The following is a 56,978-nucleotide window of genomic DNA, read 5'->3' as shown; positions in this document are numbered from 1 at the left end:
ACCCGATCGCCTCCCGCAGGGCGGTCCAGGCGTCCGACCACACCGGCGCCCCGCCCGGGTTGATCAGCTGGTAGACGGCGAGCCCGACCACCCAGGCCACCACCATGAGCGGCCGCGAGGGCGCCCAGCGCGACAGGTCGAGCGCGCTCCGGTTGACCAGGGCCTCCCCCACCCCGACGCCGAGCAGCGGGACGAAGATCGAGCCGATCACCGCGAGGAACACCGCGTAGTCGTCGATCGTCACCGCCAGGCCGAGCACGGTGATGAGCGCGCCGATGACGAGGCTGAGCACCCGCCGGTCGGCCCGCGGCAGGAGGTTCTGCGCCGAGACCGCCGTCGAGTACACGTTGGCGAACGACTGGTCGGTCTCGCGCAGCGTGAGGATCACCAGCGCGACGACGCCGAGCGGCGCGGCGAGCATCGGGGCGAACACCTGGTCGCCGTCGCCCCCGACCAGCGAGAGCGCGGCGAGCCCGACGACGAAGCAGAGGATCTGGGTGATGCCGTAGCCCACGGTGGCCGCGGTGAACGCCGTCGAGACCCGCTTCGAGTGCCGGGAGTAGTCCGAGGCGACCGGGATCCAGGAGACCGCGACGGCGATCGCGGCGTCCGTCCCCGCCCAGAACCCGGACCACGACCCGCTCGCCCCCAGGTCCGCGGCGGCGGGCCGGGTGAACAGCCACCAGGCGAGGTAGGCGACCGAGATCGCGACGAGGATCGTCACGACCCGGCGCAGCAGCCGCAGCATCCCGAGCGGGCGCAGCGTCAGCAGCGTCGTCACGACCCCGGCTCCGACGATCCACGCCCAGGTCGGGCCACCGATCGCGAGCGTGCCCGCCTGGGCGATGACGACGAGCTCGAAGGTGCCCCAGCCGATCAGCTGGACGACGTTGAGCACCGACGGGATCCAGGACAGCACCCCACCGAACAGCCCGCGCAGCACCACCATCGCAGGCGCCCCGGTGCGCGCCCCGGGGATCGCGGACAGCCCGACCATCGCGCTGCCGATGACGGTGCCCACCACGGTCGCGACGATCGCCGCCGTCACGGTGAGGGGTGGCGCGCCGGCGGGCTGCAGGACGGCGAGGACACCCGCGAAGCCGAGGAGGCTCACGCCGAGGTTGGCCCAGAAGGCGCCCTGGTCGAGGAACCCGAGCGACCGCGGGACCGGGCCGTCCAGGGTCGGGGCGACCTCGTCGTGGGTGGGCGTGGACGTGCTCATGGGGTCACCCTCCGTTTCCCTGCGCCGGCATGACCCGGATCAGGTTCGAACGGTCGGGACCGCCAGGTCCCCTCTCAGCCCGTCGCTCGGACTCCCGTGGAACGCACGCGCGCCCCGCCGCCGACGGTAGAACGTCGGACGACGGGGCGCGAGGGGGCGTGGCCGGGGCTACAGCGGGCTAGACGTTGCTGCAGTTCCGCCCGGAGTTGATGCAGTCGGCACCGGCCTGGTTCTGCTCCTTCGACGCGAGGTTCTCGTAGTCGGAGTGGTCGGTGGACGGGTCGTGCTGGTTGTCCGGGAACGAGTCGATGGAGAACGCCCGGCCCGCCGGCTGGTCGTAGGTCAGCACGATCCGCAGCGCGGGCACCGGCACGAAGCCGTCACCGCAGTTGCCCCGCTCGTCCGGGAACGCCATGTGCGAGCGCAGGTCCTTCGACTCGAGGTTCTGGCCGTCCCAGCAGCTCGGGTAGTCGAGGACGCGGACCAGGTTCGTCCCCGTGGGGCAGATCGGGTACTTGTCGGTGATCTGGTCGGTGTGGCCCGTGCAGGTGTACTTGGCGTTGGCGTTCTTGCCGTCCTGCACCTTGGCCTTCGCGTTGCCCATGATGTTCATGAGGTGCTGGGGCAGCGGCGTGACGTCGGAGTCGCCGTGCCCGCGGAAGGTCAGTCGCGCCGACAGCGGGGTCAGGATCCGCCCGACGTTGCCGTCGAGGCTCCCGCCGTCCCGTCCGACGTCGTCACCGACACCGTTGAGGTCGCGCAGGACCGGCCAGAAGAAGGTGCTCTTGTCGCCGTTGCGGCACGACGTGCCCGCGGCCTCGAGCGACTCGTCGGTCGAGTTGCCGTTGGTCGAGGTGTTGCCGACGTAGTCGTGCGTGTGCTGGGCGCCGTTCCGCTTGCCCGGCGCCGCCATGTAGTTGTCGGAGTTGTTGTGGTCGCTGACGCCGCAGTCGACGGAGTAGCTGCCCTTGGAGAAGACGCCGCCCTCGCCGATGTTGTCGTTCTTCGGCACGTCGGCGATGTCGACGTACCGGTCCGCGCCGGCGGCCCGGATCTTGTCGCGGCCCGGGAACTCGACCTTCTTCTCGCCCTTGGCCTGCTTGTCCTGGTCGTCCTTCTTCTGGTCCCCGGACTTCTTGGCCTCGTCGGGGGACTGGTCCTGGCCGCCGTCGTCCTTGCCGTCACCGTCGTGACCGGTGCCGCCGTCCTTGGACTTCTCCGAGCCGTCGGACTCCCCGGAATCGGAGTCCTTCGACCCGTCCTTCGAGTCGGAGTCGCCGGAACCGTCCTGCGAGTCGCCGGAACCGGAGTCGTCGGAGTCCCCGGAGTCGGAGCCCTTCGAGTCCTTCGAGTCGCCGTCGGACTTCCCGCCGGTCAGGGCGGACAGGATGCTGCTGCCGCCCCCGGAGCCGCCGTTGTCCTTCGCCAGTGCCGACCCGCCGAGGACGACGGCGGTGCCGCCCACGAGGAGTGCGGCGACGGCGGCGAGGAGCCGCAGCGGGAGCCGGGTGCGATGTCGTCCACGTCGGGGCATGGGCGAACGACCTCCAGACGATCTTCGGTCCCGGACCCTGGGGAGCGGGATCCGGGTCGCGACGGCGCCGTCCGGTCGGTCGGAGCTCGGGGTGTCGACCGGGGGAGCCCGGACGTCGCCGTCTGCGGTGGGGGAGCGAGGCGGAACGCTAGGAGCGCCGCCCGTCACCGGACCGTGATCTGAGAGTGAAGGGCCTCGGTTGCCGTCGACCGCACGCCGAGACGCGCCGAGAAGCAGATCCACTGCTCCGCTCGGCGGAGTCGCTGCTCCTGACGCCGGTCTTCGCTCTCAGGGAACCGCCCGTCGTGCGCAACACACCGCCGTTCGGCGCGCGCTCGTTGCCCCCGCGCCGCGCACGGGGCAGCCTGGTCGGCGATGCAACCCAATCGTTATGCGGACGCGGAGCGGGGCCGCGTGCTGTGTGTGGCTCCTCCGCACCGCACAACGAGCGTGCTCGTCGGTGCGTTGCGGTCCAACGGCTTCGAACCTCAACTTCTCCGCGAGAGCTGGAGCGTCGGCGCCGCGGCGCGGGCCGGCGGCGCTCGCGCGGTGGTCCTCGACGTCGAGATGAGCGGCCTGCGACCGGTGGAGGTCCTCGCGGACCTGCACCGCGAGAGCCCCCGCACCCCGGTGATCGCCCTGACCTCCCCCGAGGCACGCGACCGCACGGTGTCCACCCTGCGCGCGAGCCACGACGACTACCTGGTCACGCCCTTCCCCATGGAGGAGCTCCTGGCCCGGCTGCGGCTGCGCCTGGGCGACGACCGGCCGACCGCCCAGCTCTACCTGCGGCGCGGCGAGGTCATGGTCGACACCGCTCTCGAGCAGGTGTTCGTCGAGAACAAGCCGGTCAGCCTCTCGCGCACCGAGTACGCGGTCGTCGACGCGCTGATCCGCCACCCGCGCGGGCAGGCGATGTCGCAGGACGAGCTGGTCACGCGCGTGTGGGGCGGCCCGCCGACCTCGAACATCGTCGAGGTCTACATCGGCTACCTGCGCCGCAAGCTCGGCGCCGAGCGCATCCGCACGATCCGCGGTCGCGGGTACGTGCTCGAGGGCTGACCACGCCCTGACCCGGAACGCACGAACGGCACTCTCGCAGCATCGATGTGCGCGAGAGTGCCGTTCGTTCGAGACGGGGTGGTCGCGGCCGGACCAGGACGATCGGCCGACCGGGTCAGTCGGCCAGCGACGCCAACGCGACCTGACGGGCGCGGCGCTGGGCGTGCGCGAGGGCGACGGCCTGGGCGCGGGCGGCCGCGGCGTCGGCCTTCGCGGCCCGACGGGCGCGCCAGCCGCGCGGCTCCGGGACGGCGACGGGGGCCGGGGCGGGGGCCGGGGCGGGCTCGGGGGCGCGACGCGGCGCCGGGATCACCGGGAACGGCGTCGACCGCAGCGCGGCGTCGCCCGGCACCCGCGGCGCGGGGACGGCGGCGAGCTCGACGAGCGCGGTGGCGGTGTGGTGGCGGCCCATGATGTTCTCCCCCGAGGAGTGCGGGCCCCCGATCGGCCCGCTGACACCCGGGATATCGCCGCGGTCGCGGAAGTGTTTCTCCTCGGTCGCGACGCCACTCGGACGGGTGTCGCTACCTCGACCGGACGAAGGCGACCTGCCGTTCGATCGAGGTCGCGAACGGCTCACCGACGTAGACGTCGAAGTGCCCGCAGTCGAGCTCCAGGGTCTCGACCGGCCCGCCGGCCGTCGCCGCGACCTTCCGGACGGCGGACGGCGGGGCGATCGAGTCGGACGCCGCGACCACCAGCAACATCGGGCAGCGGACCTGCGGCGCCGCCGTGACGGGCCGGTTGAACGGGATCGTCAGGATGTCCCGGGCGGGCATGTCGTTGACGAACGACGGGCCGATGATCGAGCCGTACCCGCCCTCGGCGTCGGGCGCGGTGATGGCGGCGACCGTGCCGGGCGGCCCGAAGATCGCGACCCGGTGCTCGGGGCGCCCGAGCGCGTGGCCCACGGCGTCGGCGATCGCGTGGGCGGACACCTTGAGCAGCTGCCACGGCCCGGCGTAGCGGAGGATCTCGGTCAGCGCGCCGAGGCCGTCCATCGCGGCCCCCTGCGCGATGACGCCGGCGATCCGCGGATCCTGCGCCGCGACCGCGACGACGTGTCCGCCGGAGTACGACGACCCCCACAGCACGATCCGCTCCGGGTCCACGCCGTCGATCAACCGGGCCCGGGCGACGGCCGCGTGGTAGTCGCGGCGGTGGGCCCGGTGGTCGACGTGGCGCCGGACCGGGCCCTCGGAGTCGGCGAAGCCGCGGTAGTCGACGAGCAGGACGTCCGCACCCGCCGTCGTGAAGGCCTCGGCGAAGGGACGCAGGCCCGAGTCGCGCGTGGCACCGAAGCCGTGGGCCATGACGACGCAGGGCCGCCCGCCCGGGCCGGCGAGGGAATCGTCGTCGGCGCGCAGGTACGTCGTCCCGAGGCGGGCCCCGTCGGACTCGACCGTGATCTGGGTCTCCACGGTCGGGGAGGCTAGTGCTGCTCGGTGCTCACGCCCAGCCCCGTCGGGCAGGACACCCCGGTGCCCGCCATCGAGCAGTAGCCGTTCGGGATCCGGTGCAGGTACTGCTGGTGGTAGTCCTCGGCGTAGTAGAACGCGCCGAGGGGGGCGATCTCGGTGGTGATCTCGCCCTTGCGCGCGGCCGTCAGGGCCTGCTGGAAGGTGTCGCGGGTGGCCTCGGCGATCGCACGCTGCGACTCGTCGACGTAGTAGATCGCGGAGCGGTACGTGGTGCCGACGTCGTTGCCCTGGCGCATCCGCTGCGTCGGGTCGTGCTCCTCCCAGAACAGCCGGACCAGCTGCTCGTAGGTGATCACGGCCGGGTCGAACACGACGAGCACCACCTCGGCGTGGCCGGTGAGGTTGGTGCAGGTCTCCTCGTAGGTCGGGTTCGGGGTGTAGCCCCCGGAGTAGCCGACCGCGGTGACCCACACCCCGGGCTGGTTCCAGAAGAGCCGCTCGGCGCCCCAGAAGCAGCCCATGCCGAAGACCGCGGTCTGCAGGCCGTCGGGGAACGGGGGCTTCAGCGGCCGGCCGTTGACCAGGCTGCGTTCGAGGGTCGGCAACGGCGACCGGCGCCCGGGGAGGGCGTCGGCGGGGTCGACCATCTGACGCTTGTCGGGACCGAACCAGCTCATGGCTGCGACGCTACGCCGAACAGGTCGGTCTCGAAGGGGCCTCCGGCGGGCTCGCCGACCCGCAGGAACCACTCCGTGCCGAAGGCGGCGGCGAAGGCCTCGTCGGGCAGGGCGAGGAAGAACGAGTCGGGCGCGATCTGGCTGGCGTGCGCGCGCATCGCGTCGCGCTTGGTGGCGAGCCAGGGAGTGACGTCGACGCGCGTGGTGAGCTCGGCCTCGGGGGTGCCCATCGCCTCCATCTCGCGCTCGTCCGGGCCCTCGCCGTCGCCGAGTCCCAGGCCCATCTCGCGGGCCATGGCCATCAGCCGGCGCATCTCGTCGCGGTTCGTGGTCGCCTGGTAGACCCGCGGCGTGCCGGCCAGTTCGGCGGCGCGCCGTCCGACGTGGTGGACCTGCACGTGATCGGGATGGCCGTAGCCGCCGTGGTCGTCGTAGTGGGTGAGGACGTCGGCGTCCTCCTCGCGCAGGATCGCCGCGAGCTTCGCGGCCGCCTCCTCCACGTCGGCCGCGGCGAACGCACCCTCACCCGTGTTCGTCTCGGTCCCGACCATGCCGGAGTCGACGTAGCCGAGGAACTCGGTGCGGGCCGCCCCGAGGATGCGGGCCGACTCCAGCGTCTCGGCGTGCCGGCGGTGCGCCAGCGTCTCACCCGGCTCCAGGACGTCCTGCACGATCTCGCCGTGCTCCCCGCCGGTGGCGATCACGAGCACCACGCGGTGCCCCGCGTCGGCCGCAGCCCGCATGACACCACCGCAGGTGATGCACTCGTCGTCCGGATGGGCGTGGAAGGTCACGAGCGTCGCCACGAGCGCGGAGCGTAGGTCAGCCGAGCGTGAAAGACAGCACGAGGATCAGGATCACGACGACCACCACCGCGATCGTCCCCAGCGTCGACGCCAGGTCCCGCCGCCCGCCGTAGAACACGTCCGAGCCCGCGATTCCCGACGACGGGTCCTGCCGCTCCGGGGGCCGCTCCACCCACGGCGGGGTGGTGCGCGCCGCCGGAACCGGCGCCGACGGCCGCCGACCCGCCTGCGCTCCCGGAACGACCTGGGTGCGCTCCGGCGCGGGCCCGAACGTCGGGGGCTGGAACTCCGAGGACGGCACGATCTGGGTGCTGTCGGCGGTGTCGGCGACGGTGTCGGGGGCGGTGTCGGAAACGACCTGGGTGGCGTCCGCGTCCGACCGGCCGACCGGCGGGCCCCAGCGGAACGGCGGCGGGAACGGGTCGGCCCGGGGCGACGTGGGGGGTGAGCCGGGCGGCGGGGTGACCGCTGCCGCCGGGGCGGGTAGACGCTGCGCCGGGAACGCGTCGGTCGGCGGGGCGGGCGGGGCGGCCGGGGTCGCCGGTGCCGCGCCCCCCGAACCTCCCGACCGAAGGGCCCCCTCGCTCGGATAGGTGGGCCGCGGGCGCCCTTCGCCGGTGGCCGGCACCGGGTCGGCGGTCGGCGGGACGACCGGGAGCGGGTCGGCGGTCGGCTCCACCGGGGCGACCGGGAGCGGGTCCACCGACGGCGCGGCCGGGCCGGGCGGGACGGCGTCCGGCGATGGCGCGGCCTCCGGCGGCTCGGCGGGTGTGGCCTTCGTCGCATCCGCGGCGGCGCGGGCCGCCTCCTCCTCGCGCCGGCGAGCGACGAGCGCGTCCCGGCGACGGCGGTAGGAGGTCGCGTCGACCCGGCCCTCGGCGAGGTCGGCGTCGAGCCGCTGCAGCTCCTCGCTGGCGTCCACCGGCCGGCCACCCCCTCCACGATCCGCCGACGCGCGCACGGTAACCGACGCGGACCCGACACGGTGCCCCCGAGATCCACTCGGCACGATCCGGGCGTGGCAAACCAGACGGTGCGAGATCACCACCACATGAGCCCGAACGATCGGGCCGTCGGCCGCGAAGGTGCTGCCGACGGAAGTTCCGTCGCCCGCTGAGACCCCAGCGTCGAGAGGACCACCGCCGTGTCGTCGACCATGCCCGTGCCCGACCGGACCCCGGTGCGCAACACGCGTCTCGTCCCGCGTCCCGCGGAGGGCGTCTGGCCCGGACTGCAGGATCCCGGCGAGAACCGGGTGCGGATGGTCATCGCCCGCTCGCTGTTGCGGGCGGCCGTGCGCCGGATGCCGATGCGGTTGGTGTGGCCGGACGGCTCCAGCGAGGGCGCGGGCGACGCCACGAGCCCGGCCATGCGGATCATCCGCCCCGAGGCGTTCTTCACCCGCCTCGGCACCGCGGGCCTCATCGGCCTGGGCGAGGGCTGGATGGTCGGCGACTGGGACTCCGAGGACCTCGTCGGGGTCATGTGCTGCTTCACCGAGCACATCGAGTCGCTGGTCCCGCGGCCGGTCCGCAACCTGCGCCGGCTCTACGACCGCGGCCAGCCGCGGGAGGAGCGCGCCGCCGACGCCGCCGTCTCGCAGGAGAACGTGCACCGGCACTACGACCTGTCGAACGACCTGTTCCAGCTGTTCCTCGACGAGTCGATGATGTACTCGGCGGCCTGGTTCCAGGGCCCGGTCGGCCCCGACGGACAGCACCTCGAGTCGCTCACCGCGGCCCAGCACCGCAAGGTCGACGGCATCCTCGACCTGGCCGGGGTCCGCGAGGGCTCACGGGTCATCGAGATCGGCACCGGCTGGGGCGAGGCCGCGATCCGGGCCGCGCAGCGCGGCGCCCGGGTCACCACCCTGACCCTCTCCGTGGAGCAGGCCGAGCTCGCCCGTTCCCGGGCCGAGGCCGCCGGCGTCTCCGACCGGATCACGATCGACATCCGCGACTACCGCGATGCCCAGGGCGAGTACGACGCGGCCATCTCGATCGAGATGATCGAGGCGGTCGGCGAGCGCTACTGGCCGGAGTACTTCCGCACGATCGACCGGCTGCTCGCGCCCGGCGGACGCTTCGGCCTGCAGGCCATCACGATGCCCCACCACCGGCTCCGGGCGACCAAGTCGTCGTACACCTGGATCCACAAGTACATCTTCCCCGGCGGGATCATCCCCAGCGTCGAGGCGATCGAGCAGACGCTGGCCCGTCACACCTCCCTGCACATCGACGACCGCCGCACGATCGGCCTCGACTACGCCGAGACCCTCCACCGTTGGCGGGACACGTTCCGCGAGCGCGAGGAGAAGGTCCGGGCCCTCGGGTTCGACGAGACCTTCGTGCGGATGTGGGACTTCTACCTCGCCTACTGCGAGGCCGGGTTCGCGTCCCGCTACCTCGACGACTGGCAGTTCGGCATCGCGCGTTCCTGACGCCGGCCCGGGCTCGGTCGGGTGTGACCCCCACCCGTAACGGTCAGTGCTGACCGTCGAGGGGATAGCCTCCGCGCGAGCGGGACCACCCGACCCGAGCCTGTCGAGGAGTGCACGCACCATGGACGTAACCGACGTCGCCGCCATCGTCACCGGAGGAGCGTCCGGGCTGGGCGGGGCGACCGTCCGGCGGCTGGCCGCCGACGGCGCCCACGTCATCGCCATCGACCTGCCGAGGGCGATCGACCACGCCGAGAAGCTCGAGCGCGTCGACTACGTCCCGGCCGACGTCACCGACGGCGACCAGGTCCAGGCGGCGGTGGACGCGGCGGTCGGCACCGGCCTGCCGCTGCGTGTCGTGGTGAACTGCGCGGGGATCGGCACGGCCGGTCGGATCCTGTCGAAGAAGGGCCCGCACGACCTCGGGGTCTTCTCCCAGGTGATCGGCGTCAACCTGATCGGGACGTTCAACGTGATGCGCCTGGCCTCGGCCGCCATCGCGGCGACCGAGCCGCTCGAGCACAACGCCCGTGGCGTCGTGGTCAACACCGCGTCGATCGCGGCCTTCGAGGGCCAGATCGGCCAGATCGCCTACGCGGCGTCCAAGGGTGGCGTGGTCGGCATGACGGTGCCGGCCGCCCGCGACCTCGCGCAGTACGGCATCCGCGTCATGACGATCGCCCCCGGCATCGTCGACACCCCGATGCTCGCGGGTGTCGAGGAGTCCTTCCGCGCGGACCTGGCGAAGGGCGTGCCGTTCCCGCAGCGCCTGGGCGACCCGACCGAGTACGCGGAGCTCGTGGGCATGATCGTCGGCCACGACTACCTCAACGGCGAGGTCATCCGGATGGACGGGGCCCTGCGCATGTCGCCTCGCTGACCCGCTCGACCGGCTCCGGCCGGTCCGGCCCTGGGCCGGGCTCGTCGGGCCGCAGGTCGTCGAGGTGCGGCACGGCCAGCACGGCGTCCGAGGTCATCCATGTCCGCAGCGCGTGGGTGGCCCGGACGTCGTCCTCGTTGTAGACGAGCAGCCGGTCGCGCATCGCGGGCTCCGGCGCCTCGCCGTCGAGGCCCACCGCCCGCCGGTACCAGCGCATCGAGTTCTCCCCGCCGGCCTCCGGGTCGCGCCACGCGAAGCCGGCCGAGGGTGCGACCCGCTTGAGCCCCTTGCCGTGCGGACACAGGAACGAGGTGCTGACCGCCGGGAACAGGTCGATCCACTCGTCGGAGGCGATGAACGCCTCGACCTCCGCCGTCGAGGGGATGCCGGGCTCGCCGCCGAACCGCTCCACCGAGCCGCGCAGCCAGCGGTTCTCGGCCTGCTCGTTGTAGCAGTAGGAGCGGAACGAGAGACCACGGTCGGCCGCGCGTCGACGCACGTCGGAGAGCCAGGACCAGAACGCCGCGAAGGAGCGCGCCTCGTCGCGGGTGGGCACCGGGTCCCACGTCGCGAACCCCCGGTAGCCGTGCTCCAGCCCGACGTCCGCGCCGGAGAGCAGCACGCCCCAGAGGTACGCGCCGTCCTCGCCGAGGCTCTCCATGTCGACGTCGACCTCGACCGCGCCGCGCGGCACGTCGGGGCGGTGCACGCGCCGCACCAGCGGGACGTCCGCCCGCCAGGCACGCGCCAGGGCCACGGCCTCGCGCAGGTCGGTGGACAGGTCCCCGCCCGCGTTCTCCCCCACCACGCCCTCGGGCTCCGGCAGCCCCTGGCGCGGGTCGAGCGCCGCGAGGGTGCGCACGGTGGTGATGCCGCGCCCGCGCAGGCGCAGCGCGTCCTCGCCGCGGACCACGAGGCTGACGTCGTCGGCGCGGCGCAGCTCGGACTCGCACACCGGCCACCAGGGGCAACGCCGGCACTCCGTGATGCGCGACGGCTCCGCGAGCGCGGGACCACCGCTGCGGGCGGCCGTGGCGACGGCGAGCCGGTCGGAGAAGCGCCGGTCGTAGGTGTCGAGCGGGCTGCGGCCCGCCTCCTGGCCCGGGCCCGCGGCGAGATCGGTCCACACCACGCAGTCCGCGTCGAGCCCCACGACCCCGCCCCACGCCCGGCGGGCCCCGAGGCCGGCGGCCGCGAGCATGCGGTGCAGGTGGGCGAGGCGCAGCACGTCCCGTGAGACCGCCCGGACCCTGCGGTCGGGGTCGACGGTCGCCGCCGACGGGTGCGGCCGGTCCAGCGGTGAGGTGATCGCGCCGGCCCCCGGATCGCTGACCCGGTGGCGGACCACGATGACCGGGTACCACCCGCCGTCGTCATCCCCGGCCCGGACGAGCAGCTCCGCGTGCCCGCGCCGACCCTCGCCGGGGGGCAGCTCCGCGGCCCCGACGGCCCGCACCGCCGGATCGGCCACCAGCGCCGACGTGGCCTCGACCCGCTCGGACCGGCGCCCGTCGGGCACCCGGCGGTACGCCGCCCCCAGCTCGGCGGCGAAGCGCGCCGCGAGGTGCGCGCGGTGCTCCGCGGCATCGGCCACCCGCATCTCGACCCCGGGATCGGGTTCGGGCAGGACGACCTGCCCGGCGTCGGAGACCCCGGTGGCGCCGACGGCGCGGCCGGCCGACGGATCGTGTTCCAGGTGGACCCGGCGCCGGCATCGCGTGGTGACCGCGGCGTCGAGCAGCACCGCGCCCGGGGCCGGCACCGACCGGTCGTCGGGGAAGCTGCTCATGGTCGTCAGGGTGCCACGGACCCCCGACGGTCTCCGTGTCGCCGCCCACGGTGGGGGTACCACCGTTAGGGTCCGGCCCCGGGTGGGGAACCGTCCCCGCGAGGCGATCATCCCGGGTCCTCCCGGGGACGAGCGGGGAGGACCCCATGGCACGGCGCACCAGTCACACGGTCGAGCTCGACGGCGGCGACGGCATCGTCATCTGGTCCCGCAAGGCCGCGAAGCACGCGGCGAAGGCGGAGAAGCAGGCCGGCAAGGCCGCCAGGGCGGACCGGCAGGCGGCCGAGAGGCGGGCGGAGGCGGCCGAGGCGGAGAAGGCCCGCGCGGCCGAGGACACCCACCTCACCGGGGCCACGGTGAAGCGCTGGATCGGCATCGCGCGGATCGTCGTGCCGATCGCCGCACCGCTGGTCTACCAGGCGGTCGGCGCCGTGCGGTCGCGCGTCGACGAGCAGCGCGCCCGGCGCTTCGGCGTCGCCCCCGACGAGCTCTCCTCCTTCTCCGGGCGCGGGACCGCGCTCTACGCCCGCGCGCACAACCTCGCGGCCTCCGTGCGCGAGATCGAGCGCCGTCGCGAGGGCGACGCCGACGTCCGCGCCTTCGCCCGCGACGCCCGCGACCGGCTCTCCGACCTGGAGGCGGCGGTCCGCTCCGCCGAGCAGATGCCGACCGCGCGCCGACGCCGTGCGCACGTCGCGGTGGCGGGCGAGCTCGACCGCCTGGAGGCCCGGGTGCTCGACCTGTGGGGCCTCGACCGGACCGCCGCCCTCCCCTCCGGCGAGCGCTGAGCGCGCCCTCCGGGGCGGCAGAATCTGCAACACATCGATCTCGGGTACCGCCCAGCCGGGTGGATCTCGAGATGTCACGTCATGTCACGACACGGCTTCGGATCGTTCACCCTGTCGAGACGGCGCGCCCCTGACCAGCGTCGTTCCCTCGCGCGCGGCAACGAATTCGACCGTGCGTGACCAGGTTGCTCCGTCCTGCCCGTGTCGGATCAACCAGAAAGAACCAACTTCCGGGTGACAACCGGATGGCCTGCCCCTTAATCTCTCGGCGGCCGTTGTCACGGAGACAACGACCGTTGTCCCTCGCGCTCCCGGCGTCAGGGGAGCCGAGAGGGGGCCAGGTGAGTCCGCGAGCGCCGCGTCGACCCTCCGCGTCCCCGTCCGTGCCGGGGCCCGACCACGTCGACGGCGCCGACCGCGCCGACCGCGCCGACGCCACCGACCCCGGCGAGGACGAGCGCCCCGCGCGCGGCTCGCTCGAGGGCGGCCAGGTGCACCGCGCCCTCGCGATCCTCGAGCTCCTCGGCGACCCGGAGTCGCGCGGGCTCGGCGGGCCCGCCGGCAGTGCGGACGTCCCGACCTCGTTCGGGGTCGTCGAGATCGCCCGCACCCTCGGGCGCGACAAGTCCCAGATCTCGCGGCTGCTGCGGCTCCTCGCGGACGCCGGCTTCGTCGAGCGCGAGGCCGGCACGTTGCGCTACCGCATCGGCACCCGGTTGTTCTCCCTGGGCGTCCGGGCGGTGAGCCGGCGACTGCGCGACGAGGCCGACGCGCTCGTCGAACGCGAGGCGGCCCTGCTCGGCGAGCGCGTCGAGGTGTGCGTGCGCAGCGGCGGCTCCTCGATGACCGTCGCGACGGCCGCCCCCGACAGCGAGCTCCGCGCCATCGGCTGGGTCGGGCGCATCGTGCCGCTGTCCTGCACCGCGACCGGGCGGGCGCTGCTGTTCGACCTCGACACCCCCGCCGTCGCCCGCCTCATCGTCCCGGAGGGCCTCGCGCAGGCCGGCCCGGGCGCCCCCCGCTCCCTGGACGAACTCGTCGCCCGCATCGGCGAGGACCGGGAGCGCGGCCTCTCGCTCGCCCGCCACGAGATGGACCGCGGGCTGCTCGCGGTCGGCGCGCCGGTGCGCGACGCCGCCGGTGGCGTGGTCGCGGCCGTGGGAGTGGCCGGACCGGACTCGCGGATCGACCCGGTGCTCCCCGAGGTCAGCGCGGGCGTGCTGCGCGCCGCCGCCGATCTCTCCCGCGCCCTCGGCGCCTCGTTGCCGCCCCCGGCGACGGGTCCTCCCCGACCACCCCGGCAGCGCCGCCCCCCGACCGCCCGTCCCGTTCCTCCGACCAGAAAGGAAGGAGTGTCGTGAACGTCTTCCAGTACTTCGGCGAGAACAGCGCGCAGATCCTGAACCTCACGATCCAGCACGCCCAGTTCGTCTTCTACTGCGTCGCCATCGGCTCGATCATCAGCGTGGTGCTCGGCCTCATCGTCTCCACCGGCGAGCCGAACCCCAACCGGTTCAGCTTCGACTGGTGGGCCACCGGCATCCGTGAGGGCTCGCTGCTCATCACGGCCGCCGTGCTCACGATCCCGTCGCTGGCGCTCTTCGTGCTCTTCCTCCCCATCACGGGGCTGGGCGTCACCACCGCGATCATCGTGCTGACGATCTACACGCTCTACACCGTCCTGCGGAACACGGTCGCGGGCCTCACCGCGGTGGACCGCTCGATCCTCGAGTCCGCCCGCGGCCTCGGCTACGGGCGTGTCCGCCGGCTCCTGACGATCCAGCTCCCGCTGGCCTGGCCGGTCATCCTCAACGGCATCCGGGTCACGACCCTGATCTCGATCTCCATCGCGGTGGTCGCGTCCATCGTCCAGGGACCCGGCCTCGGCAAGCTCCTGCTCACCGGCATCACCCGCATCGGCGCGGCGAACGCCTTCCCCCAGGTCCTCATCGGCACGGTCATGTGTCTCGTGGTGGCCGCCGTCTTCGAAATCGTCTTCGCCATCGTGCAGCGCCTGACCATCCCGAGGGGGATCCGTGTCTGAGTCCGAGAACATGATCGTCCTGGAAGCCGTCGAGAAGGTCTATCCCGGCTCCACGTCCCCGGCCGTCGAACGGCTGGACATGAACATCCCGCGCGGCGAGATCGTCATGCTCATCGGCCCCTCGGGCTGTGGCAAGACGACGACGCTCAAGATGATGAACCGGCTCATCGAGCCCACCTCGGGCCGGATCATCCTGGACGGCGACGACGTCACCGACGTCAACGGCGACCAGCTGCGCCGCAAGATCGGCTACGTCATCCAGCAGGGCGGGCTCTTCCCGCACTTCTCGATCGCCGACAACATCGGCGTCGTCCCGAAGATGCTCGGCTGGGACAAGAACAAGATCCGGGAGCGGGCCGACGAGCTCCTGCACCTGGTGGGCCTGGAGCCCTCGACCTACCGCGACCGGTACCCGCGCCAGCTCTCCGGTGGCCAGCAGCAGCGCGTCGGGGTCGCCCGGGCCCTCGCCGCCGACCCGCCCGTCATGCTCATGGACGAGCCGTTCGGCGCGATCGACCCGATCACCCGCGACCGGCTGCAGGACGAGTTCCTCGAGATCCAGCGCACCGTCCGCAAGACCATCTGCTTCGTCACCCACGACCTGCAGGAGGCGGTCAAGCTCGGCGACCGCATCGCGGTGTTCGGCACGGGTGGCCGGCTCGCGCAGTACGACGACCCCGACACGGTGCTGACCCACCCGGCGGACGACTTCGTGTCCGACTTCGTCGGCGGCGGCGCGGCGGTCCGGCGCCTGTCCCTGCTCGAGCTCTCCCGCCTCGAGCTGCACCCGATCGAGACCGAGGAGAAGGCCGTCGGGAACCGCAACGGCACCCCGGTCGCCGAGGTCGACGGCTCCGGGCGTCCGGTGGCCTGGCGCCACCTGCCCGACCGCGACGCCGCCGGCACGACCCTCGTCACGGTCCCGCTCTCGGGGACGGTCTACGACGCGGTCGACGTCATGCTCGACGGCTCGGCGTCGCTCGTCGCGGTCGTCGACGAGGAGGGCCTGCCCAAGGGCGTCCTGCACTGGAACGACCTCGTCGCGGGCCTCAAGACGCGCGAGCGTGGCGCATGACGGCCGTCGACCTGCAGCCGGGCGTCCCCACCCCGGCCCAGCAGCGCGTCAAGGAGAGCTCGGGCGGGCTCCTCGGCGTCATCCGGGCGAACTACGACCTCCTGGTCGCGCCGATCATCGTCGTCCTCATCCTCGTCGTGATGGTCGTCTACGTCGGCAACCAGAGCCTCGACACGATCGAGGAACGGGCCCTGGAACCGGCGAACGTCTTCGGCCAGCTCGGGCAGCACCTGCTGCTGACCGCCTACTCGACCGTCCTGGTCCTGGTCATCGCGGTGCCGCTCGGCATCGTGCTGAGCCGTCCGGGCGCGCGGAGGATCCAGGGTGCGGTGCTCGCGCTCGGTGGCTTCGCCCAGGCGCTGCCGCCGTTCGGCGTGCTGCTCCTGCTCGGCTTCTGGGAGTTCGGCGTCCGCAGCGCGGTCATCGGTCTGACGCTCGCGGCGCTCCTCCCCGTGCTGCGGAACACCGTGGTCGGCCTCCAGCAGGTCGACCAGGCGCTCATCGAGGCGGCCCGCGGCATGGGGATGTCCGCCCGCCAGACCCTCTTCCGCGTCGAGATCCCCCTCGCCGTGCCGGTCATCGTGGCCGGTCTCCGGGTGGCTCTCGTCCTCAACGTCGGCACGGCCACCCTGGCCACCTACATCGGTGCCGGCGGTCTGGGCGAACTCGTCCAGCAGGCCCTGCGGCTCAACCGCATCAACCTGCTGTTCGTCAGTGGCGCGATCATCGCCGCGCTCGCCCTCCTCATCGACTGGCTCGCGGGCGTCGCCGAGCGAGCCATCGTCGCCCGGTCGGGATAACGACCGGTCAGCACGGTCCCGGGCGAGGTCGAGGGAGTCGTCCGGGACGTCCGTCGCAGGAAACGATCAGTCATCGAGTGAAGGAGACACGTCCAGTGCAGTGGAAGCTTCGGGGCGGCACGAGCCGCCTGAGTGGGTGGAAGGCCGGCGCCGTGACCCTGGCCGCCACCGCCCTGCTCGCCGCGGGTTGCGGCGGGCTGTCGGGCAGCGGCGCTCCGGCCGCCACCGGCGGCAGCCTCTCCCAGAGCGGCATCAACCTGTCCGGTCAGACCCTCACGGTGGGCGGCAAGGACTTCGACGAGCAGCTGTTCCTGTGCCAGGCGCAGGTCCTCGCGCTGCAGTCGGTCGGGGCCACGGTCAACAACCGCTGTGGCATCCAGGGCTCCGCGGCCACCCGCGCCGCGCTGACCAGCGGTCAGATCGACATGTACTGGTCCTACACCGGTACGGGCTGGATCACCGACCTCAAGCAGACGCAGGTCATCAAGGACTCGCGCCAGCAGTACGAGGCGACGGCCAACCTCGACAAGCAGCAGAACAACATCATCTGGACGGAGCCGACGCCGTTCAACAACACGTACGCGATCGCCACCACAAAGGCCTTCGCGGACCAGAACAACATCCGCACGACCAGCGACTGGGCCAACTTCATCAACTCGAACAACCCGAACGCCACGCTCTGCGTGGAGCCCGAGTTCGCCGGCCGTGACGACGGCCTCCCCAACCTGCTGCGCAGCTACGGCGTCACCAAGCCGTACAACTCGCCGCCGGCCGTCACCACGCTCGACACCGGCGTCGTCTACCAGGCGACCGCCAACGGCAACCCCTGCAAGTTCGGCGAGGTGTTCACCACCGACGGCCGCATCCCGGGTCTGAACCTGGTCGCGCTGCCCGACGACAAGAACTTCTTCCCGATCTACAACGCGTCCAACACCATCCGCGGTGACGTGGTGGCGCGGGCGCCGGGGGTCGTGCAGGTCTCGAACGAGATCGCGAAGCGCCTCGACTACAACACCATGCTGAGCCTCAACGGCCAGATCTCCTCGCAGGGGCAGGACCCCACGCAGGTGGCTCGCCAGTGGCTGCAGCAGCAGGGCCTCATCGGCCAGTCGTAGTCCGCTCGCCACGACGGCGGGGAGGTCCGGTCACCCCGGGCCTCCCCGCCGTCGTCGTCCGCCCACCCGCCGTCGAGAACCCGTCGTCGAGAGAGCCTGAGGACCGAGCCGATGCGTCGACGCCTGCTGGCCGCGGTGGTCGCGCTCCTCGCCGCCACCGTCCTGTCGGGCTGCGGCGGCGACGCGCCGCGGGCCACCCCGCCCGGCAGCTTCGCCCGGGACGTCGACCTCACCGGGCAGACCTTCGTGGTCGGCTCCAAGGAGTTCGACGAGCAACTGCTGTTGTGCCGCATGACGATCGCCCTGCTCCAGTCCGCGGGCGCGTCGGTCGTCGAACGGTGCGACACCAAGGGCTCGGAGAACGTCCGGTCGGCACTCACGGCCGGCTCGATCGACATGTACTGGGAGTACACCGGCACCGCGTGGCGGACCTACCTGCGCCAGGAGGCCCAGCTCACCGATCCGCAGGAGCTCTACGAGGCGGTCCAGGTCGCCGACGCCGCCAACGGCGTGCGCTGGCTGCGCCCGGCACCGTTCGACAACACCTACGCGATCGGCGTGACGGCGGCGAACGCCGACCGGCTCGGGGTCCGGTCGATCTCCGACCTCGCGCGCCTGGTCCGCGGCGGCTCGCCCGACGCGACGCTGTGCATCGACCAGGAGTTCACCGGCCGGGAGGACGGCCTGGTCGGGCTGCTGCGCGCCTACGACTTCCAGTTCCCCGACGGCGCGCTGGACACCCTCGACGTCGACGACATCTATCCCGCCCTCGCCGCGAGCCGGCCGTGCGTGTTCGGGGAGGTCTTCGCCACCGACGGCCGCCTGAACGCCCTGCGCATCAACACCCTCGACGACGACCGCGGCTACTTCCTGCCCTACCAGGCCGCGCTGACGGTCCGGTCCGACGTCCTCACGCGCGCCCCGCGCCTGGCGTTGATCGGCGAACGGCTCGCCCCGATGCTCACCGACCAGGTGATGCGCGAGCTCAACGCCCGCGTCTCCGTCGGCCGCCGCTCGCCCGACGACGTGGCCCGCACCTTCCTGCGCGAGCAGGGGCTGATCGGCTGAGCGGGCGCGCCTGGGATGCTGCCCGGGTGCGAGTCCTCGTCGTCCTCGCGCTCCTCGCGTTCCTGACGGCGGGGTGCGGCAACGCCGCGCTGCGCTCCCCCGACGCGAGCGGCGGGCTGCTCGCCCGCCACGACCTGCGGGGCGGGAGCTACGTCGTCGGTGGGGGACCCACCACCGAGCTGCGGCTCCTCTGCCAGATCACCATCGCCGCCGTGCAGGCCGCGTCCGGCGAGGCGACCGACGAGTGCGGCAAGGACGGCGGCGTCGACGTGCACGCCCCGGCCGAGCGCACCGACGTCGACACGGGCTGGGCGTCACTGCGCACGCTCGGCCCGGACGGCATCCCGGACCCCGACGGCGTCCCGGCCGACCCCGCGCCCGACCTCGCGACGATCCGGGCCGCCGACGCCGCGCGGGGGATCGTCTGGCTGCCGCCGACGGCGTTCACCGACACCGACGTCGTCGTCGCGCGCACGCCCGGGCCGATCTCCGCGCTCGGCGGGGCTCTCTGCGTGGCGCCGGGGAACGGCGCGGCCGCGCTCATCGACGCCTACCGCCTGGCCCCACCCGTCGTCGTGCCGGACGTGAACGCCGTGCTCGCGGACGTCGCCACCGGCCGGTGCCCCGCCGGGCTGGTCCCCGGTTCCTCGGGCCGTATCCCGGCCCTCGGCCTGGCCGTCCGCGACGACGACCGACGGGTTCTCGACGACGGGCCCCCCGGGTCTCGCGGCTACGCCCCGGTGCTGCGGGCGGGCGTGCTCGCCGCCCACCCGGCGCTCGCCGACGCCCTCGGTGACGTCACGACCCGACTGGACGGCCCCGCGATGCGGGCGATGACCCGGGAGGTCGAGGTCGACGGCCGCGACCCCCGGGACGTGGCGCGGCGGTGGCTGTCCGCGCAGGGGCTGATCGCGGCGGGCTAGCGACCGTCGCCGTGGACCGACGGTCCGGTCCGGCCGCCGAGGTCGTCGACGGCGGTGCCGAGCGGCTCCGTGCCGTTGACGAGCTCGAGCGTGCGGCCGATCGTCGCCGGTGCGTCGAGCAGGGCGATGAGCGTGGCCGCCACGTCGGCGCGGGTGACCTCCTCGTGGCCCACGGGCTCCTCGGCCAGCCGCACCCGTCCGGTCGCCGGCTCGTCGGTGAGGATGCCCGGCCGCAGGATGGTCGCGTCGAGGTCGGACCGATCGCGGACGCCCTGCTCCGCCTCGGACTTGGCGCGCAGGTAGACGCCCCAGACCGAGTCGTCCTCGGACTCCGACGGCGGGTTCGCGGCCCCCATCGCGGAGACCTGCAGGTAGCGCCGCACCCCCGCCCGCGCCGCGGCATCGGCGAGCAGCAGGGCCGCGTCCCGGTCGACCGACCGCTTGCGCTCGGCACCGCTGTCCGGGCCCGCCCCGGCGGCGAAGACCACCGCGTCGGCGCCCGTGAGCTCCTTCGCGAGGTCGTCGGGCGTGGCGGACTCGAGGTCGACCTGCACCGGCTCCGCCCCGGCGGCCCGGACCTCGTCGGCGTGGTCGGGATTGCGGATCAGGGCGACCGGCGTGTCACCCCGCTCGGTGAGCTGCTCGGCGAGCAGCAGGGCGATCTTCCCGTGGCCTCCGGCGATCACGACGCGCATGGCGACGGCCTACCCGGCGGCGCCACGACCCATCCACACCTGTCCGATTCGTCTGTTTTTGCTGTCGGTGGAATCCCCGGGCTTGCACACAACCGAAACGCATCGTGTGATGGACACCGCTGCGCGAGGAGCGACGGAGCCCACACCGGGTGTGGGTTTCGACGCCGGGCGCGCCTCCCACCACCGTTGCTTGGAGGACTCTGCCGTGAAGGCCGTGCGGGTGCACCAGTACCAGCAGGACCCGACTCTCGACGACATCGCCGAGCCCAAGCTCCAGGGCCCGCTCGACGTCATCGTCAAGATCGGCGGCGCCGGCGTCTGCCGCACGGACCTCCACATCGTCAACGGGGACTGGAAGGACATCCAGAACCCGGAACTGCCCTACGTCATCGGGCACGAGAACGCGGGCTGGGTCGCCGAGGTGGGCGACGCGGTGACGAACGTGGCCGTGGGCGACACCGTGATCCTGCACCCGCAGCCCTCGTGCGGGCTGTGCCTCGCCTGCCGGGCCGGTCGCGACATGCAGTGCACGGGCGACGCCTTCTTCCCGGGGCTGTCGAACAACGACGGCGGGATGGCCGAGTACCTGCGCACCACCGCCCGGGCCTGCGTGAAGCTCGACCCGTCGACCAACCCGGCGGACGTCGCGGCCCTGGCCGACGCCGGCATCACCGCCTACCACGCCGTGCGCAAGGCGGTGCCCTACCTCTACCCGGGCACGACCGCCGTGGTGCAGGGCGCGGGCGGACTCGGCCACATCGGCATCCAGTCCCTCGCGGCCCTCACCGCCACGAAGATCATCGTCGTCGACAAGAACCCGGCCGCCCTCGAGCTCGCGAAGACCATCGGCGCGGACGAGACCGTCGTGGCCGACGGCAACCACGTGCAGGCGGTCCAGGACCTCACCGGCGGCGGCGCCACCGTCGTGTTCGACTTCGTCGCCGAGCAGGGCGCCGAACTCGACGCCTGGGCCATGACCGGCCCCGCCGGCTACTGCTTCGTCCTCGGCTACGGCGGCCAGTTCACCGCCCCCACCCTCGACTTCGTCGCCGGCGAGAAGAACGTCATCGGCAACATCGTCGGGACCTACAACGACCTCGCGGAACTGATGGTCCTCGCGCAGGCCGGGAAGGTCACCCTGCACACCGTGCAGTACCGCCTCGACCAGGCGCTCGACGCCCTGCACGACCTCGACGCCGGCCGGGTCCGCGGCCGGGCGATCCTCGTGCCCTAGATCTCTTCGCTCTCTCCACCACCACCACGGCGTGGCCCTCGGCCACGCCACGAGGAGGAATTCCCATGTACGAGAAGGATGGCGAGAAGTACTTCGTCGTCGACTCCCACATGCACTACTGGGACGCGTCGCCGGAGAACTGGGTGCCCGGCGCGGAGCAGTACGCCAAGGGCTGGATCGAGTGCTTCCACGCCTACCAGTCGCTCGGCCCGGCCGAGACCCACTGGTCGATCGAGCACTTCCAGAAGTACTCCGAGGCCGACCTCATGAAGGACCTCTTCGAGGACGGCCACGTCGACGTCGCGATCGCGCAGCCGACGTACCTCAAGGAGTGGTACACCGAGGGCTTCAACACCACCGAGCGCAACGGCCAGCTGCTGCGCAGCCACCCCGACAAGTTCCGCCTGAACACGCGCTTCGACCCGCGTGACGGCGAGGCCGGGATGCGCGAGTTCGAGCGCAACGTCGAGGAGTGGAAGCCGCTCGGCGCGAAGCTCTACACCGCGGAGTGGAACGGCGACTCGCGCGGCTTCAAGCTCTCCGACCCCGAGTGCTACAAGTTCCTGGAGCGGGCGCAGGAGCTCGGCATCCGGAACATCCACATCCACAAGGGCCCGACGATCTGGCCGCTGGACAAGGACGCCTTCGACGTCTCCGACGTCGACAAGGCCGCCACCACGTTCCAGGGCCTCAACTTCATCGTCGAGCACGTCGGTCTGCCCCGGATCGAGGACTTCTGCTTCATGGCGACGCAGGAGCCCAACGTCTACGCCGGCCTCTCGGTCGTGCTCGGCGGCCTCATGCACGCCCGCCCGCGCTTCTTCGCCAAGGTGATGGGCGAGCTGCTGTTCTGGGTCGGCGAGGACAAGATGACCTTCGGCTCCGACTACGCCATCTGGGAGCCCAAGTGGCAGGTCGAGGGCCTCGTGGACTGGGACTACCCCGAGGGCCACGACTACGACGACTACCCGCGCCTGGGCGTCGAGGGCAAGAAGAAGATCCTCGGCCTCAACGCCGCGCGGCTCTACGACATCCCGGTGCCCGAGGAGCTGCAGCTGAAGGACGGCTCGCCGGCCGCGCAGGACGACGCGGAGCTGGTCAACCGGGAGGTGGCCCAGGCATGACGGTGCTCTCCGACACCCGGGTCCTCGGCTCCAACGCGGACGCCGCCGCGGCCGCCACGGGGACGACGGCCCGGGTGTGGGAGGCGCTGCGCGCGGTGCGCGACCCCGAGCTCGACACCGACGTGGTCTCGTTGGACTTCGTCGCCGCGGTCGACGTCTCGGACGACGGTGTCGCGCACGTGGAGCTGCGCCTGCCCACCTACTTCTGTGCCCCGAACTTCGCCTTCCTCATGGTGGCGGACGCCCACGACGTGGTCTCGGCCGCCGCCGGGGTGTCGCGGGCCGACGTGGTCCTCATCGACCACTTCGCCTCCGACGCGATCAACCAGGGCGTGGCCGCCCGGGCGGGCTTCGTCTCCTCCATGGCGGGCACCGAGGTCGGCGAGGCCGTGGCGGAACTCGACGAGCTGCGCCGCACCTTCACCGAGCGGGCCCTCATGGCCGGCACCGACCTCGTCGTCCGCCCACTGATGCGGGAGGGCGCGACGCCGGAGCAGGTCGCGGCGATGACGCTCGGCGAGACCCCGTCGACCGACGACCTCCGTCGTCTCCGCGCCCGTCGTCGGGAACTGGGGATCCCGTCCGACGACACCGACCCGCTGGTGGTGGACCCGACCGGTCGCACCGTCGGCGTGGACGCCCTGCCGCTGCACCTGCGCAAGGCACGCAGCTACCAGGTCGGCGTGGACGCGAACACCAGCATCTGCCGCGGTCAGCTCGCGGCGCGCTACGGGGTCTGACCACCCCTCTCCGAACGAACGGCACTCTCGCGCACAGAGACGCTGCGAGGGTGCCGTTCGTTCGTCATGGGACGCGCATCCGGTCGCACACCCTGCTCCATCGGCACGACGATCAGATTCGGCGTCGGGCGTGCGGCCGCCAGCCGGAAGTGTGACCAGAGTTCCTCCAGCACGAGCGCGGGTTCGGTCCGGAGCCGGCGGGGGCGGTGGTGCGCCACCACCACGCCCGCGCTGACCATCCGAGCACGGCGGCGTGCGGTGTCGTCCTCCTCGACCGGGTGGAACTCCAGCGAGTCCTGCTCCCAGGCCAGGCCGACCTCGATGAGGTAGCCGTCGGGCCGCGCGAGGAAGCGCCCGTCCGACCACCGGAGCGTCGGGTTCCACAGCATCGGTGGGAGTCCGCTCCGCGCGTGCAGGTCCCGACCCCACCCCTCCGCTGCCGAGCGGATGCCGTCGGCGATCTCCTCGAGCACGTCCCGGACCAGCCCCGATCCGCGCTGGTTGCCCGCGTCGAGCTCGGCCTGCAACCGCTCGACCGTCGTCCGACGGCGTTGGACCGTCTCCGCGAGCATCGCACGCACCCGGTCGCGGTCCGAGCAGTGACGGGCGGTGTCGAGGACGGCCCGTTCGACCGACGCGACCAGGAGCCCGCCGCGCAGGACGGTCGGCGGACGATGCTGCGTGCGTTCGATCAGGACACCGTTGCCGAACCGACGGCGCCGGTCCTCCGGCACGAGCAGGTGGATCGACCCGTCGTCGGGAAGGCGACGCAGATCGTGGCGGCGGGCCGCCTCGATGCCGGACAACACGCTGTCCTTCCCGGCGTAGAGCATCGCCGCGAGGACCTGCTGTTCCTGCGTGGGCGGACCGCTCTGCATCAGGATCACGCCCGGGAACGGGCGACGCCTACGCCCGGACCGGACCCGCTGGGCGACGGTGGCCGACGGGACACCGAGGGCGACCAGGTCGGCGACCCGGGCGACGGCGAGCGGAGCGAGGGCGGAGAGGTCGGACGGGTCGGCCCGGCTGCGGCGTGGCATGCGGTCACGGTCGCGCCGGGAGCGCTCGGAGAGGTAACCGCGCTGTCCGGGCTGTGGACGGACAGCCTGCTGTGGATGGACCCGGAGCAGACCGTACGGCCGGATGCGCACCCGCCGTCATGAACGAACGGCACTCTCGCGCACGTAGATGCTGCGAAAGTGCCGTTCGCTCGAAAGGGAGACCGGTCAGCCCCAGACGTCCTGCGCGACCGAGACGACCAGCTCGAGCTTGGCCACCTCCTGCTCGTAGGAGAGCGCGTTGCCCTCCACGGTCGAGGAGAAGCCGCACTGCGGGGAGAGGCAGAGCTGCTCGAGGGGGACGTACTTGGTGGCCTCCTCGATGCGGCGCTTGAGGGTGTCGGGCTCCTCCAGCTCGCCGGACTTCGTGGTCACGAGGCCGAGGACGATCTGCTGGTCGCCCCGGGGCAGGTAGCGCAGCGGGGAGAAGTCGCCGGAGCGGGCGTCGTCGTACTCGCAGAAGAACCCGTCGATCTCGAGGCCGCCGAAGACCTTCTCGGCGACGTGGTCGTAGCCGCCCTCGGCCGCCCAGCTGGAGCGGTAGTTGCCGCGGCACATGTGGGTGGTGACCCGCAGGTCCGAGGGGCGGTCGCGCAGCGCGAGGTTGATGGTGTCGACGTAGCGCTCGTGCATGTGGTCGGCGTCCTCGCCGCGGGCGGCCATCGACTCGCGCTGGGCCGGGTCGTTCAGGTAGGCCAGCGAGGTGTCGTCGAGCTGCAGGTAGCGCACACCGGCTTCGTAGAGCCGGGCGACCTCGTCGCGGTAGGCGGCGGCGAGGTCGGCCCAGAACTCGTCCGGGTCGGAGTAGGGCGAGCCCTCGTGCACCGGGGCGCCGCCGAGACGGTAGTGCAGCATCGAGGGCGAGGGGATGGTCAGCTTCGGCACGGCGCTGGTCACGGTCGAGGCCAGCATCGAGAACGCGTCGCCGAAGATCGTGGTCGACAGCCCGATGCGGCGGTCGATCACCAGCGACATCGCCGCGAAGGTGAGGTCCCCGGAGGCGTTGCGGAAGGCCACCTCCACCGAGGAGTCCTTCGACGAGGACACACCGTCGAGCTGGTAGAGGAAGTCCATGTGCCACGACGAGCGGCGGAACTCGCCGTCGGTCGCCGCCTGCAGGCCGACGGACTCCTGCATCGCCACGACGTCGCGGATCGCCTCGTCCTCGGCGGCGCGCAGCCCCTCGTCGTCGAGCCGTCCCTCGGCGTGCGCGCCACGGGCCTCGAGCAGAGCCGGCGGTCGCAGGAGGCTGCCGACGTGGTCGGCGCGGAACGGAGCGGCGGTGCGTGCGGACATGCGCACAGCTCACCGCATCGGACCCGGTGTGATCAGCCCCCGTCCCACCTGACGGAAATCTCGTCCTCGAACGCCGATGCGGCCCGGGCCGCCGCGCCCCGCACCGCCCGCTCCATGCGCACGCGACGGTCGAAGATGCTGCCGGGACCGCCGGCCGGCACCACCGGCACCGCGACCGAGACCGCCCCGACCAGCTCGCCCCGCCTGCCGTCGGGAAGGGGACGTCGAACCGGGGCCGCCATGCACGCGAGCCGCTCGTGGAACTCGCTGCGGTCCAGCGCGAGGTCCCGACGACGGACCTGGTCGAGCTCCCAGTCGAGCTCGTCGACGTCGAGGATCGTGCGGTGCGCGTGGCGGCGCTGGCCGTCGCGGGCGAGGACCTCGGTCAGCCGCGCCGGCGAGAGGTCGGCGAGGAGCAGCTTGCCCACCGCGGTCGCGTGCAGCGCGCCGCGCCAGGTCGAGATCGTGGGGACGGGGTGCGCGGGGCAGTCGTCGACGTCGACCACGACCACGTCGGCGTCGCGGAACGCGGCGTAGAGCACCGCGGCCCCCGCGAGGGCGTGGGCCTCGCGGAGGGTCGCGCCGAGGCCGGGCGGGATGGGGAGCTGGGAGCGGAGGCGGTCGTGCAGCGCGGGGAGCTTCGGGCCCAGCCCGAACCCGCGGGCGGGTTCGAGGCGCACCAGGTAGCCGTCCTCCACCAGGCTCGTGAGCAGGTGGTAGGTGGTCGAGAGGTTGTACTCCAGGCGCCGCGCGACGGCCTTCGCGGTGATCCCGTCGCCCGCGTCCGCGACGACCTCGAGCACACGGAGTGCCCGGTGGACCGAGCCGAGGGCCGCCATGGGAGCCATCTTGGCTCACACGCCCTGGTCTGAAGCCCCTTCGGAATGGTTACAGTCCCCGCGTGATCTCGAACGTGTTCACGGTCGACCCTTGGTGCGTGCACGAGCCCGAGCTCGACGTGGACCTCCTCGGCCAGACGGAGTCGTTGTTCGCGCTGGCCAACGGGCACGTCGGGATGCGCGGCAACCTCGACGAGGGCGAGCCGCACCGGATGCCCGGGACGTACCTCAACTCCTTCTTCGAGTCGCGGCCGATGCCGCACGCCGAGGGCGGGTTCGGGTTCCCGGAGGAGAACCAGACGCTGGTCAACGTGCCGAACGGCAAGCTGATCCGGCTGCTGGTCGACGACGAGCCGCTCGACGTCCGGTACGGCCAGGTGCACGACCACCAGCGCACCCTCGACATGCGCAGCGGCATCCTCACCCGCCACGTCGAGTGGACCTCGCCCAACGGGCAGCGCGTCGACGTCACCTCGCAGCGGCTCGTCAGCTTCTCCCAGCGCGCGGTGGCGGCCATCTCCTACGAGGTGACGATCCCGGAGGACTCGGGCAGCGACGCACTGCTCGTGATCCAGTCCGAGCTGTTCGCCAACGAGCAGATGCCCGAGATCACCGGCGACCCCCGCGTGGCCGCCGCGCTGACCAAGCCGCTCGCGCCGGAGCACAACTCGCACTCCACCTACGGCGCCCGCATGACGCACCAGACCAAGCGCTCGGAGCTGCGGGTGGGCGCGGCGATGGAGCACCAGGTCTTCGGTCCGGACGACGCGAAGGTCGAGAGCTCCTGCTCGAAGAACGTCGGGCGCACCACCGTCATCTGCCGGCTCAAGCCGGGTCAGTCGTTGCGGATCGTCAAGTACCTCGCCTACGGCTGGTCGAGCACCCGTTCCCAGCCCGCGATCGTCGACCAGGTCGAGGCCGCGCTGGACGCGTCCCTCTACACGGGCTGGGACGGTCTGGTCGCGGCGCAGCGGGAGTACCTCGACGCGTTCTGGGCGCGCGCCGACATCGAGATCGACGGCGACCCGCGCCTGCAGCAGGCGATCCGCTTCTCGCTCTTCCACGTCCTGCAGGCCGGGGCGCGCGCCGAGAAGCGTGCGATCGGCGCGAAGGGGCTCACCGGTCAGGGCTACGACGGGCACAGCTTCTGGGACTGCGAGACCTTCGTCCTCCCGGTCTTCGTCCACACCAACCCGCGGGTCGCGGCCGACGCGCTGCGGTGGCGGCACTCCACGCTCGACATCGCCACAGCGCACGCCGCCACGCTCGGGCTGAAGGGCGCGGCATTCGCGTGGCGCACGATCCGCGGCGAGGAGTGCTCGGGCTACTGGCCCGCCGGCACGGCCGCGTTCCACGTGAACGCCGACATCGCCGACGCCGTGCTGCGCTACGTCTCGGCCACCGCCGACGAGGACTTCGAGCGGGAGGTGGGGGTCGACCTGCTCGTCGCCACCGCCCGGCTCTGGCGCTCGCTCGGGCACCACGACTCGGCGTCGAACTTCCGCATCGACGGCGTCACCGGGCCCGACGAGTACTCCGCGATCGCGGACAACAACGTCTACACGAACCTCATGGCGCAGCGGAACCTGCGCGGCGCGGCCGACGTCTGCGTCCGCCACCCGCGCGAGGCCGAGCGGCTCGGGGTGCACAGCGAGGAGATCGCGAGCTGGCGGTCCGCGGCGTCCGCGATGGTGATCCCCTACGACGAGAAGCTCGGGGTGCACCAGCAGGCCGAGGGCTTCACCTCGCACGCCTTCTGGGACTTCGAGAACACCCCCGACGACGCCTACCCGCTCCTGCTGAACTACCCGTACTTCGACCTGTACCGCAAGCAGGTCGTCAAGCAGCCCGACCTGGTGCTCGCCATGGTCCAGTGCCCGGACGCGTTCACCCCGGACCAGAAGGCCGCGAACTTCGCCTACTACGAGCGCATCACCGTCCGCGACTCGTCGCTCTCCCCGGGCACCCTCGCGGTCATGGCCGCCGAGACCGGTCACCTCGACCTGGCCTACGACTACCTCGGCGAGTCGGTCCAGATGGACCTCGCCGACCTCGAGAACAACGTCCGCGACGGCATCCACCTCGCCGCCACGGCCAGCAGCTGGACCGCGATCATCCAGGGCCTCGGCGGCATGCGGACCCACGACGGCACGCTGACCTTCGCCCCCCGGCTGCCCTCCGCGGTGTCCGGCCTGCGCTTCCGGGTGCTCTGGCGCGGTCGGTCGGTGCACGTCGAGATCGGCCACGGGCAGGCGACCTACACCCTCGAGGAGCCGACGACGATGCCCGGGCCGGCCGGCATGGCCGCGAACTCCTCCGAGCCCCTCGACCTGCGCCACCACGACGAGGAGCTGACGCTCACGATCGACGAGCCGATCACCCTCGACATCCCGGCCGCGCCGCAGACCGGGGTCGTCGAGCAGCCGGCCGGCCGGGCGCCCCTCTTCCGGCGCCTGCACCAGTAGGGCCTTCCCGACGACGGGTTCCGGGCTCGGACCGGTCGTCGGGACCGGCGGCGCGCGCTGCGAGGTGCACACCACGCACGTCCGGGCCGCCCGGAACCTGCCCCACGTCACCCTCGCCCGGCAGGGCGGCCCCACGGACCACGTACAGAGCGGGTGCGGTCAGTCCCCGGTGGCGCCCTGACCCTGGCCGCCGTTGCGGAAGCCGCCGTTCTGGCCGGGGAAGAGCCCGCCACCGCCGGTGTTGCCGCCGCCCGCGGCCGGCGTGGTCGTCGTCGTGGTCGGTGCGTCGGTGGTGGTCACCGGGGGCGGGGCGACCGTCGTCGTGACCGGCGGCGGGACGACCGTCGTCGTCGGGGGCACCGTGGTGGTGGTCCGACGGCGGGTGGACGTCTCCTCCTCCGTGGTGGTCGTCGTGGTCGTCTCGACGGGGGCCGGGATGGAGGTGGGCGCCGGCGCGGGCGTCTCGGCCGTGGTGTTGCCGAACAGCGCGTAGGCGCCGACCCCGGCCGCGACGAGCAGGACCGCGACGATCGCGGCGATGATCGGGCCCCGGCCCGAGCGCCGCCGCTCCTCGGGGGCGTAGGGCCCGCCGGTCATGGTCCCGGGGCCCACCACCGCCGTGCGCCCGTCCGTGCCGGGGTAGCCGTAGGGCGGGTAGCCGCCGGGCGGGGTGCCGACGCGCTGGGTGGCGCCGTACGGGTCGTACCCGGGCGGGGCTCCCTGGTTCATGGCGTAGGTCGCGCCGGTCCCGGGCGGCGCCATGGGCGGGCCCATCGCGTAGGTGGCGCCCGTACCCGTCGTCGGCGCGGGCGCGAGCACGGTCTCCGCGTCCATCCCGACCTCGCGGGAGATGGTCCGCAGCTCGCCGACCACCTGCTCCGTCGTCGGCCGCTCGGCCGGCTCGTCGCGGGTCATCGCCACGAGCAGCCCGTAGAGCGCGGGCGGGAGGTCGGTGGGCACGTCCGGCGGGCGGTGCAGCCGGGCCACGGCCGCCTCGAGGGCGTTGCCGGGGTACTCGCGGCGCGCCGTGATGCACTCGAGGAGCACCAGACCGAGGGCGTAGACGTCGGAGGCCGGACCGACCGGCTGACCGCGGACCTGCTCGGGCGAGAGGTACGACGCGGTGCCGATCACCATGCCGGTGGCGGTGATGTTCGTGGCGTCGGCGAGGACGGCGATGCCGAAGTCCGACAGGTGCGGGCGGCCCTCGGTGTCGAGCAGCACGTTGCCGGGCTTGATGTCGCGGTGCACGACGCCGTGGCGGTGCACGTAGGTCAACGCGTCGCCGAGCGCGGCGCCCAGGGCGACGACGTCGCCCGGCCGCAGCGGGCCGGAACGGATCCGGTCGGCGAGGGACTCGCCCTCGATGAGCTGCATGACGAAGTACGCCCGGCTGCCCTCGGCGCCGACGTCGTAGATCGTCACGAGGCCGGGGTGGTTCATGCCGGCGAGCGTCTGGACCTCGCGCTGCCGGCGGGACTCGTCGGCCTCCCCGACGCCGGCCGGGAAGAGCTTGACGGCCACGTCACGCCCGAGGAGCTCGTCACGGGCGCGGTAGACCTCCGCCGCGCCGCCGCGACCGATGAGGTCGCCGAGGGTGTACCGGCCCGCACCCACGGTGGACGGGGGTCCCGCCTCCGTCGAACTCACCGCCCGCGCGCCTCCTCGCCGTCACCGTCCGTCCGGACCGGGGATCCCGGTCCGCCACCGCGTCCGGGCACACCGAGGTGCCGGACGCCCGGGGCCCCATGGTGCCGTGTCCCTCCGCGGACGGACACGGCACCCCGTCACTCCGGCCCCTCGCGACCCGGTCATGACCAGCGCGTGACCGTTTCGTGACAGCGCGTCCCGGGTGGTCTCCCTCGCTAGACTCGACGCCCGGGTCGTCAGGGCAACCGGGAGCCGACGACCGACCGATGGATGTGGGGAACCCCATGGACCGCGACGACCTCGCCCGTCAGGGCAAGCAGGTGGCGTCGGACCTGCGCGACACCGTGAGCCAGAAGGTGTCCGAGAACCAGGAGACCATCTCCGGCGTGCTCGGCAAGGCCGCCCGGTGGGTCGACGAGAAGACCGGCGGCAAGTACTCCGACCAGATCGGCAAGGCGCAGGCCAAGGTCGACGAGGGCGTCGGCTGGGTCGCGAGCCAGGGTGCCCCGGCGTCCGGCGAGCCGCAGGCGCCGGGCCGCAACGCCGGCGACCCGGCGCCGGGTGGCACGGCCACCCCGCCGCCGCCCCCGAGCGCGCCGCCCGCGGGCCCGGACGGCTTCACGCCCTCGGGGCCCGGTGCCGCCGCGGGCGACCCCGCGCCGACCAGCCCGCCCGCCGGGCCGACGCACACCGCTCCCGACCCCGACGCCCCGCGTCCCCCGCAGGTCTGATGCTCGACCTCGGCAAGGCGGTCGCCTCCTCGCCCACCGGGGAGGCGGGCCGTCGCGCGCTCGTGCTCGACGAGCAGTGGGGCATCGGCCCGAAGCTCCACGGCGGCTACCTCCTCGCGGTCCTCGCGCAGGCGGCCGTGGACGAGCTCACCCCGGAGGCGGGCGAGGGCGGCCACGCGTTCCCGCAGGCCGTCACCGGCACCTTCCTGCGCGCGCCCGACCCCGGGCCCGCCGAGATCGAGGTCACGGTGCTGCGCCGCGGACGTGGCGCCACCCAGGTCCGCGCCCTGCTCCGGCAGGACGACCGACCCTGCGTCGAGGCCGCGATGGTGCTCGGCGACGCCCCGGACCCCGACCCGCACGAGGACGACGTCTCCCCCGACCCGGTCGCCGTGGCGCCCTTCGACGCCTGCGAGCGCCGGCCCGAGACCACCGACGACGGCCGCGGCGGGCTGCCGATCATGCGCGTCGTCGACACCCGCCTCGACCCCGCGTACACCGGCTTCCTGTCCGGCCGTCCCTCCGGCGAGGGGCGGCTCACGGGCTGGGCGGAGCTCGACACCCGCGAGGCGTGGTCCCCGGTCGGGCTGCTCGTGGCGCTCGACATCCTGCCGCCGGCCTGCTTCGACCTCGGCGTCTACGGCTGGTCGCCGACGATGTCGCTGACCGCCCACGTGCACGCGGTGCCCGCGCCGGGTCCGCTGCGCATCACGCAGTGGCTCGACCACCTCGTGGGCGACCGCATGCACGAGAGCTGCCGCGTGTGGGACGGCGCCGGCCGGATGGTCGGCCAGGCCTCGCAGCTGGCCGCCGTCCGCCGGTAGCCAGTCGGTAGCTACCCGGTAGCTACTCCACACCGCCGTCGGGAAGGATCCGCCGGAACCCGGTGTACGGGTGCAGCACCTCCGGCACCGTGACCGAGCCGTCCTCGGCCTGGTACTGCTCGAGCAGGGCCGCGAGCGCGCGCCCGATCGGCAGCCCCGATCCGTTCAGCGTCGCCACCTGGGCGCGACCGCCCTGGGCGTCCTTCGCGCGGATCGCGGCCCGGCGCGACTGGAAGGTGCCGCAGTCCGAGCAGGACGAGATCTCGCGGAAGGTCCCCTGGCTCGGGAGCCAGACCTCGAGGTCGTAGGTCATCCGGGCGGCGAAGCCCATGTCGCCCGCGGCGAGACGCACCACGCGGTAGGCGAGCCCGAGCGCCTGCAGGCAGTTCTCCGCGTGCGACACCATGAGCTCGAGCTCGGTGCCCGACTCCTCCGCGCGGCAGAAGCGCACCATCTCGACCTTCGAGAACTGGTGCAGCCGCAGCAGCCCGCGGGTGTCGCGTCCGTAGCTCCCGGCCTCGGAGCGGAAGCACGGCGTGTGCGCGGTGTAGGCCAGCGGCAGCGCGTCGGCGTCGAGCATCTCGTCGGCGTGGAGGTTCGTCAGCGAGACCTCGGCGGTCGGGATGAGGTAGAGGCTCCGGTCGGCGGTGCCGGTCCGGAACAGGTCCTCCTCGAACTTGGGCAGCTGACCCGTGCCGGTCATCGTCTCGCGCGTGACCAGGTAGGGCACCGAGAACTCGGTGTAGCCGTGGCGCGCGGTGTGCATCGTCAGGAAGAACGTGGCGAGGGCGCGCTCGAGGACCGCGCCGGGGCCCTTCGCGACGCTGAAGCGCGCACCGGAGAGCTTGGCCGCCCGACCGAAGTCGAGGATGCCCATGGCCTCACCGAGGTCGACGTGGTCCCGGACGTCGAACGCGAACTCCGGGGGCGTGCCCCAGCGGCGGACCTCGACGGCGTCGGCGTCCGAGTCGCCGTCGGGTGTCTCGTCGTCGGGGAGGTTCGGGATCGCGAGCAGGACCTCGCGCAGCGCCTCCTCGGCGGCCTCGGTCTCGGCCTCGGCGGCCCGGATCTCCTCCTTGATCTCCCGGGCGCGGGTCTTGAGCTTCTCGACCTCCTCGCCCTGCCCCTTGTTCTCCCGCGCGACCCGCCCGACCTCGGCCGCGACGCGCTTCGACTCGGCGCGGAGGTCGTCGGTGCGCGCGATCGAGGAGTTGCGCCGTGCGGACATCGCCTCGAGGCCCGCGAGGTCCAGGGCGTAGCCACGCCGTGCGAGGCGGCGCACCGCCTCGTCACCGAGCTCGATCAACGTCCGTGCGTCGTGCATGCCGTCCTCGGAGGTCGTGGGAGGTTGCGGGAGGTCGTGGCCCTCCAGGGTGCCGCACCGGCTCGACGGCGCCTCGCGCGCGGTCGGTTAGGTTCGGACGCGCCCGAATGCACGCCCAGCCCTGGGAGTTCCGAGTGTCCACCGTCCTCGTCACCGGTGCAGCCGGTTTCATCGGGTCGAACTTCGTCCGCTACTGGCGTGCCGTGCACCCGGGCGACCGGATCGTCGCCCTCGACGCCCTGACCTACGCCGGGGTGCGGGAGTCGCTGAACGGTCCGGACGGCGAGCTCCTCGACGGCGTCGAGTTCGTCCACGGCTCGATCGGCAACACCGACCTGGTCGCGCACCTGCTGCGCGCGTACTCCGTGGACGTGGTGGTGAACTTCGCCGCCGAGTCGCACAACTCGCTGGCGATCCTGCGCCCCGGCGACTTCTTCGCCACCAACGTCACCGGCACCCAGGGCCTGCTCGAGGCCGTCCGCCGGGTCGGGGTCTCGCGGTTCCACCACATCTCGACCTGCGAGGTCTACGGCGACCTGTCCCTCGACGCCGACGAGGCGTTCACCGAGGACTCCCCGTACCTGCCGCGGACCCCCTACAACGCGGCGAAGGCCGGCGGGGACCACGTGGTGCGCGCCTACGGGCTGACCTACGACGTGCCGGTCACCATCACCAACTGCTCGAACAACTACGGGCCCTTCCAGTTCCCGGAGAAGGTCATCCCGCTGTTCACCACCCGCGCCCTGGCCGGCGAGCCGCTGCCGCTCTACGCCTCGACCAAGAACCGTCGGGAGTGGCTGCACGTCTCCGACCACGCGACCGCGATCGACCGGGTCATCCACCACGGGCGGGTCGGGGAGACCTACAACGTCGGGTCGGGCACCGAGGTCGACATCGAGGGCATCGCCGACACCGTGCTCGGCGCCCTCGGGCTCGGTCCGGAACTCAAGACGATCGTCCCGGACCGCCCCAGCCACGACCGGCGCTACCTGCTCGACTCCACGAAGCTGCGCACCGAGCTCGGGTGGCAGCCCGCCGTGGAGTGGACCGACGGGATCGCCGACACCGTCGCCTGGTACCGCGCCAACGAGGCCTGGTGGCGGCCCCTGCTCGGACGCTCCCCCGTGATCGAAGGAGCCGGCGCCGACTGGAGCGGCACCGGCCGCTAGGCCGATCGGCCGCACTCCTCTCCTGAGCGAACGGCACTCTCGCGCGCATGGAAGCTGCGGAAGTGCCGTTCGCTCACGAGGTGGGGACCAGCTCCGACACGTCCACCCGGAACTGCATCGACCTGTACGGCCAGTTGGTGCCGGTGTTCCACTGGCTGACGACGAGGTGGAGGTCGTCGAGCGTCGACCCCGGCACCGTGTAGCCGCCGTAGAGCTGGGCGACCCGCCCGCCCGCGTGGTCCTCGTCGCCCCAGCCGGCGCCGGCGACGACGGTCGTGCGCGGGGCGGTGTGCAGGTTCGCCGTCGGGTGGTCGAGCAGCAGGGCGTCGATGCGGTAGTTCCCGGCGTCGAACACGACGAGCAACCACCACTCGCGCCCGGTCGCGTCCGGCACGCGCCGCAGCGACAGCTCGCCGTGGGCGCCGGGCAGTACCTCGGTCGGCGGGCGGCCCCAGTCCCAGGTCGCGCCGTCCCACCCCCACCCCTCCCAGGCGGTCGGGTCGTCGAGGCGGTCCACCGGCACGCGGTGCAGCAGCAGGCCGTGGGCGCGCTGGAAGCCGGTGGTGAAGGCGTACACCCAGGTGCCGTCGGTCTCCCAGGTCAGCATCTGGAACAGCCCGCCGTGGTGGTCGCCCGGCCAGCGGACCTCGGCCGGCTCCCACGTGTCGCCGGAGTCGCGGGAACGGTGCAGCTCCGTCGCGCGGGGGTGGCCGAGCTCGCGGCACGCCATCACGTGCAGCCAGACGTCGTCCCCCAGCGTGATCACGTCGGTCGGCAGCACCGTGGAGATCCGGCGCAGCGAGAGCATCGAGGTCCCCATCCGCCGCAGGCCCCGGTGCCGGTAGCCGACGACCTGCTGGGCGTAGCCGTCCTCGCCCGCACAGCCGGTCCACACCAGGCCGGTGTCCACCGTCGCCGGGTCCGCGAAGAGCACCACGGGCGAGCGCCAGCCCGGGCCGCCGACCCCGGCGACCTCGAACGTGTCACCGAACACCGAGACCAGACGACCGTCCGGCGCGCGGACGGTGGCACCGAGGTCGGTGCCGCCGACGCCGAAGCGGTCGGTGATGCCGGGACCGGTGAGATCGCAGACCTTGTGTGCGAGCGGCATGGCCGCAGCCTGCCAGCGATCCGGGAGGCACCTGACGTCGGGAAGAGGTCCCGACGGAGATCGGAGGACACGCCGATCGCGGCCGCGAGAGCGCCTCGGCAGCCGAAGCGCGACCGCTGTGCGGTCGAGGAAGGAAGAAGAGTGTGGGCGAGGGGGGAGTTGAACCCCCACATCCTTTCGGATACACGGACCTGAACCGTGCGCGTCTGCCATTCCGCCACTCGCCCCGAGTGGTGCCGATCGGTGATCGACGGGAGGAACCCTAGCACCCGCTCCGAAGGCCACCCCGAAGGAGGTCAACGGAGGCCGTTGCGCGACCGATACCATCGAGAGGTCCCGTGCGGTGTGGCGACACTCCGTCGGGACGCAACGGTCGGACGAGCGAGTCGGAGGAGGGATCGCGGGTGGGGCGCGCACAGCGCTTCGAGCGCAAGCTCGAGGGTCTGGTGGGTGACACCTTCGCGCGGGTCTTCGGCGGCAAGGTCGTTCCCCAGGAGATCGCACAGGCCCTCCGCCGGGAGGCGGAGGACAACGTGCGAGTCTTGGCCGGTGGGCGCCAGCTGGCGCCCAATCACTACACGGTGGCGCTCAGCCCTGCCGACCACGACCGGTTGGCAGGGGACGAAGAGACCATCACCCACTCGCTGATCGACTGCGTGGAAGAGCACCTCACAGAGGGCGGGTGGGAGACATACGGTGAGGTCGTAGTCTCTCTGGAGCGTTCCGACGCGCTGCACACGGGACAGTTCCGCACCAAGTCGTCCGTTGACCCCGACGCGTCGCGGCAGCGGACCGCGAGCCCCCGATCCGCAGGAGAGCACCCCATGAGCCAGGCACCCGGCCGGTATCCGGACGAGCAGGACCAGCGCGGCTACGGCCAGCAGGGTCACCCGCAGCAGCAGCAGCAGGGCTACGGGCAGGACCCGTACGGCCAGCAGCAGCAGGGCTACCCGCAGCAGGGCTACCCCCAGCAGGGCTACGGCCAGGACCCGTACGGCCAGCAGCAGGGCTACCCGCAGCAGGGCTACGGGCAGGACCCGTACGGCCAGCAGCAGGGCTACCCGCAGCAGGGCTACGACCAGTACGGCCAGCAGCAGGGGTACGACCCCTACGGCCAGCAGCAGGGCTACGGTCAGCCCCAGGGCTACGACCCCTACGGCCAGCAGCAGGGCTACGGCCAGCCCCAGGGCTACGACCCCTACGGCCAGCAGCAGGGGTACGGCCAGCCGCAGGGCTACGCCCAGGACCCCTACGGCCAGCAGCAGGGCTACGGCCAGCAGGGGTACGACCCCTACGGCCAGCAGCAGGGCGGCTACGACCAGTACGGCCAGCAGGGCTACGGCGGCGTCCAGACCCGTCAGATGACCGCGACGCTGACGCTGGACGACGGCTCGAACCGCAGCTACCAGCTCGTGCAGGGTGCGAACGTGATCGGTCGCGGTCAGGACGCGCAGTTCCGCCTCGCCGACACCGGCGTCTCCCGCCGCCACCTCGAGATCAGCTGGGACGGCCAGCAGGCCACCCTGTCCGACCTCGGGTCCACGAACGGGACCACGGTCAACGGCACCCCGGTGCAGACCTGGCAGCTCGCCGACGGCGACACCATCCGGGTCGGGCACTCGGCGCTGCTGTTCCGCGCCCAGGGCTGACGCGTCGCTCGTGCCCGAACTCGTCCTCCAGCTCACCCGGGCGGCGTTCCTCGCGCTGCTCTGGCTGTTCGTCTTCGCCGCGCTGCGGGTCGTGCGATCCGACCTGTACGCCGCGTCGGGGCTACGGGCCGCGGTGCCAGGTCGACGCCCCGCCAAGGCAGGGGCGACGAAACCGGGCCGTGGCGGGAGCCGTTCCTCGGGACCGAAGGCACTCATCGTGACGGCGGGTGCGCTCGCCGGCACCCGCATCGCCCTCGACGGGCGGCCGATCATGCTCGGCCGCGCCGACGACTCGACGCTGGTGCTCGACGACGACTACGCGTCGACCCGTCACGCCCGTATCTCGCAGTCCGGTGACGACTGGTACGTCGAGGACCTCGGGTCCACCAACGGGACCTACCTCGACCGCAACAAGGTCGCCGGCCCGACCAAGGTGCCCCCGGGCACGCCGATCCGCATCGGCAAGACCGTGATCGAGCTCAGGACATGATCAGCGACGCCGCTGTGCCGACCAGCCCCCTGCCCACCCGGGTGCGGACGCTCCGTGCCCCTGAGTGCAGGATCGTCCCGTGACCCTGGTGCTGCGCTACTCCGCCCGCAGCGACCGGGGCCTGGTCCGGCAGAACAACCAGGACTCGGTCTACGCGGGCCCGCGTCTCCTCGCGCTCGCGGACGGCATGGGCGGCCACGCCGCCGGCGAGGTGGCCTCGAAGCTGGTCATCGCCGCGCTGGTGCCGCTCGACGACGACGAGCCGGGCGACGACCTGCTCGGTGAGCTCGCCGAGGCGACCGCCCAGGGCAACGACGCGATCACCGAGCTCGTGAACGAGGAGCCGGACCTCGACGGCATGGGCACCACGCTCACGGCGGTCCTCTTCGCCGGCAGCCGCCTCGGGATGGTCCACGTCGGTGACTCGCGGGCCTACCTGTTCCGCGACGGCGTCCTCACCCAGATCACCCGCGACGACACCTTCGTGCAGTCGCTCATCGACGAGGGCCGGATCACCGAGGACGAGGCCGCGAGCCACCCGCAGCGGTCCCTGCTGCTGCGCGCACTCACCGGGCACGACGTCGAGCCGTCGCTGACGGTGCGCGAGGCGCGCGCGGGCGACCGCTACCTGCTCTGCTCCGACGGTCTGTCCGGCGTGGTCAGCGCCGAGACGATCGCGGAGGCGCTCACCATCTCCGACCCCCAGAGCTGCGCCGACCGGCTCATCGAGCTCGCGCTCAAGGGCGGCGGGCCGGACAACGTGACGTGCATCGTCGCGGACGTCGTCGACGTCGACTACGGCGAGCACGAGCCGATCTACGGCGGTGCCGCCGGGGACGGCCGGGCCGACCCGCCGCCGGCCGACTCGGCCGCCGCACGCGCCTCGGCCGCCACGCTCACCCGCGCCGAGCCCGCGTCGCGCCCCGACCCGCTCGCCTCCCGCAGCGAGGCCGGGCGCGGGGGCCACGGTTCCGGTCGCTCCCGGCCCCGCCGCGGCCGCCTCGCGGTGGTGCTCGCCGTCGTCGGCGTGCTCGTGCTCGCGGGGCTGGGCCTGCTCGTGACGCGCCTGTGGATCGCCCAGCAGTACTACGTCGGTACGTCCGGCGACCAGGTCGTGATCTACCAGGGGGTCCGGGGCGACCTGCTGGGCGTGCAGCTGCAGGACGTCTCGGAGCAGACGGGCCTCAAGGTCTCCGACCTCACGCAGGTCGGCCGCACCTCGGTGACGGGCGACTCGCTGCCCACCTCCGACCTCGACGCCGCGCACCGCACCGTGGAGCGCCTGCGGACCGACGAGCTGCTGCCGGAGTGCCAGCCGCCGAGCCCGATCGTGCCGACGCAGCCCGGCCAGACCGCCGTCCCGACCCAGCCCGGCCAGACCGCGGCGCCCGGTGCGCCGGTCACCGCGGCCGCCCCGTCCCGGTCCCCGCAGGTCCCGGGACGCGACTGCCGCGCGGTGCAGTAGTGACGCGCCCTGCCCAGGCCGCGTCCCGAGCCGGTCGGACCGGCGGGCCCGGCGTCGCCCCCGCCGAGATGCCCGCCGACCGGACCGCGCTCCGCCCGGTCGTCGCCGCCGCCGTCTCCACCCGTCGTGGCATCGAGCTGCTCCTGCTCGCCTTCGCGGCCGTGATCACCACCGGCGCGCTCGTGCTCGTCGAGGCCAACCAGAGCCAGGAGCTGACGCTGCAGCTGCTGTACCTGGGCCTGGCCTACCTCGCGCTGTTCGCCGCCGCGCACATCGCGGTGCGGCGCTTCGCGCCCTACGCCGACCCGGTGATCCTGCCGTGCGCGGCCCTGCTCAACGGGCTCGGCCTCGTGATGATCCACCGGATCGACCTCGCGTCCGCCGCGACCGCCCTCGCCCAGGGCAAGCCTGCGCCCGACGAGAACGCCCTGCGCCAGATCGCGTGGCTGGCCCTCGGGCTCGTGCTGTTCGTCGTGGTCCTCTGGCGGGTGCGCGACCACCGGACCCTCGCCCGCTACGGCTACACGGCGGGGTTCGCCGGTCTCGTCCTGCTCGGCCTGCCGGCCGTCCTGCCCTCCGCGCTGTCCGAGGTCAACGGCGCGAAGATCTGGATCCGCGTCGGCGGCGTCGGCATCCAGCCCGGCGAGTTCGCGAAGATCCTGCTCACGATCTTCTTCGCGTCCTTCCTCGTCGCCAAGCGCGACCTGTTCACGACGGCGGGCAAGCACGTCCTGGGCATGACCTTCCCGCGGCCCCGGGACCTCGCCCCGCTCCTCATCGCCTGGGTGGTGGCGATGGGGGTGCTCGTCTTCGAGTCCGACCTCGGCACGTCGCTGATGTTCTTCGGGATCGTCCTGGCGATGATCTACGTCGCGACCGAACGGGCCTCGTGGGTCCTCATCGGTCTGGTCATCTTCGGCGCGGGTGCCTTCGCCGCGTGGACGTTCGTCGACCGCGTCGGGGTCCGTGTCGACGCCTGGCTCAACCCGTTCTCCGATCCGGCCAACGGCACCTACCAGGTCAGCCAGGGCCTGTTCGGGCTGGCCACCGGCGGCATGCTCGGCACCGGGCTCGGCGCGGGGCGACCGAACCTGGTCCCGCTCTCGAGCACGGACTTCATCTTCACCTCGATGGGCGAGGAGCTCGGCCTCATCGGGCTGATGGCGCTGCTCCTGCTCTACTGCCTCATCTCGACCCGGGCGCTGCGGACCGCCCTGGCGGTGCGGGACACCTTCGGCAAGCTGCTCGCCGCCGGGCTCGGCTTCACCGTGGCGATCCAGGTGTTCGTCGTCGCCGGCGGCGTCATCGACCTCATCCCGAACACCGGTCAGGCCGCGCCCTTCATGTCCTACGGCGGCTCGTCGCTGGTCGCGAACTACGTGCTCGTGGCCCTGGTGCTCCGGGTCTCGGACGCCGCCCGGCGGCCCGCCACGGAGAAGGGGCGGTCCGAACCCGGCGTCGCACCGACCCCGCCCCGCACGCCCCTGGCCGAGGCCCACACCGAGATGGTCTCGCGCAGCGAGGTGGCGACGCCTCCGCACGGCCACGGTCTCCCGACCCCACCACGAGGAAGGACGCGCGGAGAGTGAACACCCCGCTACGTCGCGTGTCCCTCGTGGTCATGGGCCTGATCGTGCTGCTGCTGGGTCAGGCCACGTGGGTCCAGGTGGTCAAGGCCGACGAGTACAAGGCCAACCCGTACAACCAGCGCGTCCTGCTCGACGAGTACAACCGCCAGCGCGGGCAGATCTCCGCGGGTGGCGAGGTGCTCGCCTCCAGCGTCCCCACCGACGACCGCTTCAAGTACCTGCGGCAGTACTCGAACGGGCCGATGTACGCGCCCGTCACCGGCTACTACTCGCTGGTCTACGGGACCGCCGGCATCGAGCGGGCCGAGGACGCCGTCCTCAACGGCTCCGCCGACCAGCTCTTCGTGCGCCGCATCTCCGACGTCGTCACCGGCCGGACCCCGGCGGGCGGCAACGTCGCCCTCACGATCGACCCCAAGGTCCAGCAGGCCGCGTACAACGCCATGGCCTCGCGCGGCTACTCCGGCAGCGTCGTCGCCATCCGGCCGCAGACCGGGGAGATCCTGGCGCTGGTCTCCACCCCGTCGTACGACCCCAACCCGCTGGCGAGCCACGACGGGTCCACCCAGACCGCGGCGTGGAACGCGCTGGACCCGAACAGCTCGGACTCCCCGCTGCTCAACCGCGCGATCAGCCAGCTCTATCCGCCCGGGTCGACGTTCAAGCTCGTGAGCACCGCCGCCGCCCTCGACGCCGGCCTCGTCACCCCGGACACCCCCGTGACCGCCGCCCCGCGCATCACGCTGCCCGACGGCACGACGACCCTCGAGAACTACAACGGCGAGGCGTGCGGCTCGGGCGCCACCGTGCCGCTGTCGGTGGCCTTCGCGAAGTCCTGCAACGGGCCGTTCGCGCAGCTGGCCGACCAGCTCGGCGGGGACCGGCTCAAGTCCATGGCGACCGCGCTCGGCATGGAGAACCCGAACCAGACCATCCCGATGCCGGTGGTGGAGTCCGACGTGGGCGACCTCTCCGACGCCTCTGCGCTCGCGCAGTCCGGGATCGGCCAGCGCGACGTGCGCATGACGCCGCTCGTGAACGCGATGATCACCGCGACCATCGCCAACGGCGGGGTCCCGGTGGCCCCCCACCTCGTGAGCGAGATCCAGGGCTCCGACCTCTCGGTGGTCGACACCACCTCACCGGACCGGGGCTCCCGGGCGTTCTCCTCCTCCACCGCGTCGACGCTCACGCAGCTGATGATCGGCTCGGAGAACGGGGGCACGGGGAGCACCAGCAGCGGCAAAATCCCGGGCATCCAGCTGGCGTCCAAGACGGGGACGGCCGAGCAGGGCCCGACCCCGAAGACCAGCCCGCCGCACACCTGGTACGACGTCTTCGGACCGGTACCCGACCCCCAGGTGGCCGTCTCGGTGATCGTCGAGAAGGGCGGCAACCGGGGCGACGACGCGACCGGTTCCTCGGTGGCCGGACCGGTCGGCCGCGCGGTCGTCGCCGCGGCCCTGCAGGGAGGGAGGTAGCACCATGGCTCCGACCACGGGCACGCTCCTCGCCGACCGCTACCGGATCGGCCGGCGCATCGCGATCGGCGGGATGGGCGAGGTCTGGGAGGCCCAGGACACCCGCCTCGACCGCACGGTCGCCGTCAAGATCCTCAAAGCCGAGCTGTCCGGGGATCCCGAGTTCCTGCACCGCTTCCGCACCGAGGCCCGCACGGCCGCCTCGCTGAACAACCCGGGCGTCACCGCGGTCCACGACTACGGCGAGACCACCACCGACTGGAGCACCGCGAACGGCACCATCCAGGTCCCGGTGGCCTACCTCGTGATGGAGCTCGTCCGCGGCGAGCCGCTGGCGCAGATCCTCTCGGTGCACGGCCGGCTCGGCGTCGACTACACCCTCGACATCCTCGAGCAGTCCGGCTACGCGCTCGACGCCGCGCACGAGCGCGGCCTGGTCCACCGCGACGTCAAGCCCGGCAACATCCTCGTGACGCCGTCGAACCAGGTCAAGATCACCGACTTCGGCATCGCGAAGGCCATCGACGCGGCCCCCGTGACCCGCTCGGGCATGGTGATGGGCACCGCCCACTACATCGCCCCGGAGCAGGCGGGCGGCGGCGACGCCGGCCCCGCCTCGGACGTCTACTCGCTCGGCGTCGTCGGCTACGAGTGCCTCGCGGGGCGCCGGCCGTACCTCTCCGAGAACGCCGTGACGGTCGCGATGATGCACATCCGCGACCCGCTCCCGCCGCTCCCGCCGGACGTGCCGCCGGTGGTGCGCCAGCTCATCGAGCTGACCCTCACGAAGGACCCGCGCGGCCGGTACGCCAACGGCGGGGAGTTCGCCCGCGCCGTGGCCGCGGTGCGCCGGGGTGAGCCCGTCCCGCGGCCCGGCGCGGCCACCGCGGCGACGGAGGCGGTCAACCCGGCCACCCGCGTGGCCCCGGCGTCGACCTACGACGGCCCGCAGCAGCCGCCCCCGCCGCGCCGCGACCGCTGGGACGACGGGCACCGCTCCGAGCCCGCCCGGCGTGGTCCCTGGGGCACCGTCGCCGCCGTCGTCGCGGTCCTCGCCGTCCTGGGGATCCTCGCGTACGTGCTGGTCTCGAACACCGAGACGAGCGCGCCCCCGCCGGTCGCGACCCCGACCACCACCACGACGACGGCCGCGCCGACCACCACCACGACCACGCGCAGCCGGTCGACCACGACGACCACCGCCGCCGGCGACACGGTCAGCGTGAGCAACATCGACTACGTCGGACGGTCCGCCTCCGTGGCCGCGGCCGCGCTGCGCGAGGACGGCCTCTCCCCGACCGTGCGCACCGTCCTCGGCGGGCAGCCGAGCGATCCGTCGGCCTGCCGGGTGCTCTACGTGTCCCCCACCGGTGAGGTCCAGCGCGGTGACACCGTCACCGTGACCTGTCAGGAGTTCGGATGACCGCGCCTCGCCTCCTGTCCGACCGCTACGAGCTCGGACCCGCGCTCGGCTACGGCGGGATGTCCGAGGTCCACGGCGGCCGGGACGTGCGCCTGGGTCGGGACGTGGCCATCAAGGTGCTGCGGTCGGACCTGGCCCGCGACCCGCAGTTCCAGATCCGGTTCCAGCGCGAGGGCCAGAACGCCGCCGCCCTGAACCACCCGGCCATCGTGGCGGTGTACGACACCGGCGAGACCTGGGCCGACGACGTCCCGCTGCCCTACATCGTCATGGAGTACGTGCCGGGCCGGACGCTGCGCGACATCGTCAAGACCGGCGGGCCGATGGACCCGTACCGGGTCTGCGAGGTCACCGCGGACATCTGCTCCGCCCTCGACTTCTCCCACCGGCACGGCATCATCCACCGAGACGTGAAGCCCGCGAACGTCATGATCACGCCCTCCGGGGCCGTGAAGGTCATGGACTTCGGGATCGCGCGGGCGCTGTCCGACGCGCAGCAGGGGCTGACGCAGACGGCCGCGGTCATCGGCACCGCCCAGTACCTGTCGCCGGAGCAGGCCCGGGGCGAGGCGGTCGACGCCCGCTCGGACGTGTACTCCACCGGCTGCGTGCTCTTCGAGCTGCTCACCGGGCAGCCGCCGTTCACCGGCGACTCCCCGGTCGCGGTGGCCTACCAGCACGTGCGGGAGGACCCGAAGGCACCGTCCGAGCTCAACCCCGCGGTCCCGCCCGCCCTCGACGCGATCACGTTGAAGGCGCTCGCGAAGAACCCGTTCAACCGCTACCAGACGGCGGGCGAGATGCGCGACGACCTGGTGCGCGTGCTCCAGGGCGAGCAGGTCGAGGCCCCGCTGGTGATGACGGCCGACGAGCGCAACACGCTCATGACCGGCCCCACGCGCACCGTGGGCGCGGCCGCCTACGCCACCGGGCCGGCCACCGAGGCCGGCGACTTCGCCGCCTGGCAGGCCGACCAGGAGGAGGAACGTCGTCGTCGCGGCCGGCGCCGTCTCGGCGTCATCGGCGCGATCGTGGCGGTGGTGGCGGTGCTCGCCGGGTTGTTCTTCCTCTTCTCGCCGGGCAACAACCAGGTGGCCGTCCCCGACGTCACCAACCAGCCCCAGGACGTCGCGCTGCGGACGCTGACCGGTGCGGGACTCAAGCCCAACCTCGTCCCGGTGGCCTCGACGGCCACGCAGGTGGGCACCGTCCTCGGCACCGATCCCGTGGCGGGCGCCGAGGTGGCCCCGCAGACCGTCATCGCGATGCGGGTGGGCCGCGGGCCGGACCGGGTGCAGACGCCCGACCTCACCGGCAAGACCGCCGACCAGGCGCAGCAGATCGTGCAGGCCGCGGGCCTCACGCTCACACCCGTGCCCCAGCAGCGGCCCGTCGACGACTCGTCCCAGGTCGGCAAGGTCCTGGCCCAGGACCCGGCGGCCGGCACGCTGCTCGCGCCGGGCACCGCGATCCAGCTGACGGTGGGTCAGCAGCGCCAGACCATCAAGGTCCCGGACGTGACCGGCCAGCCGGTCAGCACCGCCCGCACCACGCTCGAGGGCGTGGGACTCGAGGTCACGGTCTCCGGCGACTCGTCGGGGAACGCCACGGTCGCCTCCACGAGCCCGGCGGCCGGCTCCACGGTCGCGGTCGGCTCCACCGTCACCCTCACCGTCACCGGCGGCGACCGCCTGTCGATGCCCGACATCACCGGCGAGACGCTCGACGAGGCGAAGCAGACGCTGGCCTCCGCCGGGTTCACCGGCAACATCCGGGCGACCAGCCAGAACGTCGACGACCCGAACCAGGACAACAAGGTGCTCAGCCAGACCCAGTCCGCCGGGAGCCAGGTCGGCCGTGGCGACGAGATCCAGGTGACCGTCGGCCGCTACAACGGCGGGGGCGGCGGCGGGAACAACGGTGGCGGCGTCTTCGGCGGGAACGGCCTCTTCCCCGGCAGCAACTGACACCGCCCCGTCGTCGGGAAGGCCCTTCCCGACGACGGGTGCCGGCTCAGCTCCGCGCGGGCGGGGCCGCGGCCATCGCGAGGGCGCGCACGTCGCGGACCAGCTCGTCCACCAGGCCCTCGGCCACGGGGTGGCCGCAGCCGGCCATCCACGTGGCGAGCATCCGGTGGCCGTCCTCGGTGAGGACCGATTCCGGGTGGAACTGCACGCCCTGCAGCGGCAGCTCGCGGTGACGCATCGCCATGAGCACGCCGTCGGCGGTCCAGCCGGTGGCCTCGAGCTCGTCGGGCAGGGAGTCCGGCCGCACCGTGAGCGAGTGGTACCGCGTGGCGGTGAACGGGTCGGGCAGCCCGGCGAGCACGCCCGCCCCGTCGTGGTGCACCGCCGAGGTCTTGCCGTGGCGCAGCTCCGGGGCCCGCTCGACGATCCCGCCGAACGCCTGGCCCAGCGCCTGGTGCCCGAGGCACACGCCGAGCAGCGGCGTGCGGTCGGCCGCGCAGCGGGCGATGACGTCCAGGCTCTGCCCGGCGTCGTCGGGCGTGCCGGGACCGGGACTGACGAGCACGCCGTCGGCGTCGGCCGCGAGGTCGAGCACGTCGGGGGCGTCGTTGCGCCGCACCACCGGCTCGGCCCCGAGCTGGGCCAGGTACTGCACCAGGTTGTAGACGAAGCTGTCGTAGTTGTCGACGACGAGGACCCGCACGGGCCCAACCCTACGTGCGGCTTCGCTACCGTGGAGTCCACACTCGTCCTCAGGAGCCTCCCGTGCCGAAGTCCAAGGTCCGCAAGAAGCCGACCTACACCCCGCCGCCGCAGGCCGCGGCCACGAAGACCGCCGGGCCGTCGCACCCGGCCTACGTCGTGATCATGCTGGCGATCGGCATCGTCGGGCTCGCCTGGCTCGTCGTGAACTATCTCGCCGGCGAGGACATCCGCTTCATGGCAGAGCTCGGCGGCTACAACTTCCTCATCGGCTTCGGTCTGGTCGTCATCTCGCTGCTCATGACGATGAAGTGGCGCTGAGCCGCCGAACTACATCGATGTCGTTCGTCCCCACTGTGGACGGAGCCTGTGGACAACCCTGATGCCGAGTGGGCCGCACCTCTCGCCGCGGTGGTCCTCGGATCGGTCGGCGCGGTCGCGCTGCTCGTCGTGGTCGTCCTCGGCTCGCTGGACGGACCCGGCCGACTGCTGCTCGGCGTCGCGGCGGTCGCGGTCGGGGTGGCCGCGGTGTTCGGGCTGCGGGCCCGCCCCCGGCTCGCGGCGACCGACGACTCGCTCACGGTGCGCGGCCTGCTCGGGGCGCGCACGTGGCCCTGGACACGGGTCGACGCGGTCCGGGTGGTCCGCATGCGTCGGCTCGGGATGCCGGCGGCCTATCTCGAGATCGACGCCCGGGACGACGACGGGGCCGAGCGGCTGCTCGTGCTGGGGCGCCTCGAGCTCGGCACCGACCCGGTGGACGTCGCCGAGGCGTTGCAGGCCCACCGCGCCCGGGCCGGGCGCGGCGGGACGGGGTCAGCCGCCGATGCGGCAGGTGGTGGCGCCGCAGACGACGCTGCCGAAGGACGCGTCGCGCAGCGCGACCGCGACGACGAGGGCGACGACGACCCCCGCGACGATCCACAGGCCGACGACCGGGCGTGAGCGGCCCGGGCCGTAGGTCATCGCGGCCGCCACCCCGGTGCCGACGACCAGCCCGCCCAGGTGCCCGAGCAGCGAGATCCCGGGGAACGTCAGCGAGAAGACGACGTTCAGGCCGATGATCACCAGCGCGGAGGTGGCGGGCAGCCGCATCCGGCGGAGCAGGACCACGAGGGCCCCCATCAGGCCGAAAATCGCCCCGGAGGCGCCCGCCGTCGCGCTCACCGGCGAGCCGAACACCATCACCGCGGCCGATCCGCCGAGCAACGACGCCCCGTAGAGCGCCGTGAAGCGCAACCGGCCGAGCACCAGTTCGATGTCCCGCCCGATGAACCACAGGGCGACCATGTTGAACAGCAGGTGGATCGGGCCGATGTGCAGGAAGCCCGACGTCACCAACCGCCACCACTCGCCGCCGGCGACCTGCAGCGGGACGAGGGCGCCGCCCGCGAACACGGCGCCGTCGGTGTTGTCCTGCACGCTGCCCGCGTCGAGCGCGGTCCACGCGAAGACGGCGACGTTCAGCGCGATGAGGGTCGGGACGACGACGGCGGTCGGCCGCCGCAGGTCCCGACCCCGCCGCTGCGTGCGCGCGCCCTCGGTGACGCAGTCGACGCACTGCATCCCCACCGACGCGTCCCGCAGGCACTGCGGGCACGCCGGGCGGTCGCAGCGCGTGCACCGCAACCCGGTGGGGCGGTCGGGGTGGCGGACGCAGACCTGCGTGTCCGCGCCCGGGGGACTGCTGCTCATGCCCCCAGTGTCCCCGTCCGGTGGTGGGTGTCCGGTTACTTCGCGACCTCGACGCTCTCGATCACGATATCGGCGGTGGGGCGGTCGCCGGGACCGGTGGGCGTGGCGGCGATCGAGTCGACGACGTCCCGGCTGGCCTGGTCGGCCACCTCGCCGAAGATGGTGTGCTTGCGGTTGAGCCACGTCGTCGGGGCCACCGTGATGAAGAACTGCGAGCCGTTCGTGCCGGGCCCGGCGTTCGCCATCGCGAGCAGGTACGGGCGGTCGAAGCGCAGGTCGGGGTGGAACTCGTCGGCGAACTTGTAGCCCGGCCCACCACGACCCGTTCCGGTGGGATCCCCGGTCTGCAGCATGAACCCGGCGATGACCCGGTGGAAGATCGTGCCGTCGTAGAACGGCCCGCTGGACGAGCCCTTCGCGTTCGGCTCGCTGTACTGGCCCTCACCGGTCGCGAGTCCCACGAAGTTGGACACCGTCTTCGGTGCCTTGTCGGGGAAGAGGTTGACGGTGATGTCGCCGTTCGAGGTGTGCAGCGTCGCGGTCGGCCCGTTCTCGGCATTCGTCACGGACGTCATCGTGCCACCGACGGAGCAGCGGGTGTGACGCACCGGCGGGTCGGGCACTTGCAGACAGGGGAATGGCGGCAGGATCAGCCGCCCACGAACAGTGAGGTGTCGCCGTTGAGCAGCAAGACCGTGATCGGAGCCAGGGAGGACCTGGACGATCTGCGCAAGGAAGGACGCCGCGCCCGTAAGAAGGCGGCCAAGCACGCCGAGAAGGCCGCTGCCCAGGCCCGCAAGGAGCGCGAGAAGGCCCGCAAGCAGGGCGCGAAGAAGCGCGCCGAGGTCCGCAAGGACGTGCGTGCCGCCGCCGACCAGGCGCGCCAGCGGGTGCTCGACGCCCGCGCCGAGGCCCGTTCGCGCGCCGAGGAGGCACAGGCCGAGGCCCGCAAGCGGGCGCAGGAGGCCAAGGCCGAGACGCGCAAGCGCGCCAACAAGGCCGCGAAGGACGCCCGGAAGCAGGCGCGCTCCTACGCCAAGGACGCCCGCAAGCAGGCCACGTCCTACGCGAAGGACGCCCGCAAGGCGCTCGAGTCGTCGTCGGTGCCGACCTCGGTCAAGGACGCCCGCAAGGCGCTCGAGGCCTCGCCGGTCCCGACCTCGGTCGGCGAGCTGCGCGACCTCGGCGAGACCGTCCGCGGCCAGCTCGAGGACGGCCTCACCACGGCCCGTCGCGACCTCTCGCAGCGCCTCGAGCCGGAGCAGGACAAGAAGCGTCGTCGTTGGGGCCTGTGGATCGTCCTCGGCGTGCTCGCGGCCGGGATCGCGGTGGTCGCGACCCGCAAGGCGCCGGAGCTGCCGCCCCCGCCGCCGCCCGCGCCGCGCCCGAAGCCGGCCCCGAGCCCGGCCGCGGGCTCGACGAACACCCCGGCGGCGGCCGCCGGTGCCGTGCCCGACCCGGACCAGCCGGGGGGCATCGTCCCGCCGAAGGGCCCGACGGACGCCATCACGCCCAGCTCGAACGGCTCGGCCGGCAGCACCAAGCCCGCCGGGAACTAGGCCCGCGTTCCTGCTGCCCCGGTCTCACCGGGGCAGCAGGCCGCGCAGGCGGTCGCCCACCCCGATCGTCCGGTCGGCCGTGACGTCCTGCGCCCGCCCGGCGATCACGGCCGCCACGTTCCGCGCGCTCGTCTCCCCGGCGCGCAGGTACTCGCCGTGGCCGACCGCGCCCGTCGTCGCGATCGGGTGGATGCCGGGCAGACCGTTCGGGTCGGGACCGAACCACCCCGTGTCGGCCACCGGGTCGAACCGGGCCTCGCCCACCCACGTCGGCTGCCGCGGCAGCGGCGTGACGCCGGGCGAGCCCAGCAGCACCACGTCGTCCACCGTGTGCGACGTCGCCGCGGCCTGGGCGACGACCAGCGACCCGTACGAGTGCCCGATCGCCGTGACGTGCGCGCCGCGGGCGCCCACGCCGTCGAGGAACGAGGTCAGCCGCGTGGACGCGGCGGTCGCCGCCCGCGCGCCGAGCACCGACCGGGACGGGTCGAGCACCTCCGGCCACTGCGGCGCCGCGTAGTCGTACCAGGCGACGGCGGCCACGCCCGGCCCCGTCAGCGCCGCCAGCTCGGCCGTGCGGGCGGGCAGGTCCTCCGCGCGGGCCGTGAAGCCGGGGACGAACACGCCGACGTGCCGCGCGCCGTCGACGTCGCCGATCCCGATCGCCGCCCGTCCCGAGGTCGGGTCCAGGGCGAGGAGCGTCCGGTCGGCCGCCGCCGCGTCGACGGCCAGGATCCGGCCGAGCCGGGCCCGCACGGCCGCCAGCCGGGTCTCCACGTCCTGCAGCTCGCCGGCCCCGCGTACCGCCTCCCGGGCGCGGGTGAGCTCGGCCAGTTCCGCCTCGGTCGCATCCCGGGTCGTGGCGAGGCGCGCACGGTTCGCGCGGTCCCGGGCGCTCGCGGGGAGTCCGTCGAGGCCGCCGACCAGCTCCGGGCGCCCGACGACCAGCGACTCCCGTTCCTGCTCCGACAGGCCGGCCCACCAGTGCGCGACGACCGCCGGCGCCGGCCCGTCGGCGGCCGGGCCGACCGCCACGGGCTCGCCGCGCCCGGCCCGGGCGAGGGCGTCGGCGAGCCGGGCGTCGTCGAACGGCTCCCGGGCCGCCACGTCGGCGAGCACCGCCGTGAGCCGCCGGGCGCGGTCGAGCAGGCCCCCGCCCCGGTCGACGAGGTGGCCGAGCTGCACGCGCGCGGCGTCCGCGGCCTCGCCCTGCCAGGTCGTCGGGAGGCGGGGCGCGAACACCGCGCGCTCCCACCCGTCGACGGCCGTGCCCAGGGCGGCGGCCACCGGGACGAGGACGCTCACGGCGTGCCGTCGAACAGGTGCGCCAGCTCTCCGTCGGCCAGCCCGACGTCGGTCGCCGTGTCCTCCACCAGGTCCTCCAGCGCCCGGGCGGCGGCGTTCCACGTGGCCGCGTCGGCCGTCCACTCCCGGGCCAGCGCGAGGGCCTGCGCGGCCGTACGGGTGCCCGGGACGAGGCGGGCCAGCTCGCGGACCGCCGCGCTCATCGCCTCCGCCGCCGCGGCGGCGGCGTCCACGGCCCACTCGATCTCCTCGACCGCGTCGCGCAGGGCGTCCGGGTCCACGGTGAATCCATCGCTCATGCCCGGGTGACGTCCCCGACGGCGGGACGGCTCCGGCCGCGTCGCCCGCCTGGGGACAACCGGGGCCCGGGGTGCCGGTGGGGACGCGTGGTTGGGCCGGTCGGCGGCACCCCGCCCTGCACGAACGGCACTCTCGCCGCTTCCATGTGCGCGAGAGTGCCGTTCGTTCACCGAGAGGGGTGGCCGCCCGTGGCGACCGCACGACGACGGGGACCGATCCGGGCCGAGCTCGAGGCGGCGCGGGACCGGCTGCTGGCCGACGTGCTGCCCGGGCCGGACGACCCACCGCTGCGGGTGCTGTTCTCCGGGATCAACCCGGGCCTGGTCTCCGCGTACACCGGCCACCACTTCGCGCGCCCCGGCAACCGGTTCTGGCCGGCCCTGCACGCCTCCGGCTTCACCCCGCGCGTGTTCGCCCCGGCCGAGCAGGACCTGCTCCCCGCGCTCGGCCTCGGGATCACCAACGTCGCGCCCCGCGCCACGGCCCGCGCCGACGAGCTCACCGACGACGAGCTGCGCGCCGGCGGGGAGCGACTGCGGGCCCTGGCCGCGAAGCTCGCGCCGGCGTGGCTCGCCGTCGTCGGGGTGGTCGCGTACCGCACCGCCTTCGGGGAGCCGACGGCCGTCGTCGGGAAGCAGGACCGCACCCTCGGGGCGACGCGGCTGTGGGTGCTGCCGAACCCGAGCGGGCTGAACGCGCACTACACGCCCGCCTCGCTCGCGGCTCAGTTCGCCGTCCTGCGCAGATGCGCATGCGGCGATCACTCCGATTGACGGTGGTCGGGGTCACAGGCAGGGTGATCACCCCGGGGGGACGGTCGGAGTTCGTAGACGCGGAGGTCTGCAGTGGCCAGTGGTGAGATCAAGGTCAGTGTTCTCGATTGCGGCGCGATGACCGCCGACCTGACGTGGCTGCTCCTGCAGCCGGGACGGTCGATCAAGCCCCGCCAGCAGAAGGAGTCGCCCGCCGAGTGGGTCGACGTGCCGACGCACTGCGTCCTCGTCGAGACCCCCGACGGGACCCTGCTGTGGGACACCAGCTGTCCCGCCGACTGGGAGGAGCGCTGGGGGCCGACCGGCCTCAACGACTTCTTCCCCTACGACAAGGTCTCCGACGACGAGTACCTCGACAAGCGGCTCGAGCAACTCGGCATCGGCACCGACCAGATCGACTACGTGGTGCTCTCGCACCTGCACTTCGACCACTGCGGCAACGCGAACCTGTTCAAGGACTCGCCCGCGAAGCTCGTCTGCTCGGACAAGGAGAAGGAGTTCGCGTTCGGCTTCGACGGGCCGTTCACGGGGGCGCACCTCAAGAGCGACTACGAGAACCTGAACTGGGAGACGGTCTCGGGCGACACCGAGTTCCTCCCGGGCGTGACGCTCCTGCAGACCCCGGGTCACACCCCGGGAACCATGTCGATGCAGGTCGACCTGCCCGACACCGGGACGATGATCTTCACCTCGGACGCGGTGTACATGGGCGCGAGCTACGGCCCGCCGCCGGTCCCCGCGGCCATCGTCAACAACCTCGAGTCGTGGTTCTCCTCGGTGGAGAAGATCCGGGACGTCGCCGAGAAGACGAACGCGACCGTCGTCTTCGGCCACGACGCCGACCAGATCCACGAGCTCAAGACCGTCTCGAACGGAGGCCACTACACGTGACCGTCCCCCCCGTCCCGGCCGAGGAGTCGGTCTTCACCTGGGGCGCACCGCCACTCAAGTTCGGCGCCGGGGCCTGCGACGAGATCGGCTTCGACCTCTCGCAGTACGGCGCGAAGCGGATCCTGCTGATCACGGACCCGGGCATGCAGCAGACCGGGCTGCCGGACCGGATCGCCGACCAGATCCGCCGCTACGACATGACCGTCGAGATCTTCGACGGCGTCCACGTCGAGCCCACCGACGACTCGATGAACAAGGCCATCGGCTACGCCACCGAGCAGGGGCCGTGGGACGGCTTCGTCGCCGTGGGCGGCGGCTCGGCCATCGACACGGCGAAGGCGGTCAACCTGCTGACCACCTTCCCGGGCGAGTTGATGGACTACGTCAACAAGCCGGTGGGCAACGCGCAGGTCCCGCCGGGGGCGCTCAAGCCGCTCATCGCGGTCCCGACGACGGCGGGGACCGGGTCCGAATCCACCGCGATGTGTGTGCTGGACATCCTGTCCCTGCGCGTGAAGACGGGGATCAGCCACTGGCGGCTGCGGCCGACCCTGGCGGTCGTCGACCCGCTGCTGACGATGACGCTCCCCCCGGAGGTCACCGCGGCGTCGGGCATGGACATCGTCTGCCACGCGCTGGAGAGCTACACGGCCCGCTGGTACACGAGCTTCGACCGCAAGAAGCCCGAGGAGCGGGTGACCTACTGCGGGTCCAACCCGGTCTCGGACCTCTGGTGCGAGAAGTCGATGAGCCTGCTGGCGAAGTCGTTCCGCACCGCCGTGCACCGCGGCGCCGACGACGTCGACGCCCGCATGGACATGATGATGGCGGCGACCTTCGCCGGGATGGGCTTCGGCAACTCCGGGGTGCACATCCCGCACGCCAACGCCTACCCGATCGCCGGGCAGGTCCGGGACTTCCACCCGGCCGGCTACCCGTCGGACGAGGCGATGGTGCCGCACGGCATGTCGGTGTCGCTGACGGCGCCCGAGGCGTTCCGGTTCTCGTTCGACTCCGCCCCCGACCGGCACATGGCCGCGGCGCGGATGCTCGGGCCGAACGCCGAGACGCAGAACAAGGCGTCCGAGCAGCTCCCGCACGTGGTCACCGAGCTGATGCGCGACATCGGCATCCCGAACGGGATCGGTGAGGTCGGGTTCGGCGAGTCGGACATCCCCGACCTCGTCGAGGGCACGATGAAGCAGCAGCGCCTGCTCGCCACGTGTCCGCGCACGCCGACCGAGGACGACATCGCGGACATCTTCGCGAAGTCCATCTCGAACTGGTGATCGTCGCGGGGCGGGCGCCGGACCGGCGCCCGCCCCGCCCTCGTCGAAAGAGGCCCGTGGTGCCGATCTACGACTACCGCTGCGACTGCGGGCTCCGCTTCGAGCGGCTGATGGGCCGCGACGTGGCGGCCCCCGCGTGCCCGGAGTGCGGGGGCGAGTCCCGCAAGGTCCCGTCCCGGCCCGCCCTGCACGGGAAGGCCGACCCGGGCCTGTCCCGCGAACAGATGCCGCAGACCTGGCGCGGGGTCTACAACGGCAACCGCGAGTACATCGCCTCCATGCGCAAGCAGTGGGAGCGACGCCAGCGGCTCGAGGAGAAGCACCCCGAGCTGGCCGGCGACACCCGCCCGGTCATCGCGCACGAGGGGCGCTACGAGCAGGTGCCGCTGCGGGCCGGCGAGCCGATCCTCAAGCCGGCCTCCGACGCGGGGTCCTCGTCGTCGGGACACGGTCACGGGCACGGCCATGGCCACGGGCACAGCCACGGCCCGGCCGCGCCGAAGCCGCCGACCCCACCGACCGGGTAGGCATCGGTCGACGGCGCACGTGGCCTGGGACACACTCCCCGCGTGGACTTCGACCAGGCCCGTGACGTCTTCCTCCAGCCGCGCGAGGGCGCGACCGCTCCTCCCGCCGACACCCCGGCGCTGCGCCTGCGCCACGTGCTCGAGCCGCTCGCGATGGTCCACCTCTGGAGCGCGCCCGCCCACGAGCACCTCCGGAAGGCCGGCCTGAACTTCCTCACCGGGTACGTCGGCGGCCGCGGCTGCACCCTCGGCGACGTGACGCCCGGCGTCGTCGCCTCCACGTTCGCGGTGTTCGAGCCGGGCCTCGCGGCCGACCTGTGGCGGCAGGCGCGCGACACCTGCACCGTCGAGGAGCTGCTGGCCGTGCGCGTCGCCGCCGGCGGGGAGGGCGTGCGGGCCGCCCTGGAGGGGGTCGACGAGGCCGAGATCGGCCGGGCCGTCCGGACGCTGCGCGAGGCGCTCGACGCCGGCGGTCCGGGCGAGCTCGCGGGGCGCCCGCTCTACGCGAGCCTGCGCGACCAGCCCTGGCCGACCGACGCCCACACCGCGCTGTGGCACGTCGCGTCGCTCTACCGCGAGCACCGCGGCGACGCCCACCTCGCCGCGTGCGTCGCGGCGGGCGTCGACGGCCTCGAGGCCAACATCCTCACCGAGCTCCGGGCCGGCTTCGACCTCTACGAGTACACCGGCACCCGCGGGTGGTCGCCCGAGGCGATGGACGCCGCGTTCGCGCGGCTGGAGGCCCGCGGCCTGGTCGCCGACGGCGCCCTCACCCCGGCCGGACGCGACGCCCGCGAGGCGATCGAGGCGGCCACCGACCTCGCCGAGCAGCGGGTGATCGACGCGTTGGGCTCCGACCTGGACGACCTCGTCGCCACCCTCGGCTCCTGGGCCGACCGCGTCGTCGAGGCCGGCTGGTTCCCGCCCGACCCCTACAAGCGCGCGGCGGGGTGAGACCGGGGCGGGTCGGGTAGGTGGGGCACGTGCCTGCTGCCACGTCGCCCGCCCGCCGCCTCCGGGATGCCATCGAGCCGATCGCGATGGTCCACGTCCACAGCCCGGAGGCCCGCGAGCAGTACGAGGCGATCGGTCTGGCGCGGTGGCAGGGGTACGTCCTGGGCCGGGCCGGGACGCTCGGCCTGCCGCCGGCGGGCCTCGTCGTCGCGACCTTCGGCGCCTTCGAGCCGGAGATGCTCACGGGGTCCTACGAGGCCGCCCTGGCGACGGCGAGCGTCCCGGACGCGCTCGCCGCGAAGCTCGCCGGGGCGACCCGGTGCCTGCACCGCGTGTTCGGCGAGCCGATGCGCGACGTCGAGGAGGTCGTCACCGTCCTGCGGGGCGGCCTCGACCGCGCCCCGCTGTTCGGCAACCCGCTCTTCGCGGGCCACGCGGCGCTGGAGTGGCCGGGCGACGCCTGGGCCCGGCTCTGGCACGCCACGAACCTGCTGCGCGAGTTCCGCGGCGACGCCCACGTCGCGGCGCTCGTGTCGCACGGGATCGGCGGGCTCGAGTCGAACCTGCTCACCGAGGCGCGCGTCGGCATGGCCGGGCGGGACTACACCCGGACCCGCTCGTGGTCCGAGGAGGACATCGAGGCGGCCACCGCCGACCTGCTCGACCGCCTGCTCATCACCCGCGACGGCGACCGCATCCGCCTGACCGAGCGCGGGGCCGCGCTGCGCGACGACGTCGAGGACGCCACCGAGGCCGCGCTCGACCCCGTTCTCGAGGGCATGGAGCACGGGCTCGACCTCGCCGTCGAGCGGTGTCTGCGCTGGTCGCGGGAGATCCGCGACGCCGGGGCGTTCCCCGACGACGACGAGAAGCTGCTGGCGGGCTAGCTGTACTGACCGGACAGGTTGGTCAAGCGGGTGATCGGGGCCTGCCTGCCGATGGCGCTGTGGGGCCGGTGGTGGTTGTACTCGTGCAGCCACCCCGGGAGCGCCTTGCGGCGCTGGGATTCGCTGAG

At 73.1% G+C, this 56,978-nt stretch carries 54 protein-coding genes, 1 tRNA gene, 1 pseudogene and 1 riboswitch (1 of these 57 running past the window's edge); of the genes and pseudogenes, 34 read left to right on the top strand and 22 right to left on the bottom strand.

What is annotated here, in order from left to right; genetic code table 11:
- Window positions 1-1,222: the 5' portion of a purine-cytosine permease family protein gene (locus QSK00_RS29000; protein WP_285596757.1), read on the bottom strand. The gene continues 125 nt to the left of window position 1, outside the view; only the first 1,222 of its 1,347 coding nucleotides appear in the window; the start codon lies at window positions 1,220-1,222; the stop codon falls past the left edge of the window.
- A riboswitch (TPP riboswitch) is annotated at window positions 1,222-1,327 on the bottom strand. Its footprint overlaps the gene before it by 1 nt.
- Window positions 1,328-1,400: 73 nt before the next feature.
- Window positions 1,401-2,756 carry a DUF1996 domain-containing protein gene (locus tag QSK00_RS28995; RefSeq protein ID WP_285596755.1) on the bottom strand — a complete coding sequence of 452 codons (1,356 nt, stop codon included), beginning with the start codon at window positions 2,754-2,756 and terminating at the stop codon, window positions 1,401-1,403.
- 423 nt (window positions 2,757-3,179) lie between these two features.
- Here QSK00_RS28995 and QSK00_RS28990 point away from each other — a divergent pair, with 423 nt between their 5' ends.
- Window positions 3,180-3,818 (top strand): response regulator transcription factor, encoded by a 639-nt coding sequence (locus tag QSK00_RS28990; RefSeq protein ID WP_285596753.1) that lies wholly within the window; start codon window positions 3,180-3,182, stop codon window positions 3,816-3,818.
- 115 nt (window positions 3,819-3,933) lie between these two features.
- Here the strand turns inward: QSK00_RS28990 and QSK00_RS28985 are convergent, their stop codons facing one another.
- The 5 genes from QSK00_RS28985 to QSK00_RS28965 form a co-directional block, all read right to left on the bottom strand.
- Window positions 3,934-4,230 (bottom strand): hypothetical protein, encoded by a 297-nt coding sequence (locus QSK00_RS28985; protein WP_285596751.1) that lies wholly within the window; start codon window positions 4,228-4,230, stop codon window positions 3,934-3,936.
- Window positions 4,231-4,342: 112 nt separating this feature from the next.
- A complete protein-coding gene (locus tag QSK00_RS28980) occupies window positions 4,343-5,239 on the bottom strand; it encodes an alpha/beta hydrolase (RefSeq protein WP_285596749.1) in 897 nt (298 codons plus the stop codon).
- A gap of 11 nt (window positions 5,240-5,250) precedes the next feature.
- Complete coding sequence (gene msrA / locus QSK00_RS28975; RefSeq protein WP_285596748.1) at window positions 5,251-5,916, bottom strand: peptide-methionine (S)-S-oxide reductase MsrA; 666 nt, start codon at window positions 5,914-5,916, stop codon at window positions 5,251-5,253.
- Window positions 5,913-6,722 (bottom strand): PIG-L family deacetylase, encoded by an 810-nt coding sequence (locus QSK00_RS28970; RefSeq protein WP_285596745.1) that lies wholly within the window; start codon window positions 6,720-6,722, stop codon window positions 5,913-5,915. The genes msrA and QSK00_RS28970 overlap by 4 nt, the downstream gene beginning before the upstream one ends.
- 16 nt (window positions 6,723-6,738) lie before the next feature.
- Window positions 6,739-7,644, bottom strand: coding sequence for a hypothetical protein (locus QSK00_RS28965; protein WP_285596743.1), 906 nt, complete (start codon window positions 7,642-7,644; stop codon window positions 6,739-6,741).
- Between the two features lie 222 nt (window positions 7,645-7,866).
- Here QSK00_RS28965 and QSK00_RS28960 point away from each other — a divergent pair, with 222 nt between their 5' ends.
- Complete coding sequence (locus QSK00_RS28960) at window positions 7,867-9,162, top strand: class I SAM-dependent methyltransferase (RefSeq protein WP_285596706.1); 1,296 nt, start codon at window positions 7,867-7,869, stop codon at window positions 9,160-9,162.
- 121 nt (window positions 9,163-9,283) lie between these two features.
- Window positions 9,284-10,042: an SDR family NAD(P)-dependent oxidoreductase gene (locus tag QSK00_RS28955; protein WP_285596704.1), complete on the top strand. Its 759-nt coding sequence runs from the start codon at window positions 9,284-9,286 to the stop codon at window positions 10,040-10,042.
- Here QSK00_RS28955 and QSK00_RS28950 read toward each other — a convergent pair.
- Complete coding sequence (locus QSK00_RS28950; RefSeq protein ID WP_285596702.1) at window positions 10,002-11,831, bottom strand: TM0106 family RecB-like putative nuclease; 1,830 nt, start codon at window positions 11,829-11,831, stop codon at window positions 10,002-10,004. The two genes, QSK00_RS28955 and QSK00_RS28950, sit on opposite strands and share 41 nt — an antisense overlap.
- A gap of 146 nt (window positions 11,832-11,977) precedes the next feature.
- On the opposite strand from QSK00_RS28950, the gene QSK00_RS28945 reads away from it, so the two are divergent.
- From QSK00_RS28945 to QSK00_RS28910, 8 genes are all read left to right on the top strand, one after another.
- Window positions 11,978-12,619: a DUF6474 family protein gene (locus QSK00_RS28945; RefSeq protein WP_285596700.1), complete on the top strand. Its 642-nt coding sequence runs from the start codon at window positions 11,978-11,980 to the stop codon at window positions 12,617-12,619.
- 383 nt (window positions 12,620-13,002) lie between these two features.
- Window positions 13,003-13,980: an IclR family transcriptional regulator gene (locus QSK00_RS28940; RefSeq protein ID WP_285596698.1), complete on the top strand. Its 978-nt coding sequence runs from the start codon at window positions 13,003-13,005 to the stop codon at window positions 13,978-13,980.
- A complete protein-coding gene (locus QSK00_RS28935; RefSeq protein WP_285596696.1) occupies window positions 13,977-14,663 on the top strand; it encodes an ABC transporter permease in 687 nt (228 codons plus the stop codon). The genes QSK00_RS28940 and QSK00_RS28935 overlap by 4 nt, the downstream gene beginning before the upstream one ends.
- A 10-nt stretch (window positions 14,664-14,673) precedes the next feature.
- On the top strand, window positions 14,674-15,738 hold the full coding sequence (locus tag QSK00_RS28930; RefSeq protein WP_285596812.1) for an ABC transporter ATP-binding protein: 1,065 nt from the start codon (window positions 14,674-14,676) through the stop codon (window positions 15,736-15,738).
- On the top strand, window positions 15,735-16,538 hold the full coding sequence (locus QSK00_RS28925; RefSeq protein ID WP_285596694.1) for an ABC transporter permease: 804 nt from the start codon (window positions 15,735-15,737) through the stop codon (window positions 16,536-16,538). The genes QSK00_RS28930 and QSK00_RS28925 overlap by 4 nt, the downstream gene beginning before the upstream one ends.
- Before the next feature lie 95 nt (window positions 16,539-16,633).
- Complete coding sequence (locus tag QSK00_RS28920; protein ID WP_285596692.1) at window positions 16,634-17,653, top strand: glycine betaine ABC transporter substrate-binding protein; 1,020 nt, start codon at window positions 16,634-16,636, stop codon at window positions 17,651-17,653.
- 111 nt (window positions 17,654-17,764) lie between these two features.
- On the top strand, window positions 17,765-18,721 hold the full coding sequence (locus QSK00_RS28915; RefSeq protein ID WP_285596690.1) for a glycine betaine ABC transporter substrate-binding protein: 957 nt from the start codon (window positions 17,765-17,767) through the stop codon (window positions 18,719-18,721).
- Between the two features lie 26 nt (window positions 18,722-18,747).
- Window positions 18,748-19,644, top strand: a complete 897-nt coding sequence (locus QSK00_RS28910) for a glycine betaine ABC transporter substrate-binding protein (RefSeq protein WP_285596688.1) — start codon at window positions 18,748-18,750, stop codon at window positions 19,642-19,644.
- On the opposite strand, the gene QSK00_RS28905 is transcribed toward QSK00_RS28910, so the two are convergent.
- Window positions 19,641-20,339: an SDR family oxidoreductase gene (locus tag QSK00_RS28905; RefSeq protein WP_285596687.1), complete on the bottom strand. Its 699-nt coding sequence runs from the start codon at window positions 20,337-20,339 to the stop codon at window positions 19,641-19,643. The two genes, QSK00_RS28910 and QSK00_RS28905, sit on opposite strands and share 4 nt — an antisense overlap.
- 205 nt (window positions 20,340-20,544) lie before the next feature.
- On the opposite strand from QSK00_RS28905, the gene QSK00_RS28900 reads away from it, so the two are divergent.
- From QSK00_RS28900 to QSK00_RS28890, 3 genes are all read left to right on the top strand, one after another.
- A complete protein-coding gene (locus QSK00_RS28900; protein ID WP_285596685.1) occupies window positions 20,545-21,573 on the top strand; it encodes an NAD(P)-dependent alcohol dehydrogenase in 1,029 nt (342 codons plus the stop codon).
- A gap of 65 nt (window positions 21,574-21,638) precedes the next feature.
- Window positions 21,639-22,697, top strand: a complete 1,059-nt coding sequence (locus QSK00_RS28895; protein WP_285596682.1) for an amidohydrolase family protein — start codon at window positions 21,639-21,641, stop codon at window positions 22,695-22,697.
- Entirely contained in the window at window positions 22,694-23,437 is a 744-nt protein-coding gene (locus tag QSK00_RS28890; protein ID WP_285596680.1) for a metal-sulfur cluster assembly factor, read from the top strand. Before QSK00_RS28895 ends, QSK00_RS28890 begins: the two co-directional genes overlap by 4 nt.
- Here QSK00_RS28890 and QSK00_RS28885 read toward each other — a convergent pair.
- From QSK00_RS28885 to QSK00_RS28875, 3 genes are all read right to left on the bottom strand, one after another.
- Complete coding sequence (locus QSK00_RS28885) at window positions 23,425-24,477, bottom strand: hypothetical protein (protein WP_285596678.1); 1,053 nt, start codon at window positions 24,475-24,477, stop codon at window positions 23,425-23,427. The genes QSK00_RS28890 and QSK00_RS28885 overlap by 13 nt on opposite strands.
- 186 nt (window positions 24,478-24,663) lie before the next feature.
- Window positions 24,664-25,791: a 5-methyltetrahydropteroyltriglutamate--homocysteine S-methyltransferase gene (locus QSK00_RS28880; protein WP_285596676.1), complete on the bottom strand. Its 1,128-nt coding sequence runs from the start codon at window positions 25,789-25,791 to the stop codon at window positions 24,664-24,666.
- A 32-nt stretch (window positions 25,792-25,823) separates the two neighbouring features.
- Window positions 25,824-26,630, bottom strand: coding sequence for an IclR family transcriptional regulator (locus QSK00_RS28875; RefSeq protein WP_285596674.1), 807 nt, complete (start codon window positions 26,628-26,630; stop codon window positions 25,824-25,826).
- Window positions 26,631-26,692: 62 nt separating this feature from the next.
- On the opposite strand from QSK00_RS28875, the gene QSK00_RS28870 reads away from it, so the two are divergent.
- Window positions 26,693-29,095 (top strand): glycoside hydrolase family 65 protein, encoded by a 2,403-nt coding sequence (locus QSK00_RS28870; RefSeq protein ID WP_285596672.1) that lies wholly within the window; start codon window positions 26,693-26,695, stop codon window positions 29,093-29,095.
- 159 nt (window positions 29,096-29,254) lie between these two features.
- Here QSK00_RS28870 and QSK00_RS28865 read toward each other — a convergent pair whose 3' ends face one another.
- Window positions 29,255-30,745, bottom strand: a complete 1,491-nt coding sequence (locus QSK00_RS28865) for a serine/threonine-protein kinase (protein ID WP_285596670.1) — start codon at window positions 30,743-30,745, stop codon at window positions 29,255-29,257.
- A gap of 284 nt (window positions 30,746-31,029) precedes the next feature.
- Between QSK00_RS28865 and QSK00_RS28860 the strand changes: the two genes are divergently transcribed.
- The gene (locus QSK00_RS28860; protein WP_285596668.1) at window positions 31,030-31,476 is read left to right on the top strand and encodes an antitoxin; all 447 of its coding nucleotides are present in this window, start codon (window positions 31,030-31,032) and stop codon (window positions 31,474-31,476) included.
- Window positions 31,476-32,300, top strand: a complete 825-nt coding sequence (locus QSK00_RS28855) for a thioesterase family protein (RefSeq protein WP_285596666.1) — start codon at window positions 31,476-31,478, stop codon at window positions 32,298-32,300. Before QSK00_RS28860 ends, QSK00_RS28855 begins: the two co-directional genes overlap by 1 nt.
- A 22-nt stretch (window positions 32,301-32,322) precedes the next feature.
- Here the strand turns inward: QSK00_RS28855 and serS are convergent, their stop codons facing one another.
- Window positions 32,323-33,624, bottom strand: a complete 1,302-nt coding sequence (gene serS, locus QSK00_RS28850) for a serine--tRNA ligase (RefSeq protein ID WP_285596664.1) — start codon at window positions 33,622-33,624, stop codon at window positions 32,323-32,325.
- Between the two features lie 134 nt (window positions 33,625-33,758).
- Between serS and rfbB the strand changes: the two genes are divergently transcribed.
- Window positions 33,759-34,793: a dTDP-glucose 4,6-dehydratase gene (gene rfbB / locus QSK00_RS28845; RefSeq protein ID WP_285596660.1), complete on the top strand. Its 1,035-nt coding sequence runs from the start codon at window positions 33,759-33,761 to the stop codon at window positions 34,791-34,793.
- Window positions 34,794-34,866: 73 nt separating this feature from the next.
- Here the strand turns inward: rfbB and QSK00_RS28840 are convergent, their stop codons facing one another.
- Window positions 34,867-35,904, bottom strand: coding sequence for a glycoside hydrolase family 183 protein (locus QSK00_RS28840; protein WP_285596658.1), 1,038 nt, complete (start codon window positions 35,902-35,904; stop codon window positions 34,867-34,869).
- A 144-nt stretch (window positions 35,905-36,048) separates the two neighbouring features.
- A tRNA-Leu gene (locus tag QSK00_RS28835) sits at window positions 36,049-36,131 on the bottom strand.
- A gap of 177 nt (window positions 36,132-36,308) precedes the next feature.
- On the opposite strand from QSK00_RS28835, the gene QSK00_RS28830 reads away from it, so the two are divergent.
- From QSK00_RS28830 to pknB, 7 genes are all read left to right on the top strand, one after another.
- Entirely contained in the window at window positions 36,309-37,553 is a 1,245-nt protein-coding gene (locus QSK00_RS28830; RefSeq protein WP_285596656.1) for an FHA domain-containing protein, read from the top strand.
- Window positions 37,554-37,563: 10 nt separating this feature from the next.
- Entirely contained in the window at window positions 37,564-38,043 is a 480-nt protein-coding gene (locus tag QSK00_RS28825) for an FHA domain-containing protein FhaB/FipA (protein ID WP_285596654.1), read from the top strand.
- 79 nt (window positions 38,044-38,122) lie between these two features.
- Window positions 38,123-39,508, top strand: a complete 1,386-nt coding sequence (locus tag QSK00_RS28820) for a PP2C family protein-serine/threonine phosphatase (protein ID WP_285596652.1) — start codon at window positions 38,123-38,125, stop codon at window positions 39,506-39,508.
- A 68-nt stretch (window positions 39,509-39,576) separates the two neighbouring features.
- Complete coding sequence (locus QSK00_RS28815) at window positions 39,577-41,097, top strand: FtsW/RodA/SpoVE family cell cycle protein (protein WP_285596810.1); 1,521 nt, start codon at window positions 39,577-39,579, stop codon at window positions 41,095-41,097.
- On the top strand, window positions 41,094-42,578 hold the full coding sequence (locus tag QSK00_RS28810) for a peptidoglycan D,D-transpeptidase FtsI family protein (protein ID WP_285596650.1): 1,485 nt from the start codon (window positions 41,094-41,096) through the stop codon (window positions 42,576-42,578). The genes QSK00_RS28815 and QSK00_RS28810 overlap by 4 nt, the downstream gene beginning before the upstream one ends.
- 4 nt (window positions 42,579-42,582) lie before the next feature.
- Complete coding sequence (locus QSK00_RS28805) at window positions 42,583-44,001, top strand: serine/threonine-protein kinase (RefSeq protein WP_285596648.1); 1,419 nt, start codon at window positions 42,583-42,585, stop codon at window positions 43,999-44,001.
- Window positions 43,998-45,968 carry a Stk1 family PASTA domain-containing Ser/Thr kinase gene (gene pknB / locus QSK00_RS28800; protein WP_285596646.1) on the top strand — a complete coding sequence of 657 codons (1,971 nt, stop codon included), beginning with the start codon at window positions 43,998-44,000 and terminating at the stop codon, window positions 45,966-45,968. The genes QSK00_RS28805 and pknB overlap by 4 nt, the downstream gene beginning before the upstream one ends.
- A 46-nt stretch (window positions 45,969-46,014) precedes the next feature.
- Here pknB and QSK00_RS28795 read toward each other — a convergent pair whose 3' ends face one another.
- Window positions 46,015-46,671 carry an aminodeoxychorismate/anthranilate synthase component II gene (locus QSK00_RS28795; RefSeq protein WP_285596644.1) on the bottom strand — a complete coding sequence of 219 codons (657 nt, stop codon included), beginning with the start codon at window positions 46,669-46,671 and terminating at the stop codon, window positions 46,015-46,017.
- Window positions 46,672-46,733: 62 nt separating this feature from the next.
- Between QSK00_RS28795 and crgA the strand changes: the two genes are divergently transcribed.
- Both crgA and QSK00_RS30470 read left to right on the top strand, forming a co-directional pair.
- A complete protein-coding gene (gene crgA, locus QSK00_RS28790) occupies window positions 46,734-46,991 on the top strand; it encodes a cell division protein CrgA (RefSeq protein WP_285596642.1) in 258 nt (85 codons plus the stop codon).
- A gap of 48 nt (window positions 46,992-47,039) precedes the next feature.
- Window positions 47,040-47,450, top strand: a pseudogene (locus tag QSK00_RS30470) (PH domain-containing protein); the annotation flags it as partial.
- Window positions 47,451-47,486: 36 nt separating this feature from the next.
- On the opposite strand, the gene QSK00_RS28780 reads toward QSK00_RS30470, so the two are convergent.
- Together QSK00_RS28780 and QSK00_RS28775 are read right to left on the bottom strand one after the other, a co-directional pair.
- On the bottom strand, window positions 47,487-48,365 hold the full coding sequence (locus tag QSK00_RS28780) for a rhomboid family intramembrane serine protease (RefSeq protein ID WP_285596640.1): 879 nt from the start codon (window positions 48,363-48,365) through the stop codon (window positions 47,487-47,489).
- A 35-nt stretch (window positions 48,366-48,400) separates the two neighbouring features.
- Complete coding sequence (locus QSK00_RS28775) at window positions 48,401-48,931, bottom strand: peptidylprolyl isomerase (protein ID WP_285596637.1); 531 nt, start codon at window positions 48,929-48,931, stop codon at window positions 48,401-48,403.
- Window positions 48,932-49,045: 114 nt separating this feature from the next.
- Between QSK00_RS28775 and QSK00_RS28770 the strand changes: the two genes are divergently transcribed.
- Window positions 49,046-49,924: a hypothetical protein gene (locus tag QSK00_RS28770; protein WP_285596635.1), complete on the top strand. Its 879-nt coding sequence runs from the start codon at window positions 49,046-49,048 to the stop codon at window positions 49,922-49,924.
- Between the two features lie 24 nt (window positions 49,925-49,948).
- Here the strand turns inward: QSK00_RS28770 and QSK00_RS28765 are convergent, their stop codons facing one another.
- Together QSK00_RS28765 and QSK00_RS28760 are read right to left on the bottom strand one after the other, a co-directional pair.
- Complete coding sequence (locus tag QSK00_RS28765) at window positions 49,949-51,229, bottom strand: alpha/beta hydrolase (protein ID WP_285596633.1); 1,281 nt, start codon at window positions 51,227-51,229, stop codon at window positions 49,949-49,951.
- Entirely contained in the window at window positions 51,226-51,528 is a 303-nt protein-coding gene (locus QSK00_RS28760) for a type VII secretion target (protein WP_285596631.1), read from the bottom strand. Before QSK00_RS28760 ends, QSK00_RS28765 begins: the two co-directional genes overlap by 4 nt.
- Before the next feature lie 189 nt (window positions 51,529-51,717).
- On the opposite strand from QSK00_RS28760, the gene mug reads away from it, so the two are divergent.
- The 6 genes from mug (at window position 51,718) to QSK00_RS28730 (ending at window position 56,850) form a co-directional block, all read left to right on the top strand.
- Window positions 51,718-52,302 carry a G/U mismatch-specific DNA glycosylase gene (gene mug, locus QSK00_RS28755; RefSeq protein ID WP_285596629.1) on the top strand — a complete coding sequence of 195 codons (585 nt, stop codon included), beginning with the start codon at window positions 51,718-51,720 and terminating at the stop codon, window positions 52,300-52,302.
- A 117-nt stretch (window positions 52,303-52,419) separates the two neighbouring features.
- Entirely contained in the window at window positions 52,420-53,193 is a 774-nt protein-coding gene (locus QSK00_RS28750; RefSeq protein WP_179795831.1) for an N-acyl homoserine lactonase family protein, read from the top strand.
- Window positions 53,190-54,482, top strand: a complete 1,293-nt coding sequence (locus tag QSK00_RS28745; RefSeq protein WP_285596625.1) for a hydroxyacid-oxoacid transhydrogenase — start codon at window positions 53,190-53,192, stop codon at window positions 54,480-54,482. The genes QSK00_RS28750 and QSK00_RS28745 overlap by 4 nt, the downstream gene beginning before the upstream one ends.
- Window positions 54,483-54,541: 59 nt before the next feature.
- Window positions 54,542-55,009 carry an FmdB family zinc ribbon protein gene (locus QSK00_RS28740; protein WP_285596623.1) on the top strand — a complete coding sequence of 156 codons (468 nt, stop codon included), beginning with the start codon at window positions 54,542-54,544 and terminating at the stop codon, window positions 55,007-55,009.
- A gap of 42 nt (window positions 55,010-55,051) precedes the next feature.
- Window positions 55,052-55,963, top strand: coding sequence for an SCO6745 family protein (locus QSK00_RS28735; protein WP_285596621.1), 912 nt, complete (start codon window positions 55,052-55,054; stop codon window positions 55,961-55,963).
- Window positions 55,964-55,992: 29 nt separating this feature from the next.
- The gene (locus tag QSK00_RS28730) at window positions 55,993-56,850 is read left to right on the top strand and encodes an SCO6745 family protein (protein WP_285596619.1); all 858 of its coding nucleotides are present in this window, start codon (window positions 55,993-55,995) and stop codon (window positions 56,848-56,850) included.
- Here the strand turns inward: QSK00_RS28730 and QSK00_RS28725 are convergent.
- The coding region (locus QSK00_RS28725) for an integrase core domain-containing protein (protein ID WP_285596808.1) at window positions 56,847-56,978 on the bottom strand (132 nt) is incomplete at its 5' end. The two genes, QSK00_RS28730 and QSK00_RS28725, sit on opposite strands and share 4 nt — an antisense overlap.

The organism is Actinomycetospora sp. NBRC 106378 (assembly GCF_030269685.1).
Classification (GTDB): domain Bacteria; phylum Actinomycetota; class Actinomycetes; order Mycobacteriales; family Pseudonocardiaceae; genus Actinomycetospora.
Note: the sequence above shows the minus strand (reverse complement) of the source record. Positions and strands in the feature narration are given on the sequence as shown.

Coding starts and splice junctions, on each gene's coding strand:
- QSK00_RS28995 (WP_285596755.1), bottom strand. CDS start 2,756: ATGCCCCGACGTGGACGACATCGCACCCGGCTCCCGCTGCGGCTCCTC.
- QSK00_RS28985 (WP_285596751.1), bottom strand. CDS start 4,230: ATGGGCCGCCACCACACCGCCACCGCGCTCGTCGAGCTCGCCGCCGTC.
- msrA (WP_285596748.1), bottom strand. CDS start 5,916: ATGAGCTGGTTCGGTCCCGACAAGCGTCAGATGGTCGACCCCGCCGAC.
- QSK00_RS28955 (WP_285596704.1), top strand. CDS start 9,284: ATGGACGTAACCGACGTCGCCGCCATCGTCACCGGAGGAGCGTCCGGG.
- QSK00_RS28950 (WP_285596702.1), bottom strand. CDS start 11,831: ATGAGCAGCTTCCCCGACGACCGGTCGGTGCCGGCCCCGGGCGCGGTG.
- QSK00_RS28945 (WP_285596700.1), top strand. CDS start 11,978: ATGGCACGGCGCACCAGTCACACGGTCGAGCTCGACGGCGGCGACGGC.
- QSK00_RS28930 (WP_285596812.1), top strand. CDS start 14,674: ATGATCGTCCTGGAAGCCGTCGAGAAGGTCTATCCCGGCTCCACGTCC.
- QSK00_RS28925 (WP_285596694.1), top strand. CDS start 15,735: ATGACGGCCGTCGACCTGCAGCCGGGCGTCCCCACCCCGGCCCAGCAG.
- QSK00_RS28915 (WP_285596690.1), top strand. CDS start 17,765: ATGCGTCGACGCCTGCTGGCCGCGGTGGTCGCGCTCCTCGCCGCCACC.
- QSK00_RS28905 (WP_285596687.1), bottom strand. CDS start 20,339: ATGCGCGTCGTGATCGCCGGAGGCCACGGGAAGATCGCCCTGCTGCTC.
- QSK00_RS28895 (WP_285596682.1), top strand. CDS start 21,639: ATGTACGAGAAGGATGGCGAGAAGTACTTCGTCGTCGACTCCCACATG.
- QSK00_RS28890 (WP_285596680.1), top strand. CDS start 22,694: ATGACGGTGCTCTCCGACACCCGGGTCCTCGGCTCCAACGCGGACGCC.
- QSK00_RS28885 (WP_285596678.1), bottom strand. CDS start 24,477: ATGCCACGCCGCAGCCGGGCCGACCCGTCCGACCTCTCCGCCCTCGCT.
- QSK00_RS28880 (WP_285596676.1), bottom strand. CDS start 25,791: ATGTCCGCACGCACCGCCGCTCCGTTCCGCGCCGACCACGTCGGCAGC.
- QSK00_RS28875 (WP_285596674.1), bottom strand. CDS start 26,630: ATGGCGGCCCTCGGCTCGGTCCACCGGGCACTCCGTGTGCTCGAGGTC.
- QSK00_RS28860 (WP_285596668.1), top strand. CDS start 31,030: ATGGACCGCGACGACCTCGCCCGTCAGGGCAAGCAGGTGGCGTCGGAC.
- QSK00_RS28855 (WP_285596666.1), top strand. CDS start 31,476: ATGCTCGACCTCGGCAAGGCGGTCGCCTCCTCGCCCACCGGGGAGGCG.
- serS (WP_285596664.1), bottom strand. CDS start 33,624: ATGCACGACGCACGGACGTTGATCGAGCTCGGTGACGAGGCGGTGCGC.
- QSK00_RS28840 (WP_285596658.1), bottom strand. CDS start 35,904: ATGCCGCTCGCACACAAGGTCTGCGATCTCACCGGTCCCGGCATCACC.
- QSK00_RS28815 (WP_285596810.1), top strand. CDS start 39,577: ATGCCCGCCGACCGGACCGCGCTCCGCCCGGTCGTCGCCGCCGCCGTC.
- QSK00_RS28805 (WP_285596648.1), top strand. CDS start 42,583: ATGGCTCCGACCACGGGCACGCTCCTCGCCGACCGCTACCGGATCGGC.
- pknB (WP_285596646.1), top strand. CDS start 43,998: ATGACCGCGCCTCGCCTCCTGTCCGACCGCTACGAGCTCGGACCCGCG.
- QSK00_RS28780 (WP_285596640.1), bottom strand. CDS start 48,365: ATGAGCAGCAGTCCCCCGGGCGCGGACACGCAGGTCTGCGTCCGCCAC.
- QSK00_RS28760 (WP_285596631.1), bottom strand. CDS start 51,528: ATGAGCGATGGATTCACCGTGGACCCGGACGCCCTGCGCGACGCGGTC.
- QSK00_RS28750 (WP_179795831.1), top strand. CDS start 52,420: ATGACCGCCGACCTGACGTGGCTGCTCCTGCAGCCGGGACGGTCGATC.